This window comes from Streptomyces sp. NPDC001156, from assembly GCF_053598275.1.
On record NZ_JBSFJX010000079.1, the window covers coordinates 1 to 41295 of the forward strand.

Consider the following 41295-nt stretch of genomic DNA (forward strand, 5'->3'; position numbering starts at 1 on the left):
CGCGTCGCCTGGTGCGCGATGTCGAGACACTGCCCGCCATGCACGAGGCCATGGTGCTGTGGTCGATGACCATGCTCATGAGCGGTCGCCTGGCCCGGCGCCGCCCGGGTGCCTTCAGCCGGCCGACACCACCAGCGCGGTGAACACCCCCGGCCGCACCTGCAGGGCCCACCCCCGCTCCACCAGGCGTTTCACCTTCGACCGCAGCCCCTCGACCTTCGCCGGAACCGCCTCAAGCCCCAAGGCCGCCGCCAGCTGCTGACATCGCACGCCCTCCCGGCCCGCACCCGACTCCAGTACCGACACAATGCGCTGGTAGTCCGGCGCCAGGACAGACGCCACCATGCCCTCCCTCCGGTGCGGCACCACCGACCCCGCCACCGCGCTACTCACGGGCTCCGCGACCGGGGAGGGCGGCCCGGCCAGCACCTCGGCCACCGTCGCACGCGCATCCACCAGCCGCTGAAGCGCCCGTTCCGCCTCGTTGAGCGCAGCCTTAACCCGCTCGGCTTCCTCCCGAAGCTGCGCCACCTCTTCTCGCATCTCCTTCTCCCGGGCCTCCAGCAAACCGAGCACCGACGGCACCAGCCACCTCCACGAGCGACGCGAGCGGACGAACCACGCCCATCTCTCCCGCCGCCAGCCGGAGTTCATGCCCACCCAGACCGAACCAAAGGATCACGTTCGGAAAGCGGATGGCTTCTTACAGATCCAATCGAGCCGCTCCATGCCACCGCACACCACGAGCCCTCCTCCCATCAGGAAAGAGGGCTCGGGGGCTGAGCAGTCACGCAAGCCGGCAGGTCCCTCAGACCCACTCCACCTCGGAAACGATGTATGGGGTACTTGCAGGGCCCGGCAATGGCGTCCGAGAAGACGTCAGCGGCGCCGATGGGCGAGGGACCGAGGCGCCGACCGCAGCCGCCACCTCCTCCTCGCTCACCCCCGCCAGCGCCTCCATCACCCGATCGAGTGCCTCGCTCACGTCAGTGCGCGTGACCACTCGAAGCGGGCGCCTGACCAGCGTTCTTGACCGTCAGCGGCAGCAACTTCTTGCCGGTCGGGCCTACTTGTACCCAAGTATCCATCTGCGGCCAGACGGCCACCCACAGCCGCTTCAGTCAGCGATGGTCGGGGCCGATCCCGTGCCCGATGACCGCCATGCCCAGTGGTTGCCCGCGGCTAGCCGTTGTGTGCGGCACGACAGGGGCGCGCGGCGGGAATGGAAGGTGGCTGTCCCAACCCGGGGCCATTGTCACTGGCAGGTGCTGCCCCGCATCCGCCGTCACCCCGCTCCCCTCCCACACGCACGCCGTTGACCAGGACAAATGCAGAAGCCCAGCCGAAGTGCGAGATCTGGTGCGGGGTCCTGGCTCATCAATCCTCGTGCGTGGCCGGCTTCGCGGCTCGCTCGATGCTCTCCCGGTCGGATGTCGCCGCCCAGCTTGCCAGCAGTGCGAGACGCTCGGCGGTCGGCGACTCGGGTTCGGCGAAGTAGGTCAAGATTGTCAGCCCTGGGTCGGACGGCCGCTCGATCGCCTCGTAGTCGAGTTCGAGCTCTCCGGCGATGGGATGGTTGATGCGCTTGCGGCCCGTGTGGTGGTACTTGACGTTGTACGCGGCCCATCGTTTGCTGAATTCGTTGCTCTGGGTCGCCAGCTCCCCAACCAGGTTTGACAAGCCACGGTCGCCGGGATTGCGGCCGACGTGCCCGCGCAGGACTGCGGTGATCTGATCGGCGCTCTTCTCCCAGTCAGGGTAGAAATCGCGCGCGCGAGGGTCGAGAAACGCGAACCTGGCATTGTTGCCACGCGCGACGTCGCTGTCGAGGATTTCGCTGTAGAACGCGCGGCCAAGGTCATTTGCGGCCAGCAGATCCATCTGCTCGTTGAGGGCCGAGGCAGGTGACCCGACGAGCGAGTCGAGAATGCGTCGGATGCCGGGCCGCACGCGCTGCGCCGAGCTGTGCTGACTCGTCGTCCGCGTCCCGTGCGCCGCGCGCGCGAGATCAAATAGGTGTGCGGCCTCTGCTTCGTCGAGGTGCAGCGCCCCGACGATAGCGCCGAGCACCTCGGCAGAGACGCCGGCGAGCGCTCCACGCTCGATACGTTTGTAGTATTCGACGCTCACACCGGCGATGACCGCAACTTCTTCGCGGCGCAAGCCGGACACACGGCGGTTCCCGGCTCTGCTGAACCCTGCCTGCTCGGGAGAGATCTTCGCGCGGCGCGAGCGGAGGAATTGGCTGATCTCCTGCCGGTTGTCCATGTTCGCCATGGTACGTCGCTCATGGCCCACGTCAGGGGCCCTGCCAGGGCACCAAACGACCGGGACTCCCTGTCGTTCGTGTGCTGCTCTGTAATGGAAGAGACGGCTCGACACCAACAGCCGCCCCCGGAGATGGAAGTCCGGGAGCTTCAGCCTCCCACGGGCGGCATGATTCCCCCGCCCCGCTCAGGTACCGGCGCCGCCCCATCCGCTCCACCGCTCGATCCGGTTCCCAAACTCTTGGGCTGTCCGTCAGCCCGCACGCACGGAATGAGTCCCATGCCGAAGGTATTCCTTGTCACCGGTTCCTCCCGCGGCCTCGGCCGCGAGATCGTCACCGCGGCGCTGGCCGCCGGACACCGGGTGATGGCCACCGCCCGCGACCCCCGCACGCTGGATGACCTGGTCGCCGAACACGGCGACCAGATCCGCGCCGCCCTCCTGGACGTGACCGACCCGGACGCCGCCGAGCGCGTCGTCGCAGAGACCGTCGACGCCTTCGGGCGTCTGGACGTCGTGGTCAACAACGCGGGCCAGGGCGACCGCGCCTCCTTGGAGGACACCACCTTGGAGGCCTTCCGCCGCCAGATCGACACTAACTTCTACGGCACCGTGTACCTCAGCCAGGCCGCCCTGCCCCTCCTGCGCCGCCAATGCGGAGGTCACATCATCCAGATCTCCTCCCTCGGCGGCCGCATCGGCAGCCCCGGCATGACCGCCTACCAGTCCGCGAAGTGGGCTGTCGGCGGCTTCTCGGAAGTCCTGGCCACCGAAGTCGCACCCCTGGGCATCAAGGTCACCGTCCTGGAACCCGGTGGGATGCGCACCGACTGGGCAGGATCGTCCATGCACATCCCGCCGGTCAGCGAGCCCTACCAGGCCACCGTGGGAGCAGCGGCAGAAGCGATGCGCAACTTCGCCCAGGAAGCGAACGGCGACCCCGCCAAGGTCGCCCAGGTCGTCCTCACCGTCGCCGACCTCGACGAACCCCCGCTGCGCCTGCTGCTGGGTAGCGACGCCTACACCTACGGACGCGCCGCCTGGGCCCGACGCCTGGAGGAGGACGAAAGGTGGCAGCACCTGAGCGTCTCCACCGATCACGACCAGGTCAACAGCAACGGGCGCGATGGCTCAGCAAATAGGGGCTGTTCCACGTTCTGATCATGTGGCGTAGCGGAGGCGCGGAGCCAGATGACAGCGCCACGCAGGTGGAGTCCGACAAGGTAGCCGTCCGGGTCCCGCCGTCTTTCGGCGCGGGCGGGGCGGCGCGCCGGAGCGGGGCGAAGACGGCAGTGGAGGCGGGGCGGCCCGCCGGCGCCGCGCGAGCTTGCAGCCGGGTGCCTTGAAACGTCGTAACTCAGCCGTAGCGAGCTCAGACCCACTCCACCTCTGAGCGGATGTGCGAGGAACCTACAGGCTCCGGCAGAGGCATGCGAAAGCTACGCTTCGGAGCCGGCTGCCGACGCCCAGAGGCGCCGGCAGCAGCAAGCGCAGCCGCCACTTCCTCCTCACTTGCACCCGCCAGGGCCTCCACAACCCGATCGAGTGCCTCGCTCACCTCAGTGCGCGTGACCGCTCGCCGCAGGCGCTGGTGCCGCGTTCTTGACCGTCAGCGGCAGCAACTTCTTGCCGGTCGGGCCTACTTGTACCCATGTATCCATCTGCGGGCACACCCCGCAGTCGAAGCACGGCGTCCAGCGGCAGTCCTCGACCTCCGTCTCGTCGAGGGCGTCCTGCCAGTCCTCCCAGAGCCAGTCCTTGTCGAGGCCCGAGTCCAGGTGGTCCCAGGGGAGGACCTCCTCGTAGGTGCGCTCCCGGGTGGTGTACCAGTCGACGTCGACGCCGAAGTCCGCCAGCGCCGTGTCCGCACAGCTCATCCAGCGGTCGTAGGAGAAGTGCTCGCGCCAGCCGTCGAAGCGGCCGCCGTCGTCGTAGACCGCGCGGATGACCGCGCCGATCCGGCGGTCGCCGCGGGACAGCAGGCCCTCGACGATGCCGGGCTTGCCGTCGTGGTAGCGGAAGCCGATCGAGCGGCCGTACTTCTTGTCGCCGCGGATCTTGTCGCGGAGCTTCTCCAGACGGACGTCCGTCTTCTCCGCGGAGAGCTGCGGGGCCCACTGGAACGGGGTGTGGGGCTTGGGGACGAAGCCGCCGATCGAGACCGTGCAGCGGATGTCGTTCGAGCCGGAGACCTCGCGGCCCTTCTGGATCACGTGCATGGCCATGTCGGCGATCTGGAGGACGTCGTCGTCCGTCTCGGTCGGCAGGCCGCACATGAAGTACAGCTTCACCTGGCGCCAGCCGTTGCCGTAGGCGGTGGCGACCGTGCGGATCAGGTCCTCTTCCGAGACCATCTTGTTGATGACCTTGCGGATGCGCTCCGAGCCGCCCTCGGGGGCGAAGGTGAGGCCCGAGCGCCGGCCGTTGCGGGTCAGTTCGTTCGCCAGGTCGATGTTGAAGGCGTCCACGCGGGTGGACGGGAGGGAGAGGCCGATCTTGTCTTCCTCGTAGCGGTCCGCCAGACCCCTGGCGATGTCGCCGATCTCCGAGTGGTCGGCCGACGACAGCGACAGCAGGCCCACCTCCTCGAAGCCCGTCGCCTTCAGGCCCTTGTCCACCATCTCGCCGATGCCCGTGATGGAGCGCTCGCGCACCGGGCGGGTGATCATGCCCGCCTGGCAGAAGCGGCAGCCGCGGGTGCAGCCGCGGAAGATCTCGACGGACATGCGCTCGTGGACGGTCTCCGCGAGCGGGACGAGGGGCTGCTTGGGGTACGGCCACTCGTCCAGGTCCATGACGGTGTGCTTGGACACACGCCACGGGACGCCCGACTTGTTGGGGACGACGCGGGCGATACGGCCGTCGGAGAGGTACTCCACGTCGTAGAAGGCCGGGACGTAGACCCCGCCGGTCCTGGCCAGGCGGAAGAGGAGTTCCTCGCGGCCGCCGGGGCGGCCCTCCTCCTTCCAGGCGCGGATGATCTTCGTGACCTCCAGGACCGCCTGCTCGCCGTCGCCGATCACGGCGCAGTCGATGAAGTCGGCGATGGGCTCGGGGTTGAAGGCCGCGTGGCCGCCCGCCATCACGATCGGGTCGTCCAGGGTGCGGTCCTTGGACTCCAGCGGGATGCCCGCGAGGTCCAGGGCCGTGAGCATGTTCGTGTAGCCGAGTTCGGTGGAGAAGGACAGGCCCAGTACGTCGAAGGCCTTCACCGGGCGGTGGCTGTCCACCGTGAACTGCGGGACGCCGTGCTCCCGCATCAGCTCCTCAAGGTCCGGCCACACGCTGTAGGTGCGCTCGGCGAGGACGCCCTCCTGCTCGTTCAGGACCTCGTAGAGGATCATGACGCCCTGGTTGGGCAGGCCGACCTCGTAGGCGTCGGGGTACATGAGGGCCCAGCGCACGTCACAGGCCTCCCACGGCTTGACCGTGGAGTTGAGCTCTCCGCCGACGTACTGGATCGGCTTCTGCACATGCGGAAGCAGGGCTTCGAGCTGCGGGAACACCGACTTGGCGGCTTCGGCAGACATCTCGCGACTTTCGTGAGCTGGACGGTACGGACAGGGGTGACCATCAAGCCTAACGCGATCGCGCCGCCTCTTCGGACGCCCGGACGGCTCAGGCGGCCGCGGGCGCTCGCCCCCGAGCACCCGGCGCCCTCTTGCACGCGCCTCCAGCGTCCCGGTCCGCTCAGAGGCGCGCGCCGTCCTCCGCCGTCCGCCAGGCCTCGGGCAGTTCCGCCTCCGCGGCCGCCGCGCGCTGCTCCTCGCGCCCGTACAGGATGCCGTAGGTGAAGGTGCTCTCCCCCGCCGCGTGCGCCAGGGCGGACAGTTCCAGCAGGGTCTCCCTGGCCATCACACTGTCCTGGTGGTCGCCGAGCATGGTCTGCAGGGACTTCATCGACTTGACCAGGACCTCGGCGGGCTTGCCGAGCGCGGGCGCGGCGGCCTCAGCGGCGTACCGGGTGCGCTTGGCCTTCTTGCGGGCCTCGTGGATGGCCACGTCGCGGTCGGGGCCCGGCGGCAGGTCCATGGCCTGGTCGACCAGGACGGCGACCTTGCCGAAGTCCTTGCGCACGGCTTTGGCGATCACCTTCGACGGATCCCCGGCGGCCGCTTCGAGCAGGGGCGGGTCGGCGATCAGGGCGTCCAGAGTGTTCAGCAGCCGCAGGTAGCGGTCTCCGTCCAGGACGGAGATCAGCCGCTTCCGGGAGCCGCCGCGCCGGGCCTCCGACCAGGTGCGCAGGCGGCCCTGGACCGGGCCGGAGACCAGGGAGCGGGGCAGCCCGGACAGTGCGGTCGTCAGGTGCTCGGTGAGGACTTCCCGGTCGCGGTCGATGCCCAGTTCGCCGGCCAGCCACTTCAGGTCGTCGGCGATCGGGTCGGTGATGCCGCGGTCCAGGACCTTGCCGAACGAGCGGAACGTACTGCGGAGCCGGCGGGTGGCCACGCGCATGGAGTGGACGGAGTCGAAGACGTCGCGGCGGACCGCGGGGTCCATTTCCAGGATCGCGTCGCGCTGGACGCGGACGTAGGCGAGTACGTGGTCGCCCGCGGTGGCCGGCGGCTCGGGTTCGGCGGCCGCGGCGGGGCCGGTGCCGTCCCCGGTCTCCTCCAGTGCCCTGGCCAGTTTGGACGGGGCCGAGGAGCGGTTCACGCCCGCCTTGCGGAGCTTTTTGTCGACCTTGTCGAGGAAGGCGGGGTCACCGTCGTCCGCGAGCTCGACCTCGATCTCGGTCCATTCGGCGGTGCCCTTGTCCCCGGTGAGCCGCTCGGCGCGGACGCGGTCGAGGCTGACCTCGGCGAGCAGGGTGCCGTCGGCGTCGACCAGGTGGCGGATGTTCCGGGCGGAGCGCAGGCGGACGAGAGGGACGAGGGCGGCGTCGCGGACGCGGGAGCGGACGAGCCCGGAGAGGTAGGCGGGGATGGAGTCGGAGAGCGGGGCGTGCACCTCGTCGCGGACGCCCTCGGCGACCGGTAGCTTGAGGTGCCAGCCGGCGTCGCTCCCGCCCGTGCGGCGGCGCAGGGTCAGGGAGGCGCCGGCCAGCCTTTCGTCGGCCGTGTCGTAGTAGGTGGCGTCGAGTTCGGCGACGCCCTTGTCGACGACGGCCGAGACGCCGCCGATGCTGGTCAGATCCGGCAGTTCGTCCCCGGCCCCGACCTCGTACTTCCGCTCGATTTCCCGCTTTGTGTCCGCCATGCACTGAATCTAGTACCGACGAGGGCCGAAGGGGCAGAGCCTGCGGCCCCCGTCTCGAACCGTTCCTCTCCCTCAGTGGTTCTCGGACACACGCCGTGCCGTCGCGGGCGTCGGCACCCTCTCCGCGCTCTAGGCCGACAGTGGCCGCTGCACGCGGATGGACTGCAACAGGCCTACCGCTATCCAGACCGCGAACATCGACGAGCCGCCGTAGGAGACGAATGGCAGCGGCAGTCCGGCGACCGGCATGATGCCGAGGGTCATACCGATGTTCTCGAAGGACTGGAAGGCGAACCAGGCGATGATGCCGGCGGCGACGATCGTGCCGTACAGCTCGGTCGTCTCGCGGGCGATCCGGCAGGCCCGCCACATGACGATGCCGAGCAGCACGATGATCAGTCCGGCGCCCAGGAAGCCCAGTTCCTCGCCCGCGACCGTGAAGACGAAGTCGGTCTGCTGTTCCGGCACGAACTGGCCCGTCGTCTGCGAGCCGTGGAAGAGGCCGGCCCCGGTGAGCCCGCCCGAGCCGATGGCGATGCGCGCCTGGTTGGTGTTGTAGCCGACGCCCGCGGGGTCCAGGTCGGGGTTGGCGAAGGCGGCGAAGCGGTTGATCTGGTACTCGTCCAGGATGTGCATCTGCCATACGGCGATGGCGCCCAGGGCGCCCGCGCCGATAAGGCCGAACACCCAGCGGTTCGAGGCGCCGGAGGCGAGGAGCACGCCCAGTACGGTGACGGCCATGACCATCGTCGAACCGAGGTCGGGCATCAGCATGACGATCATCATCGGGGCGGCGGCCAGCCCCAGGGCCTGCGCCACCGTCCGGTGGTCCGGGTAGGGCTTGTCGCCCGCGTCGACCCGGGCCGCGAGCAGCATGGCCATGCCCAGGATGATCGTGATCTTCACGAACTCGGAGGGCTGGAGGGAGAAACCGCCGCCGAAGACGATCCAGTTGCGGTTGCCGTTGATGGTGGCGCCGAGCGGGGTGAGCACCATGAGGATCAGGAGCACCGAGATGCCGTACAGGATCGGCACGGCGGTGCGCAGGGTGCGGTGACCGAGCCACACCGTGCCGATCATCAGGACGAGCCCGATGCCGGTATTCATCAGATGCCGGATCAGGAAGTAGTAGGGGTCGCCCTGGTTGATCTCGGTGCGGTTGCGGGTCGCCGAGTAGACGAGGACCGTGCCGATCAGGGACAGCGCCATGGCCGACAGCAGTATGGGCCAGTCGAGGCGGCGGGCCAGGCTGTCGCGGGCGAAGATCCGGGCCCAGCCGGCCCGCTCGGGTCCGTACCCGGAGACGGAGAAGTTGTTCGCTCCGGTCACGTCAGGATCCTTCGCCTCTTCTTCGGGCGGGCCGTGTCCCTGCGGGTGGTGCGGTTGCTCGCGGTCGGTGAGGGGACGGTGGCCGACGGGGTGTCCGTGGGCGTGCCCCCCTGCTGGTCCTGTCCGCTCGCCTGGTCCGCTTTCGGGTCGTACTTCTCGATCTTCGGCGCCACGATCGACCCGTCGGGCTGGATCTTGGGCAGGTCCTTCTGCGGGGTGTACAGCAGGGCCTTCTTCTTGTCGATCGAGCCGTCCTTCTGGACGCCGTACAGGGCGTCGTAGATGTTGTGCACGGCTTCACCGGAGGCGCCGGAACCCGTACCGGCCTGAGCGATCGTCATGATGACCGCGTAGTCGCTGGAGTAGGTCGCCAGCCAGGACGTCGTCTGCTTGCCGTAGACCTCGGCGGTACCGGTCTTGGCGTGCAGCGGGATCTTGTCCTGCGGCCAGCCGCCGAACTTCCACGCGGCGGTACCCCGGGTGACGACACCCGCGAGGGCCTCGTTCATGACGTCCCGTGTCTTCCCGTCGATCGGCAGCCTGCCGTGCGACTTCGGCTTGATCTCGGTCACGGTCTTGCCGTCGGGGCTGACGATCGCCTTGCCGATGGTCGGGTTCCACATCGTGCCGCCGTTGGAGATCGCCGAGTAGATGACGGCCTCCTGGATCGGGGTCAGAAGCGTGTCGCCCTGGCCGATGGAGTAGTTGATCGAGTCACCCTCGCGCATCTTGTTGCCCTCGAGGCAGTTCTCGTACGCGATCTTCTGGACGTAGTCGCCGTCCTTCTTGCCGGTCCTGCACCAGGCGTCCTTGTTGGCCTCCCAGTACTTCTGCTTCCACTGGCGGTCGGGGACGCGGCCGGAGACCTCGTTGGGCAGGTCGATGCCGGTGGGCTTGCCGAGGCCGAACTGGTGGGCGGCCTTGTAGAAGTAGTCCTTGGGCTGGCCCTTCTTGGGGTTGATGCCGCCGTCCTTCTTCCACTCGTTGTCGGCGAGGCCGTAGAAGACGGTGTCGCAGGAGACCTCGAGGGCGCGGCCGAGCGAGATCGGGCCGAAGTTCTCGCCCTCGAAGTTCTTGAAGACCTGGCTGCCGACCGAGTACGAGCTGGTGCACGGGTAGTTGCCGTCGAAGGGGTAGCCGGCCTCGAGGGCGGCGGCCGTGGAAACCACCTTGAAGGTCGAGCCGGGTGCCGACTGCCCCTGGATGGCCCGGTTGAGCAGCGGGTAGTCGGAGTTCTTGCCGGTGAGCTGCTTGTAGTCCTTGGCGGAGATGCCGCCGACCCAGACGTTCGGATCGTACGTCGGGGCGGATGCCATGGCGACGATGCGGCCGGTCTTGGCCTCCATCACGACGACGGCACCGGAGTCGGCCTTGTACTTCTCGCCGGTGACCTTGTCGAACTGGGTGCGGGCGATCTTCATCGCGTTGTCCAGCTCGTACTCGGCAACTCGCTGGACCCGGGCGTCGATGCTGGTGATGAGGTTGGAACCGGCGTCGGCGGGGTCGCTCTTGGCCTTCCCGATGACGCGGCCCAGGTTGTCCACCTCGTAGCGGGTGACGCCGGCCTTGCCGCGCAGCACCTTGTCGTACTGGCGCTCGAGACCGGAGCGGCCGACCATGTCGGAGCGCAGATAGGGCGAGTCGGTGTCCTTGGCCTGCTGGATCTCGTCGTCGGTGACGGGCGAGAGGTAGCCGAGGACTTGGGCGGTGTTGGCCTCGCCCGGACCCGGGTAGCGGCGCAGCGCCTCGGGGTCGGCGGTGATGCCGGGGAAGTCCTCGGAGCGCTCGCGGATCTGCAGGGCCTGCTTGGGGGTGGCCTCGTCCGTGATGGGGATCGGCTGGTACGGCGAACCGTTCCAGCAGGGCTGCGGCGTCGAGGAGTCACAGAGGCGGACCTTGTCCATGACCTCCTGGGGCTTCATGCCGAGGACCCCGGCCAGCTTGGTGAGGACCCCCTTGCCGTCGTCCTTCATCTTGAGCAGGTCGGTACGCGAGGCGGACACCACGAGCCGCGCCTCGTTGTCGGCGATCGGGACACCGCGCGCGTCCAGGATGTCGCCGCGTACGGCGGGCTGGACAACCTGCTGGACGTGGTTGCCGGAGGCCTCCCTGGCGTACTCGGCGCCGCTGCGGATCTGGAGGAACCACAGCCGGCCGCCGAGGGTGCCGAGGAGGGAGAGAACGAGGATCTGGATCACGACGAGCCGGATCTGGACGCGCGGGGTCCGTCCGGTCTCAGGGATGTTAGTCATGGGCGAGGCCCATTCCGTCGAAGGTGGTGGTGGGGGTCGGGCGGACGTCGGTCACTGCTGCCGCCCCCTCTCCATGCACGTACACGTCATACGAGTACACGGCCAACCTGTGCGACCAGGCGGCCGTCCAGCCGGTCCTCACAGCCTCTTGACCCCCTTGATGCGTCCCGCGCGGGACACCCGGGCCTTGGCCGCCTTGACCCGCAGTCCTCCGCGCTGGCTGCCGATGCGCAACCCGGTGCCGGAGGACAGCCAACCGGAGGCGACGTCCGTCGCCTTGGTGGAGCTGGACTCGGCGAGCGGGTCGTTCTCGGCGCGGCGGGCCAGGGCCATGATCCCGGGCACGACGAACGGCGCGAGCAGCAGGTCGTACACCGCGGCCGTGAACAGCAGACTGGCGAGGCCCACATGGCGGGCGGCGGTGTCGCCGACCAGGGCGCCCACGCCTGCGTACAGCAGGGTGGAGCCGATCGCGGCGGCGACCACCACGGCCATCGGGGCCGTCGCCGACTTCAGCCGGCCGTTGTCGGGCCGGGCGAGTCCGGCGAGGTAGCCGATGACGCAGAGCACGAGGGCGTAGCGGCCCGCGGCGTGGTCGGCGGGCGGGGCGAGGTCGGAGAGCAGGCCCGCGCCGAAGCCGATGAGGCAGCCGCCGACGTGGCCGTAGACCAGCGCGAGGGCGACGACGGTCAGGAGCACGAGGTCGGGCACGGCGCCCGGCAGGTGCAGACGGGCGAGGACGCACACCTGGATGACCAGGGCGACGATCACCAGAGTGGTGGAGAGCAGCATCCGGTTGAGGCGCATCTGGTTCAGCTCCTAAGGCGTCTGCTGCAGGCCGGTTGCCGGGGCCGAGGGAGTGACGGTGACCGTCACGGTCGGCGTTGGCGTCGGCTTGGGCTTCGGGGGCAGAACGGTGTCGCGCGGGTCCTTCTTGGGCGTCTGGACGACGACACCGACGACGTCGAGCTTGCTGAAGGACGCGAAGGGCGTCACGTAGACCGTACGGGTCAGATCACCACCGGCGGGGTCGACCCGGGAGACCACACCGACCGGGACACCGGGCACGAACGGTCTGTCTGCCTGCGAGCCGAAGGTGACCAGACGGTCGCCCTTCTTCACGTCGGCCTTGCCGTTGAGCAGCTGGACGCGCAGCGGACGGTCGCCCTGTCCGGAGGCGAAACCGAGCTCGTCGCTGCTCTCCATGCGCGTACCGACCGTGAAGTCCGGGTCGTTGGCCAGCAGCACGGTCGAGGTGTCGGGGCCGACCGTGGTGACGCGGCCGACCAGCCCGTCACCGTTGAGCACGGTCATGTCGCGCCTGATGCCGTCGTTCGCGCCCACGTCGATGGTGACGGTCCAGGAGAAGCCCTGGGCCGCTCCTATGGCGATGACCTCGGCACCCTTGATCCCGTACTGTCCCTCACCCGCCATCCGGATCATCTTGTCGAGCTGCTTGAGGCGGCTGCGGTTGCGGTCGTCGCTGCCCAGCTTCGCTTTCAACAAGGCGTTGGAACGCTCCAGTTGGGCGATGCGGTCGTGGCGGCTGCCGGAGTCGCGTACGGCCGCGATCGCGTTGCCCACGGGGTCGACGGCGGTCGACACCCCGTTCTCGACCGGGCCGAAGACCGTGGCAGCGGCCTGACGGGCACCTTCGATCGGCGAGTCCTGGCCGCCGCGGATGTCCACCGTGATCAGAGCGAACGCGATGGCGATCAGCAGCAGCAGGAGCAGCCGGCTCTCTCGTGTGTCCCTCACGTGCGGCGGCCGTGCCTTCCTCGTCGGATTGTGTAGGGCGGGCCCCGGGAGCGCGGTGCCCGGTGGGAACGTGGGCGGAACCCGGGGACGGTATGGGGGAGTTTATGCCTCTATATCAACGATCCGCCGCACGAGAGGCGAACGTCTCGTACGGCGGAATCGACGCGTCGCGTCATCTGCGGGGCTGGGCGTCCAGCACCTGCTGGAGTGCCTCGAACTCCTCGACGCACTTGCCAGAGCCCAGCGCCACGCTGTCCAGCGGGTCCTCGGCGATGTGGATCGGCATGCCGGTCTCCCGGCGCAGTCGCTCATCGAGCCCGCGCAGCAGGGCACCGCCGCCGGTGAGCACGATCCCTCGGTCCATGACGTCGCCGGACAGCTCCGGCGGGCACTTGTCGAGGGTCGTCTTCACCGCGTCCACGATCGCGTTGACCGGTTCCTCGATCGCCTTGCGGACCTCGGCCGCCGAGATGACCACGGTCTTGGGCAGCCCGGAGACCAGGTCCCGGCCGCGGATCTCGGTGTGCTCGTCGGCGTCGAGTTCGTACGCCGAACCGATCGTGATCTTGATCTGCTCGGCCGTCCGCTCACCGAGGAGGAGCGAGTACTCCTTCTTGATGTGCTGGATGATCGCGTTGTCCAGCTCGTCACCCGCGACGCGGATGGACTGGGCGGTGACGATGCCACCGAGCGAGATGACCGCGACCTCCGTGGTGCCGCCGCCGATGTCCACCACCATGTTGCCCGTGGCCTCGTGGACCGGCAGGCCGGAGCCGATGGCGGCCGCCATGGGCTCCTCGATGATGTGCACCTGGCGCGCGCCGGCCTGGGAGGACGCCTCGATGACGGCACGGCGCTCAACGCCCGTGATGCCCGACGGCACACAGACGACGACCCGCGGACGAGCCAGATACCGCCGCTTGTGGATCTTCAGGATGAAGTAGCGGAGCATCCGCTCGGTGATCTCGAAGTCGGCGATCACACCGTCCTTCAGCGGGCGCACCGCGACGATGTTGCCCGGGGTCCGGCCGATCATCTTCTTCGCTTCCGCGCCGACCGCGAGGATGCCACCGGTGTTGGTGTTGATCGCGACGACGGACGGCTCGTTGAGTACGATCCCACGACCCCTGACGTACACCAGCGTGTTGGCGGTCCCGAGGTCGACAGCCATGTCACGGCCGATGAACGACATTGAGTTCCCCATCAGGATTCGTCTGGCCTTCCCAAGTTTGAGCGTTTCGTGGCTTTTGTTGGGGCGGCGAAGTGGGTGCTGTGACGTGAAGGCTTACATCGTAGTCTCGCCTGCACGAAACACTGCGCGAGGGTCTTCGCCATTGTCAGCAGATGACGCGCCGCCTCGCTCCAGGAGACGGGCGTTCGGGGGTAGCCGTTCCCCCGAACGGGGCGCATATGCCAGGCGTTGGTGGGGTTTTGACGGCCGAATTTTTCAGCCGCCCCGTTCCGGCATCCGGGTGACGTGACAAACCCTCAGAAATATTCACAAGACGCGTTCAGAAGTTCATCGCTCGTACGCTCAGAAGCGGCCAGGGAAGAAGATCTTCAGCTCGCGTTCGGCGGACTCCTCCGAGTCGGAGGCGTGGATCAGGTTCTCGCGGACGATGACACCGAAGTCACCGCGGATGGAGCCGGGAGCGGCGGCGATCGGGTCGGTGGGCCCGGCGAGCGCGCGCAGCCCCTCGATGACCCGCTCGCCCTCGACGACGAGCGCGACGACCGGGCCGGACGCCATGAACTCCACCAGCGGCTCGTAGAACGGCTTGCCCTTGTGCTCGCCGTAGTGCAGCTCCAGGGTCTCGTGGTCCAGGGTGCGCAGTTCCAGCGCGCTGATGGTCCAGCCGGCCTTGCGCTCGATACGGCCGATGATCTCGCCGATCAGCCCGCGACGGACGGCGTCGGGCTTCAGGAGGACGAGGGTGCGCGAGGTCACGAGAGGGCTCCTTTATCGGTGGTGCGGGAGGATGAGGCTACAGGGCGGTGCTGGCAGGTTTTCACACAGCGTCAGGCGCACCCCATGAGGGGCCGGGGGCCGCACGACCGGCCGCCCACGACCCGCGATGGTGTACGGGCCGAGGCACCACGGCGTGGCCGTACAGGGCCGGCGGCGGGGCCCGTGACGGGCTCCCCGGGCGCCGCACCGCTAGGCCTGGCTGTTCTCGCTGCTCTGGACGGCCGCGAAGCGGGCCTTCGCCTCGTCGATCTTCCGGCCGTAGTGGACCGACGCCCACCACAGCGCCGCGAAGATCGCGCCCAGCAGGAACATCGTCGGGACCACGAACCCGGAGGCGATCAGCGCGATCTGCAGCGCCCAGCCCAGCAGGACGCCGCCGGGACGGGTGATCATGCCGCACAGCACGACGCTGAGCGCCATGGCGATGCCGCTGACGGTCCAGACCGTGCCGGTGGACAGGTTCGGGTCCTTCATCGCGACCAGAGCGGCGAAACCGATGACGAAGAACTCGCCGATCAGGGTCGAAGAACAGAGTGTGCGCACGGAGAGTCAGCCCTTCCCCAGAAGCAGTCGGGCCTCGCCGACCGTGATGACGGAGCCGGTGACCACCACGCCACCGCCCGCGAACTCGCCCTCCTCCTCGGCCAGCGTGATCGCGGCCTCCAGGGCGTCCGGCAGCCGCGGCTCGACCTGCACGCGCTCCTCGCCGAAGACCTCGACGGCGATCGCGGCCAGCTCGTCCGCGTCCATTGCGCGGTGGCTGGAGTTCTGGGTGATCACGACCTCGGCGAAGATCGGTTCGAACGCCTCCAGCAGACCCCGGACGTTCTTGTCGCCGCTCGCGCCGACGACCCCGATCAGCCGGCTGAAGTCGAAGGCCTCGCTCACGGCGTCGGCGGTGGCGCGGGCGCCCGCCGGGTTGTGGGCGGCGTCCAGGACGACCGTCGGGGAGCGCCGTACGACCTCCAGACGGCCCGGGGAGGACGCCGAGGCGAAGGCCTTGCGGACCGTGTCGGCGTCCAGCGGCTCGGGCCGCTGGGAGCCCACCCCGAAGAACGCCTCGACCGCGGCGAGCGCCACGGCGGCGTTGTGGGCCTGGTAGGCGCCGTGCAGCGGCAGGTACACCTCGTTGTACTCGCCACCGAGGCCGCGCAGGGTGAGGAGCTGGCCGCCGACCGCCACCTGCCGGGAGACGACGCCGAACTCCAGGCCCTCGCGGGCCACGGTCGCGTCCACCTCCACGGCCTTCTTCAGCAGCACCTGGGCCGCGTCGACCGGCTGCTGGGCCAGGATGACGGTGGCGCCCTGCTTGATGATGCCGGCCTTCTCCTCGGCGATCTCGCCGGGCGTGCCCCCGAGCCGGTCGGTGTGGTCCAGGTCGATGGGGGTCACCACCGCGACGTCCCCGTCGATCACGTTCGTGGCGTCCCAGCTGCCGCCCATGCCGACCTCGACGACCGCGACGTCGACGGGGGCGTCGGCGAAGGCCGCGTACGCCATGCCGGTGAGCACCTCGAAGAAGGAGAGCCGGTACTCCTGCTGCGAGTCGACCATCTCCACGTACGGCTTGATGTCGTCGTACGTCTCGATGAACCGCTCGGCGGATACGGGCGCGCCGTCCAGGCTGATCCGCTCGGTGACGGACTGGACGTGCGGGCTCGTGTACCGGCCCGTGCGCAGCTCGAAGGCGCCGAGCAGGGACTCGATCATGCGGGCGGTGGACGTCTTGCCGTTGGTCCCGGTGATGTGGATGGACGGATACGAGCGCTGCGGCTCCCCCAGCACGTCCATCAGCGCCGAGATACGGCTGACGGACGGCTCCAGCTTGGTCTCGCCCCAGCGCGTGGCCAGTTCGGCCTCGACCGCCCGCAGCGCCTTGTCGACCTCGGGGTCGGCGGGCCGCGCGGGCACCTCGGCCTGCGGCGGCCCGCCCTGGGTGCGCAGGGTACGGCTGCCGGCCTCGATCACCGCGAGATCGGGGTCCCGGTCGGTCTCGGCCGAGACGATGTCTTCGAAGGGATCGCTCTCATTGGCGTCACGCGGGGGCAGGTCGCTCACAGGGCCAGTCTACGGAGCACGGGTGACAGGCGCGGTCGCGGGCAGCCTTGCCGCCGGGGCCGGCTGCCCGAGCGCCGCCGGGAGCCCGGAAAGAGGCCCCGCGCGGGCGGGCGCGTGCGTCCCCCCGTCGAGGCGGGACCTATCCCGCCGAGGGATCGTCCAGGGTGATGTGGAAGGTGACCTGCCGCTCCGTTCCACCGGCCACGACGGTGTGCATACCGCCGGGCCGTGCTGTAGGCCCCGGAACCACCGGTGAGGGCGATGTCGACCGCGGGGGCGGAGGTCGCCTGGCCCTTCAGGTGGAGGAGCGCCTGCGAGGTGATCTGACCCTCGGGCAGAGCGAAGGTACCGACGCACTCCAGCTGGACATCGCCCGGCTGGACCCGGATATAGATGCAGACCACACTGTGGTCGCCGATCTTCCTGCCGCCGCTGTAGAGGTCTTCGGCGATGACGAGCTCGTCGCCCGGGCTGAGCCCCTTCGTACCCAGATCGAGGGACTGGGACTGAGCCTGTCTCGCGGTCAACCGGATGGTCTCCGTGCGGTGGCCGTCGGCGTGCGCGCCGCCGGGGGCGATGCGGCGGCGGACGCCGCGGAGACGACGGCCCGTGCGGCGGCCAGGCCGGCGGCCGTGCCGAGACGTAGGGCGGTTCTGCGCACGGTGCGCCTCCCAAATGGCGTAGGTGTGCCCTCACGCCCCATGGTCCGGTTCGTGCGGCCTTTCGCCCGATGTGCCGTACCGTTCGGGTGAATTCGCCGCTCCCGGCGCACTCGCCGGCCATGCACGGGGAACGCCCGGCCGGGGTCTCCCGGGCCGGGCGTTCTACGCGGACTACGTGCGGCGGGCTCACCTCACCGCACGGAACCCCTATGCCTGCGGCAGGCGCTCCAGCTGGGCCTGGATCCGGGCGATGTCCTCGTCCGCCTTGGCGAGCCGTGTGCGGATCTTCTCCACCACCTGGTCGGGGGCCTTGGCGAGGAACGCCTCGTTGCCGAGCTTCGCCGTGGCCTGGGCCTTCTCCTTCTCCGCCGCGGCCAGGTCCTTCGCGAGGCGCTTGCGCTCCGCCGCCACGTCGATCGTGCCGGACAGGTCCAGCGCGACCGTGGCGCCCGCGACCGGCAGGGTCGCGGTGGCGGTGAAGCCCTCGCCCTCCGGCTGCAGGCGCAGCAGCTGGCGGATGGCGGCCTCGTGCGGGGCGAGCGAGGTGCTGTCGAGGGTCAGCCGGGCCGGAACGCGCTGGCCGGGCTGCAGGCCCTGGTCGGCGCGGAAGCGGCGGACCTCGGTGATGACCGACTGGAGGGTCTCGATCTCCCGCTCGGCGGCCGCGTCACGGAAGCCGCCCGGGGCGTCAGCCCCAGGAACCGACACAGCCTTCGGCCACTCGGCGATGACGACCGACTCGCCACCCGTGAGGGTGGTCCACAGCGTCTCCGTCACGAACGGCACGATCGGGTGCAGCAGCTTCAGGGTGACGTCGAGGACCTCGCCCAGGACGCGCTTGCTGACCTCCGCGGCCTCGCCGCCCGCCTGGAACGTCGTCTTGGACAGCTCGACGTACCAGTCGAAGACCTCGTCCCACGCGAAGTGGAAGAGGGCGTCGGACAGCTTGGCGAACTGGAAGTCCTCGTACAGGGCGTCGACTTCGGCGACGACCGAGTTCAGACGGGACAGGATCCAGCGGTCGGTCGCCGACATCCGCTCGGACGCGGGCAGCGGGCCCTCGACCGTCGCGCCGTTCATCAGGGCGAACCGCGTGGCGTTCCAGATCTTGTTGGCGAAGTTGCGGGAGCCCTGGACCCAGTCCTCGCCGATCGGGACGTCGACACCCGGGTTGGCGCCGCGGGCCAGGGTGAACCGGAGCGCGTCCGACCCGTACTTGTCCATCCAGTCCAGCGGGTTGACCGCGTTGCCGAAGGACTTCGACATCTTCTTGCCGAACTGGTCGCGGACCATGCCGTGCAGGGCGATGGTGTGGAACGGCGGGGTGCCGTCCATCGCGTACAGGCCGAACATCATCATCCGGGCGACCCAGAAGAAGAGGATGTCGTAGCCGGTGACCAGGACGGAGTTCGGGTAGAACTTCGCGAGGCTCTCGGTCTGCTCGGGCCAGCCCAGCGTGGAGAACGGCCACAGGCCGGAGGAGAACCAGGTGTCGAGGACGTCGGTGTCCTGACGCCAGCCCTCGCCGCTCGGGACCTGTTCGTCCGGGCCGACGCAGACGACCTCGCCGTTCGGCCCGTACCAGACCGGGATGCGGTGGCCCCACCACAACTGCCGTGAGATGCACCAGTCGTGGAGGTTGTCCACCCAGTCGAAGTACCGCTTCTCCATCTCCTGCGGGTGAATCTTGACCTTGCCCTCGCGGACCGCGTCACCGGCGGCCTTGGCGAGCGGGCCGACCTTGACCCACCACTGCATGGACAGCCGCGGCTCGATGGTGGTCTTGCAGCGCGAGCAGTGGCCGACCGAGTGGACGTACGGCCGCTTCTCGGCGACGATCCGGCCCTCGGCGCGCAGAGCGGCGACGATGGCGGAGCGGGCCTCGAAGCGGTCCAGGCCCTGGAAGGGACCGTGCACGGTGATGACCGCGTGCTCGTCCATCACCGTGATGGCCGGCAGGTCGTGGCGCTGGCCGATCTCGAAGTCGTTCGGGTCGTGGGCCGGGGTCACCTTGACGGCGCCGGTGCCGAACGCGGGGTCCACATGCTCGTCGGCGACGACGGGGATGGAACGGTCGGTCAGCGGCAGCTTGATGAGCTTGCCGACCAGGTGCTTGTAGCGCTCGTCGTCCGGGTGGACGGCGACCGCGGTGTCACCGAGCATGGTCTCGGCACGGGTCGTGGCGACGACGATCGCGTCGTCGCCCTCGCCGTACTTCATGGAGACGAGTTCGCCGTCGTCGTCCTGGTACTCCACCTCGATGTCGGAGATCGCGGTGAGGCAGCGCGGACACCAGTTGATGATCCGCTCGGCGCGGTAGATGAGCTCGTCGTCGTAGAGCCGCTTGAAGATGGTCTGGACGGCCTGGGACAGGCCCTCGTCCATCGTGAACCGCTCGCGCGACCAGGCGACACCGTCACCCAGTCGGCGCATTTGCCCGGAGATCTGCCCGCCGGACTCGGCCTTCCACTGCCAGACGCGCTCGACGAACGCCTCACGGCCGAGGTCGTGGCGGGACTTGCCCTCCTTGCCCAGCTCACGCTCCACGACGTTCTGCGTGGCGATGCCGGCGTGGTCCATGCCGGGCTGCCAGAGCGTCTCGAAGCCCTGCATGCGCTTGCGGCGGGTCAGGGCGTCGATGAGGGTGTGCTCGAAGGCGTGCCCGAGGTGCAGGCTGCCGGTGACGTTCGGCGGGGGGATGACGATGGTGTACGGAGGCTTCTCGCTCTTCTCGTCGGCCTCGAAGTAACCCCGCTCTACCCAGCGCTCGTACAGCGGCCCCTCTACGTCGGCCGGCGCGTACTGGGTCGGCAGTTCGGTGTCGGGCGCTGATGGCTGCTGCTGAGCGTTCTCGGTCACGGGGTCAGTTTAGGGGTGTCACCGGCCCGTCCCGAAACGCGATTCTTTCGTAACGGTGAGCATGGCCCGGCCGTGGCACTCCTCCGCTTGCCCCAGGATGTGAGGGATCCATAAGCGTCTCTGGAGGGGAACCCAGAAGATGAGCCACAACCAGCCGGGCCCGTACTCCGGACCGCCCCAGCAGCCCGGGCCGTACGGTCAGCCGGGCCCCTACGGCGGGCCTCCGCAGGCACCCCAGCCCGGTTACGGCTACCCCCAGCAGACTCCGCAGGCACCCCAGCCCGGTTACGGCTACCCCCAGCAGGCGCCCCAGGGCATCCCGCCCCAGCACAACCCGTACGGCCAGCAGCCCACCCCGCCGCCCGGCCAGCCGCCTTACGGCCAGGCGCCCCACGGACAGCAGCCCTACGGACAGCAGCCGTACGGCGTTCCGCAGTCGCCGGCACCGGCGGGCGGCAAGAAGAAGACGGGCCTGATCGTCACCGGTGCGGTGGCGGTCGTGGCCGCGATCGCGGTGGTTGCGTACTTCGCGATCGGTGGGGGCGGCGGCTCCGCCCTCGCCGACGACGGCCCGCACAAGCTGACGACGCCGAGCAAGATCCTGGGCGACTACACCCGGGTCACCGGGGACGGCTCCGCCGCCAACGACTCGTCGACGGTGAAGAACCTCGAGGCCAGCGGCGTTCAGAACGGCACGGCCGTCTTCGGCATCTACTCCGCGGCCGACTTCAGCAAGTACAACCCCAAGGACCCGTCCACCGCGCCCGGCACGGCCGAACTGGCAGCGGCCAAGTCCATCACGTTCGTCGGCGGCTACGGCAAGATCGCCGACCCCGAGGCCGCCCTGGACAAGTTCTTCGCCTTGATCAAGAAGCAGACCGAGGAAAGCTCCACCGGCGGCGGCACCGGCCAGAAGGCCGAGCTGCTCGGTTCGCCGGAGTCGGCGGACCTGGACGGCGCGGTGATGAAGTGCCAGGCGGCCAAGGGCACGAACGCGGTGACCAAGAAGGAGAAGACCGACTGGTTCTGCGTGTGGGCGGACTACAGCACGCTCGCCATGGTCTCCCCCGGCGACAACACGACCGACGTCACCAAGGACACGGCGATCGACGTCACCACCAAGGTCCACGACCAGGTCCGCGTCAAGGGCTGACGCTGCGCTGAATCCCAGCGAAACGGGGCGCCCCGCTGTGGTGCGGGACGCCCCGTAATTGCTCTGCGGCTCTGTCTCATCAGGGTCGACGCACACACAGAGGTGCCCGGTGCTGCATGCACCGGGCACCTCGCGTGACATACCGAACGCCGGCTACGCCGTCTTCTGCTCCCCCGCTCCCCGGCCGCGCGCGTCACGCGGGATCAGGGTCGGGTTCACGTTCGAGAGGACCACATCGGCCGTGATGACCACGCGGGCCACGTCCTTGCGGGACGGGACCTCGTACATCACCGCCTGGAGGACCTCCTCCATGATGGCGCGCAGACCGCGGGCGCCCGTCTGGCGCAGGATCGCCTGGTCCGCGATGGCCTCCAGGGCCTCGCGCTCGAAGTCCAGCTCCACGCCGTCGAGTTCGAACAGGCGCTGGTACTGCTTCACGAGGGCGTTGCGCGGCTCCACCAGGATCTGCAGCAGCGCCTTGCGGTCGAGGTTGTGGACCGAGGTGATGACCGGGAGGCGGCCGATGAACTCCGGGATCATGCCGAACTTCACCAGGTCCTCGGGCATCACGTCCTCGAACTGGTCCTTGGACTCCAGCTCCCGCTTCGAGCGGATCGTCGCGCCGAAGCCGATGCCCTTCGCGCCCGCCCGGGATTCGATGATCTTCTCCAGGCCCGCGAACGCGCCGCCCACGATGAACAGCACGTTCGTCGTGTCGATCTGGATGAACTCCTGGTGGGGGTGCTTGCGGCCGCCCTGCGGAGGCACGGAGGCCGTCGTGCCCTCCAGGATCTTCAGCAGCGCCTGCTGCACGCCTTCACCCGAGACGTCCCGGGTGATCGACGGGTTCTCGCTCTTGCGGGCCACCTTGTCGATCTCGTCGATGTAGATGATGCCCGTCTCGGCCTTCTTGACGTCGTAGTCGGCCGCCTGGATGAGCTTGAGCAGGATGTTCTCGACGTCCTCGCCGACATACCCCGCCTCCGTCAGCGCCGTCGCGTCGGCGATGGCGAACGGAACGTTCAGCATGCGGGCGAGAGTCTGGGCCAGGAGTGTCTTGCCGGAGCCCGTCGGGCCCAGCAGCAGGATGTTGGACTTCGCCAACTCGATGGCGTCGTCGCGGCCTTGAGCGCCGCCGTTCTCACCCGCCTGCACCCGCTTGTAGTGGTTGTACACCGCGACGGACAGGGCCTTCTTCGCGGCCTCCTGGCCGACGACGTACCCCTCGAGGAACTCGTAGATCTCGCGGGGCTTGGGGAGTTCCTCCCAGCGCACCTCGCTCGTCTCCGCGAGCTCTTCCTCGATGATCTCGTTGCAGAGATCGATGCACTCGTCGCAGATGTACACACCGGGGCCTGCGATGAGCTTCTTGACCTGCTTCTGGCTCTTGCCACAGAACGAGCACTTGAGCAGATCGCCGCCGTCACCGATGCGTGCCACGGTGTGCTTCCCCTTCGCCTGGGAGACGCCTTACGTCCAGCGGCTCCTGGTGCTGCCTTATGTCCGACGGTACCTTGCCGGGCCCCCCGTTCGGGCCCCCCTTGGCACGGTTCACTTTGACGTGTACCGAGTCACACCGCGCCAAGGGGCGGCAGACGATACAGATCCGATGACGAATCCGGTGGATTCGCCTCAGCGGACAGATGCGTTGTTCATCTTGCGGGTCGAGATGATCTGGTCGATCAGGCCGTACGCGAGCGCGTCCTCGGCCGTCAGGATCTTGTCGCGCTCGATGTCCTCGCGGATCTTCTCGATCGGCGTGTTCGAGTGCTTGGCCAGCATCTCCTCCAGCTGCGAGCGCATCCGGAGGATCTCGTTGGCGGCGATCTCCAGGTCGGAGACCTGACCGCGGCCCGTCTCACTGTACGGCTGGTGGATCAGCACCCGGGCGTTCGGGAGCGCCATGCGCTTGCCCGGGGTGCCGGCGGCCAGCAGCACGGCGGCGGCGGAGGCGGCCTGGCCCATGCAGACCGTCTGGATGTCCGGCTTCACGAACTGCATCGTGTCGTAGATGGCCGTGAGCGCGGTGAAGGATCCGCCCGGGCTGTTGATGTAGACCGAGATGTCGCGGTCGGGGTCCATCGACTCCAGGCACAGCAGCTGCGCCATGACGTCGTTGGCGGAGGCGTCGTCGATCTGGACGCCGAGGAAGATCACGCGCTCCTCGAAGAGCTTCGCGTACGGGTCGTACTCGCGGATGCCCTGCGAGGTGCGCTCCACGAAGCGCGGGATGACGTAGCGGGACTCGGCCACGGGGGCGGTGTACTCGGCACGCGCACGGTCATAGAGGCCGCTGCCGGGGAAGTCGTTCACGGTATCTCCTGAAAAGGGCTGAGGCGGTGGCTGGGGGCTGAAGAGGCGCTAGGGCCCAGGGGCCCGGTGAGCCCGTACGGGGCCTGACCGGGCGGTACGGGCCCGGTGGGAGCCCCGTCGGGGTCTACCCGGCCGTACGGGCCCGGTGAGGCCTTACGAGCCCGCCCCGGTGCCTCCGCCGCCCGGCATGCCGGCAGCGGTGGTGATGACCTCGTCGATCAAGCCGTAGCCCTTCGCCTCCTCGGCGTCGAACCAGCGGTCGCGGTCCGAGTCACGGGTGATCTGCTCGACCGACTGGCCGGTGTGGAAGGAGGTGAGCTCGGCCATGCGCTTCTTGGTGTGCAGCAGCCGCTCGGCGTGGATCTTGATGTCGGACGCCGAACCGGCGAGGCCGGCCGAGGGCTGGTGGATCAGGATCTCGGCGTTGGGCAGGGCAAAGCGCTTGCCCCGGGTGCCCGCGCTGAGCAGGAACTGCCCCATCGACGCCGCCATGCCCATGGCGATGGTCACCACGTCGTTCTTGATGTACTGCATGGTGTCGTAGATAGCCATACCGGCCGTGATGGAGCCGCCGGGGCTGTTGATGTAGAGGTAAATGTCCTTGTCCGGGTCGGCGGCAAGGAGCAGCAGCTGTGCAGTGATCCGGTTGGCGATGTCGTCGTCCACCGGCTGGCCGAGGAAGATGATCCGCTCGTTGAGCAGCCGGCTGTAGACCTGGTCGCCGAGGCCGCCACCGATGGAAGGCTCGCCGGCGGCGGAGGGCATCAGATTCGTCACGTATCCACCTGCTCGTCTTACGACGGCGCGGAGCCGTCTCACGTGTTCTGCCGGGGCGTGGGACCCCGTGCGCCCCTCGCACGGGCGGCTTCGGGGACTCCCCTGCCCTCGTATTCATGGACCCTAACGCGCAGGCAGGCGGGTGCCATCCCGCTTCTGCGGGTGTTCGCTGTCAGCGCATGGGCGTTGGCCTTGTGGGACCCGGCGTCCGGGGCGCCGTGACGGGCTGTCGCCCCGGGCTCCGTGACCATTGTCGCCATGGGACGTGCGGCGGGCACGCTGTGCGGGTCGTTCGGGGGCGCCCGTACGGGTCCCGGGCCTCTTGCGAGACTCTCCCCTCGCGGGCCCGGCCCCTTCGTCCCCCGGGGCGGGGCAGCCCACCGGCACCGGCCTGCGGGGGTCGCGCGTGCGGTCCCCCGCGCCCCCTGGAGCGGCGCCCGCCCTTGACTCCTGTCGGGCGCCCCCGGCCCTCCCCTGACGGCCGAAGAACGCCGCCCCGGTTACGCCGTCCGCGTACGAGGACAGGCCCCAGGACGCATCACGTCCCGGGGCCCGTGGTACGGCAGGTGCCCGTGAGGGTTACGCCTCCGGCTTCGCCTCGCCGGCCTCCGCGGCCTCGGCGGCGGCCTCCGTGGCCTCCGACTCGTCCTCGTCCTCGTCGTCCAGGTCGACGGGCTCACCGTTGGTGTCCTTGACCGTGGCGGCCTCGACCACCACCGCCAGGGCCTTGCCGCGGGCGACCTCACCGACGAGCATCGGGACCTGGCCGCCCTCGACGACCGCCTGGGCGAACTGGTCGGGGGACATGCCGGAGGAGGCCGCACGCCGCATGAGGTGCTCGGTGAGCTCCTCCTGGCTGACGCTCAGCTTCTCCTTGTTGACCAGCTCGTCCAGGACGAACTGGGTCTTGATGCCCTTGATCGCGGCCTCGCGCGTCTCGGCCTCGTACTCCTCGGCGCTCTTGCCCTGGATCTCCAGGTACTTGTCGAGGGTCAGACCCATCTGGCCGAGCTGGTGGTGCTCGAGGTTGTGCTTACGGGTGTTGATCTCGTCCTCGAGGAGCTTCTCGGGGATCGGGACCTCGACCAGCTCGAGCAACTTGTCCAGGACACGCTCCTGAGCCTGCGTGGCCTGGTCGTACTGCTTCATGTTCTCGAGGCGCTTGCGGCTGTCCGCCTTCAGCTCCTCCAGCGTGTCGAACTCGGAGGCGAGCTGAGCGAACTCGTCGTCCAGCTCGGGGAGTTCGCGGGAGGCGACCTGGGTGACCTTGACGGTCACCTCGGCCTCCTTGCCGGCCGCGGAGCCGCCCTTCAGCTCGGAGGTGAAGGTGGCCTCCTCGCCGGCCGACAGGCCCTTGACGGCGTCGTCGACGCCGTCGAGCAGCTCGCCGGAGCCGATCGTGTAGGAGACGCCGCCGGCGACGCCGTCCTCGAGGACCTCGCCGTCGACCTTGGCCTCGAGGTCGATCGTGACGACGTCGCCGTCCTCGGCGGCGCGCTCGACCGGGCTCGTCGACGCGAAGCGGTCGCGCAGCTGCTCGACGGACTTCTCGATGTCCTCGTCCGTCACCTCGACGGCGTCGACCTCGACGTCGATGCCGGAGTAGTCCGGGATCTCGATGGCGGGGCGGACGTCGACCTCGGCGGTGAAGGACAGCACCTCGTTGTCCTTCAGCTCCTTGATGTCGACCTCGGGCTGGCCCAACGGGTTCAGCTCGGCCTCGTTGACCGCCTCGGTGTAGAACTTCGGAAGCGCGTCGTTGACGGCCTCCTCGAGCACGGCGCCACGACCGAACCGCTGGTCGATGACCCGGGCCGGGATCTTGCCCTTGCGGAAGCCCTTCACCGTGACCTGCTGGTTGATCTTCTTGTACGCCGCGTCGAGGCTGTCCTTGAGCTCCTCGAAGGGCACCTCGACAGTGAGCCGAACCCGGGTCGGGTTCAGGGTCTCCACGGCGCTCTTCACGGTTCGGTCTCCTTGTGGCTGACTTCTTGGGGTTCTGCCGAGCTGCTCCGCCCGGGACGGGCGGGCCTTCGGCGGATTCGCGGGCCCCTGCCTGAGAGACTGGGCAGTGCAGACACACGGGCGCGCAGCTTGCATAGTAACCGCAAGCACTGGGCGTCCCAAAAGGCGATCAGTCGAGTCGTCGCCGAGTGACGCCGATCGGTGGTCGGGGTGGCGGGATTTGAACCCACGGCCTTCCGCTCCCAAAGCGGACGCGCTACCAAGCTGCGCCACACCCCGTGCTGGTGCGACACGTAGGGTACATGCCCGGACCGGTCACGTCGGCCGGATTGCAGATGGGTGAACGCACAGACCAACGCGTTGGCCTCCGGGGTGGGCGACCCGCTACGATGCCTTCTGTGCCGCGGTCACTGACCTGCGGCGCGTCCTGTTGCGGGCGTAGCTCAATGGTAGAGCCCTAGTCTTCCAAACTAGCTACGCGGGTTCGATTCCCGTCGCCCGCTCTTGTGGCTCAGGGCCAGGTCGGAGGATCTTTCCTCGTCCTGGCCCTGATGTATTTCCGATCTTCGCTCGGCCCTACGTGCCCGTTGCGTGCCCGTGGGGTAGGCGGCCATCTCGTCCCATCGTGAGATGACGGCGCGGGTATCGCCTCGGAGGCCGGGATGATCCGGGCCACCGAACGCCTGCTACGGTCGCCCCGTGGGGAGCGTCTCTGATTGGCTTAGCGAGCCTGAGCGTTGCTCAGCCTTGGGAGCCAATCGCGTTCGTGCCCTGGTACTGAACGACAGGAGCCGCCAGCCCGCGTGGCACGTCCCTCCGGACGCTGGTCGACCGGGCCGCAAGACCCGACCGAGGAGGGTGCCCGACGTCGCCTGGGCGCCGGGCGTGCGCGTAGCACTCTGCCACAGGTTCACTACGCTTCGCTAATCCAACTGGTGAGCCTGTGGGGGCGCGTGCTCCGCTGCACGATACTGCTGACGACTGTGGGCTGTGCGGTACAGGCCGGCGCACCGGATTCGGTCGATGGACCGACCGCTCCGCCGGTCGCACACTCGTCAGCCGCCACGTCGGCGCCGGTCGCATCGTCCTCGCCCTCCAGACGACCCGCCTCGCCGCGGCCCGCCTCCGCGACGCCCTCGGCCGCCGTCAGCCCACAGGTCGCCGCCGACCACACCTGTGCCGCCCGCTACCTCGTCGCCTCAAACGGGCCCAGGACCGGCCAGTTCCGCGAGAACGGCGAGGACAAGTCCGTCACCATCATCCTGCTGCGCAACACCGGACACTCCCGGTGCCTGCTGAACGGCTGGCCCGGTCTCCTTTTCTACGGCTACGACTTCGTGGCGATGTGTCCATCGGGTCAGCCGCGGCTGTGCGCGCTGCCGGAAGCGAGTCCAGCCGAACAGCGCCCGTTCAGGGCGATCCGTTCACGGTTGCGCGCGGCCTCGGACATTGTCCTGGCCCCGGACGAGACGACGTCCTTTTCCCTGCTGCGGCTCTCGTCGTATGCGGGGACGTGCATCGACAGGGGACTCAGGCTCCTTACCGCGCCGAGATCAGGGTCCCCGGCGACTCCCACCCCATCCCCCTCGTACTCCCTGACCTACAGCCATGCGACGACATCGAGGTCACCCCGTTCGGATCCGCAATCTGAGGCCGCGGGAAAGGGACGACCTCTCGAGAATGCCAGCCGTCACAGCTGCCCGTGGTTCGTCGGCGACTGACCCATCAGTCCCGGTCGGCTTTTGTCGCGTATACGCCACACGCGGAGCACAGGCGCGGCTACGGAGTGCAGCGGCGTTCTCATGCGTCACGGGTGCGGCGAAGGCACAGCTCGCCCCCGGCGGCGACCATCCGCTCCACCGGGAGCGCCGGGTCCGGTCGCCGGCGGGTGGGGTCACGAGAGCGGCCGCATCCGCGTCGGCGTTCGCGTTCGCGTTCGCTCAGAAGTTGATCGAGTTGATGGTGTCGGCTATCGAGTTCAGGAACCGGTTTATGGACGGCGCCATCCCGGTCGAGGCCAGGAAGAAGCCGAAGAGGATGGCCACGATCGCTGGGCCCGCCTTGATCGAGCCCCCTCGGATCAACACCACCAGGATGATCGCCAACAGCAGCACCACTGACAGCGAAATGGCCACAACTGATCACACCCTCGGTCGGTCCGCTCTCCCGGCCCGGGGGCCGCCCTTACAGCGCACCCCCGCTGGAACCATCGTGCCACCAACCGGCCCACCCTATGCGGCCCGTGAGGCATCGTCGGCCACGTCAGCCGCGCGCATCGCGTGCGCAGCGCCGGAACGTGACGCTGAACACCGCCCGCCCGAAGGGCATTTAGGAGGATCCCTGGGGGCGAATCCACAGTGATCGTTTCCAAGGCCACACATCACGCACGCAGGTAATTCGAATACGCTCGACCATCCCCTCGGGCCGGACATTCCGCCAGAGTCGCCCACCGGCACTATGCCCGCTTTAGTCCGGATGAATACGGACACAACACCCCTACCTGGTAGGTAAATCCGCATGTTAGGCAATGTGCGACGGAACACGCTCGCGCGACGTCGACTTTCCCGAATCGGGGGTACACGCAGGCGAAACCGGTATTCGCATCGAGGGTTTTACGGAAGCCCATGACAACGCTAGGGTGCCTCAGATGTTCCACGCTGCCTCATCCTCCGCAAGAGCAACAGGGCCGTCTCCGGCACCGCCGTCGCCACCCCCCTCGGCGCAGTCACCGACTGAGGGAGTACCGGCTCCACGCGGTTCGCGGACCGCCGCCGAGCCGCCCGCCAAGCAGCGTGACGCCTTCTTCGACAACGCCAAGTACCTCGCGATCGTGCTCGTGGCGATGGGGCACTCCTGGGAGCCCCTCAAGGGCGGCCATCGCACCCTGGAAGCGGCGTACATGTTCGTCTACGCCTTCCACATGCCGGCGTTCATCCTCATCTCGGGCTACTTCTCGCGCAGTTTCGACCTGCGCCCCGACCGGCTGAAGCGGCTGCTGACGGGGGTGGTCGTGCCGTATGTCGTGTTCGAGACGGCGTACGTGCTCTTCAAGCGTGCGATAGGCGGCGACCCTGATCTGGCGATCAGCCTGCTCGACCCCTGGTACCTGACGTGGTTCCTGATCGCGTTGTTCATCTGGCGGCTGACGACCCCCATCTGGAAGCTGGTGCGCTACCCGGTCCCGTTGGCGATCGCGATCGCGATGCTCGCCTCCGTCTCCCCCGACATCGGCGACGACCTGGACCTTCAGCGGGTGCTGCAGTTCCTGCCGTTCTTCGTCATCGGCCTGTCGATGAAACCGGAGCACTTCCAGCTGTTCCGGCGTCGCGCGGTGCGCGTCCTGTCGGTCCCGGTGCTCGCCGGCGGGCTCGCCGTGGCCTGGTGGGCCGTGCCGCGGATGAACCCCGCCTGGTTCTACCACCGTGACAGCGCACACGAGTTGGGGGTGCCGTGGTGGTGCGGTCCGATCATGGTGCTCGCCCTGCTGGGCTGCTCCCTGCTGCTCACGGCCTGCTTCTTCTCCTGGGTGCCGCGTCGGCAGATGTGGTTCACGACACTGGGCGCGGGCACGCTGTACGGCTACCTGCTGCACGGGTTCTTCGTGAAGGGCGCGGACTACCGGGGCTGGTACGACCACGGTTGGCTGCACCGGCCGCTCGGTGAACTGTTCGTGACCCTGCTCGCCGGGGCTGTGGTGACCGTGCTGTGCACCCCTCCGGTGCGGCGCGTGTTCCGGTACGTGATGGAGCCCAAGATGGAGTGGGCGTTCAAGCGGGACGCGTCCGCCCTCGCACACGAGCGGGCCGGGGCTTAGGCGATGCGCCGGGCAGTGTCACCGCCTGGGTGACACTGCCAGCTCGATGAGACAGCGCTTGGTCACCCGGCCGCCGTACCGCCCGTCGATCAGGCCCGCGATGCACTCCAGCAGCCCGTCCCTGGCGGCTTCGGGAAGAGCCCGGTGACCGGAATAGGTCCGCAGCAGCTCCAGATAGTCCGACGTGCCGTACATGAGGTCCTGCTCGTAGCGGCGGAAGACCGTGGGCCGAACCGGCCGCTTCGCGCCACCTCCTTGGTATGGTCGGAGCTGTCGATGCCGGCCGCCGCGGGGGGCCGCAGCCCGGGCGGAGAGTCCGGATCCCAGCGCTCGTAGCAGCGCTGGACCTCGACGAAGAACTCCTCGGTGCCGCCCATCACATGCCGGCTGCGCACCACGGCGAGCGCTCCGCCCGGACGCAGCGCGTCGGCGGCCTTGTCCGTCCGCACCGCCGGATCGATCCAGTGGAACGCCGTCGCCGAGACGACCGCGTCGAAGGGCTCCTCCGGCAGCGGCCAGCTCTCGAAGCCCGCCGTCACCACCTCCACCGCCGCGGCCCCGGCCAGGTTGCGGCGGGCCACGGCCGCCATGTGCGCACCCGCCTCGACGGCCGTGATCCGGCAGCCCCGTCCGGCCAGAGGCACCGTCGCCTGGCCGGTCCCGCAGTCCACCTCCAGTACGCGGCTGACGGGGCAGGCACCAGCGAGTTCCACGAGGTCGTCGTACAGCTCCGGCGGATATCCGGGCCTGGCCCGGTCGTACAGCGCCGCGTCCTCGTCGAAGGTCCGGCCCAGGCGCACCCGCCGGGATTCCTCGGGCCGGTCGTCGCGCGTCGCCTGCGCGGTGTCGTCGGGCATGCGGAGCAGGCTAGGCGACGTCCGCCCGCAAGGGGCGCACGGTGAGTGCCCGCGAGGCCCCGCGGGGATCGGCGAGTCGTGTGCGGCCGGTCCCCGCCCAAGGGGCGCCCTGGGGTCCTCTCCTTACGAAGTGCCCTTGAGGTGTCGCATCAGCCTCTCGAAGTCCTGCCATCCGGAGAGGTCGCCCGGATCCCCTGGAAGCGAGTAGTACAGCGCCGGGCGCGTTCTGGGGCCGAGCGGGATCGGGGCCTCCTGCAGAGGAGTGCGGCGGGCCCTGTCACCCGGCATCGCGCGGACCTCCTCGGCGCCCAGGACGAAGGCGAACGGTACGCCCGGGCCCTCGAAGCGCGGCGGTACGGACAGGTCGCGGCGGGCCTTGCGGATCTGGACCAGCATCGACTGGAGGTCGTGCCGGGTCGCCAGCGCCTCGGCTGCCGCGCGGACCGCGTCCGTCGGCACCTCCTCACCTGGCCCGTAACCGAACGCCAGGGTGACGTCCTCCTCGACCCCGCCCTTCGTACGGCTGATACGGACCGTCGCGAGCCCGGGGCGCTCCGGGGTGCCGACCACGACGAGCCAGGTCGGAGCGGGTGACCGCTCGTGCGCCGCGTCCGTCAACTGCCGCAGTGACCACGGCAGGTTGGCGGGCTCCTCGGTGCCCCACCCGGCCGGCGGCTCGCCGGTGATCTCGCGCCACACGGTTTCCAGCGCGCCGCCCAGAACGAGCCGGTCGTCCGCCGGGTGGACGGCCCGGAAGGAGATCGCGAGCTGCCGCTCCCCCATGGCCGCGTTCTCCGCGAGGTCCTGCTTGAAGGAGTCGGCAACCGGGGTGCGCGGGTCCTGCGGGGTGGCGTCCGGCGACTCCACCGTCACGAACAGGCCGTTCTTCCACTCCAGGACGGCCCCGGACAGCCCGTCGTAGTAGCCGTCCTTCTCGTCCTGCACGACCCAGCGCGAGGGCCAGCCCGGCAGGCTGTTGCGGACGGCGGGAGACAGACGGGTGCCTGCGGGCGTCACGATCTGCAGGCCGAGTTCGGCCGCCGCCGCCGCGCGCAGGGCGTCCGAGAGCCAGGCCGTCATCGCGACGACCGGGCGGTCCTGGATGACGACGGCGACCTTGTCGGTGAGCACATCCACGGCGGGCTGGGCGGCAGCGGGCGTCGGCACCGCGCTCACTCCGTCGGTCTTCACCACGGCCAGGGAGGTCGCGGCCTGCGGCGGCCAGGCGGTACCCCCGACCAGCGAGGCCAGACGGGCCGCGAAGGTGCCCGCCAGTCGCTCGGCCTCCGCGACGCCGGTGGTGGCCCGGGCCTCGGTCCACCAGTACGGCACCTCGGGCTCGCGCGCGCCGAGCAGCCGCTCGGCCTCGCCCCTGACCTGGACCAGCAGCGGCGCCTCCACGGAGACGAGGGGGCGCCCCTGCTCGTCGCAGAGCTGCACCACCGCGCCCTCGCCTTCCGTGCCCACCAGCTTGTCCGGGCCGCCGGAGAGCAGACCCGCGATCACGCTCAGCGGGTCGGGCATCTTCTGGGTGAGGGCGATGACGTCCTTGGTCATGAGGTCGGCAGGTCCTTCAACGTGGTCGGTTCGGGTGTCGTACGGCTCCGGTCCCCTGGACGCACCGCGGAGACCGCCCGGTTCACCGGTCCCCCGCGTACACGGTCTGGATCAGCCGGTTCGGCTCGCCCCGGCGCACCAGTACCCCGCGCCCCGACGGCTGCTGGGTGGCGTACACACCGGGGAAGAGCTGGCCCTCGCTGCGGTCGCCCGCCATCACCAGCGCCGAGGCACCGGACTCGCGCAGGCCTTGGAGCAGCGGCTCGTACAGGCCCCGGGCGGCGCCCGCGACCCGGCGGGTGACGACGAAGTGCAGGCCGATGTCGACGGCGGAGGGGATATACGGCAGGAAGGGGGCGAGGGGCTGCTGGCCCGCCGTGGTCAGCACGTCGTAGTCGTCGACCAGGATCACGATCCGCGGGCCCGTGCCCCAGCTGCCCGGCTCCAGGTCCTCGCTGTCCGCGCTCTCGTCGGGCAGCCGCTTCTCCAGCTCACCGGCGATACCGGCCGACAGGGCTCCGGCCAGCTTGGAGTTGTAGGCGTAGCCGCCGCGGAACTCCTCGGGGATCGCGCCGCGCAGTCCACGCCGCGGGTCCATGACGCCGAAGACCAGTTCGTCCTCGCTGTAGCGGTCGATGAGCCCGTTCGCGACGACCTTCAGCAGATTGGTCTTGCCGCACTCGCTGTCGCCCATGATCAGCAGATGCTGGTCGTGCGCGAAGAGGTCGAGCAGGACAGGCGCCAGCCGGTTCTGGTCCAGGCCGATCGGCACCCGGCGCGGCTCGGCCGACGGGCCGGGCAGCAGCCGGGGTTCCAGGACGTGCGGCAGCACGCGCACGGGCTGGGCGACGTCACCGGTCCAGGTGGCGCGGACCGTACGGGCGGTGCGTTCCAGGACGGCGCCGAGGTCCGCGGTGTCGGCGAGGCCGTCCGTGCGCGGCAGCGCGACCTGGGCGAAGAGCTTGCCATCGGTGAGGACGCGGCCCTTCTCCTCCGGTGCGAGGGTCTCGGCGAGCTTGCGGTCCACGCTGGACTCGCTCGGGTCGTTCAGGCGCAGTTCGACGCGGGTGCCGAACTGGGACTGGGTGGCGATGCGCACGTCGTTCCAGCGGAGCATGCCGGCGACGACATGGATGCCGTAGCCGCCGCCTCGTTTGAGGATGTCGACGACCGGGTCGTCCAGTTCCTCGAAGTCGTCACGCAGGGCGCCGAAGCCGTCGATGAGCAGCACGACCTCGGTGGAGGCCAGCTCCGGCAGACGGCCCGCCGCGCGCAGGGTGCGCAGCTGCTCCAGCGAGTCGATGTTGTGGATCCGGAACAGCTCCTCGCGCTGGTCGAGCATGCCGCGCACGGAGTCGATGGTGCGTGCGGCGCGCTCGCGGTCGGCGCGGCCCGCGACCCCGCCGACGTGCGGCAGCCCGGCGAGGGCCTGGAGACCGCCACCGACCAGGTCGAGGCCGTAGATGCCGACTTCCTGCGGGGTGTGGGTGAGCGCCAGGGCGAGGCCGAGGGTGCGCATCAGCGTCGTCTTGCCGGACTGCGGCCCGCCGATGACCGCCACATGGCCGCCCGCGACCGTCAGGTCCAGGTACCACTCGCCCTGCCACTGCTTCGTCGGATCGTCCAGGATGCCCATCGGCACCCGGAGCGGACCCCTCCCGCCGGCGGCCCGGCCACCCCCGGCCGACGAGCGCTCCGCGCGTCCCCGCTGATCGGCGAGCTGCATACCGCGCGGCCCGACCTCGACGGGTCCGGCGACCTTGTCGAGGGCGATGGCGTCGGGCAGCGGGGGCAGCCAGATCTGGCGCACGGGCCGGGACCCGGCATCGCGCTCGATCTGCTGGACCATGACGCCCATCTCGGTGGGACCGGTCTCGCGGCGCCGCATCTGCGGCTCCTCGGGGCCCGAACCCTCCCCCTGGCCCAGGGTGTTGTACGCCGCGTACTCCAGGGCGAGCGGCCCGGTGTCCTCCTCCTCGCGCTGGACGGGACCCCGGTAGCCGCCGGAGACATAGCTCGCCTTGAACCGCTCGTAGTGGCTGGTGTCGACCTTGAGGTAGCCGAAGCCGGGGAGCGGCGGCAGATGGAAGGCGTCCGTGGTGTCCAGGACCGTACGGGACTCGTCGGCGGAGAAGGTGCGCAGACCGAGCCGGTAGGACAGATACGTGTCCAGGCCCTTGAGCTTGCCGCCCTCGATGCGCTGGCTGGACAGCAGCAGATGCACGCCGATGGAGCGGCCGATCCGGCCGATCGACAGGAACAGGTCGATGAAGTCCGGCTTGGCGGTGAGGAGTTCGCCGAACTCGTCGATGACGACGAACAGATGCGGCAGGGGCTCGAGGTCGGGGCGCTTCTCGGCGCGCAGGGCGGCGTAGTGACCGACGTCGGCGACGTTTCCGGCGTCCTTGAGGACCTGCTGGCGGCGCTTGACCTCGCCCGCCAGCGACGCGTGCACACGCTCCACCAGGCCCGCCTGGTTCTCCAGGTTGGTGATCACTCCGGCCACGTGCGGGAGGCCCGCGAAGGGGGCGAAGGTGGCGCCGCCCTTGTAGTCGACCAGGACCAGCGCGAGGTCCTCCGGCGGGTGGGTGGCGACCAGCGCGAGGACCAGGGTGCGCAGCAGTTCGGACTTGCCGGAGCCGGTGGCGCCGACGCACAGACCGTGCGGGCCCATGCCCAGTTCCGAGGACTCCTTCAGGTCGAGCAGGACCGGCTCGCGGCTGTCACTGATGCCGATCGGCACGCGCAGGAAGGCGCGTTCACCGCGCGGCGCCCACAGCCGGTCGAGGTCGAGGTGGGCCACGTCGTCGATGCCGAGCAGCTCCGCGAAGTCGACCGGGCCGGTCAGCGGCGCGTCGGCCATGGATTCGGCGGACAGCCTGAGTGGGGCGAGCATCCGGGCCAGGCCCTCGGCGAACGGGATGCCGACCTCGTCGACCGTGCCGTGCGCGCTGATCGGCTCGGCCTCGCGCAGGTCCTCGATGACGATCCGGTCGCCCTCCACCGTGATCCGGACCCCGACCTGGCCGGGCTCCTGGATCCGCTGGTCGAGCAGGTGCAGCACGGTGACACCCATGTCGCGCAGGCCGACCGCGTCATCGGGGCGGGGCAGGTCGACGGCGTCCTCGCCATGGCCGTCGGTGACCACGAGCAGCCGGGAGGTCATGGCGAGGGCGTCCTTGCCGGACAGACCGCGGCGCACCTCGGCCGCGTAGGAGGCACGACGGCGCAGCTCGGGGCCGATCTGGTGGGACAGCTGGGGCAGTGAGGGGGCGATGCGGCGGGCGGCGACCGGGCCGTCGAACTGCTCGGAGTCGAGCAGATGCGGCAGCCACTTGGCCCACTCCCACTCGTCCAGCCGGTCCCCGGGGACGGCGAGCGCCATGGCGACGTCGTCCGGAGCGTGCGTCGCGGCGGCCTGGACGATCAGGGCGCGGGCCACCCGCAGGGTGTCCTCGCGGGGGCCGATGACACTGATGTTGCCGACCCGGTCCAGCGGGACGGTGAGCGGGAGTTCCGTGCCGGTGCCGAAGCGGGCCGTCAGCGCGGACGCCTCGTTCAGCATGAACTGGTCCGGCGGCGTGAGCACGGACGAGCTCTGCTGGCCGACCCTCAGATCCCGTACGGGCATCTCACCGGTACCGACGCGCACGCGCAGGAAGTCGGCGTCCAGGCGCCGCCGCTCCCACAGGCGGGCCGGATCGCGGACTATGTCGTACAGCGCGTCCGGCGGCGGGTCGAGCACCTGTGCCGTCTCGCGCCGCTCCCGTTCCTCCTTGGACAGCTCCTCGCGGGTGTCCTCCAAGTACGCGAGATACGCCTCGCGTTGGGTGCGGCGGGTCCGCTGGGCCTTGCCGCGCTGGGAGAACACCAGCGCCATCGAACCGGCGATGGTGACCACCAGGATGATCGCGCCGAGTCCCGCGAACTGGCTGTTGCGCACGACGGTCATCATCACCACGGACGACATCACGCCGGCCACAGGTAGCAGCGAGGTCACGATCGAACCGGCCTTGCCCTCGGGCAGGTTGGGCGGCGCCTCGATGGTGCGCGGTTCGGGGGCAGCCGGGGGCCGGGTGGTGCGGGCCGGCCGGTGGATCAGTCGGGTGCTCATGTGCCGTGTCCTCCCCCTTGCTTCAGCGGCGCTTCTGGGAGAGCTGGAAGACCTCTGCGGCCAGGCGTGTGGCGGCCAGCCGGGTGGCGTGTGCGAGGAGTTCGGTGCGGATCGCGCCGCCCGCCGCCAGGTGCCGGTCGTAGGGCAGTACGTGGACCCGGGCACCGGTCGCGCGCAGCGTCTCCGCGGCCTTGGTGGCGTCGAGTCCGGTGTGCGGGACCATCTCGGTCAGCGTGACGACGGTCCCCTCGATGACATGGCGCGGCAGGCCGCGCATCCACTCCAGGACGGCGAAGGTGCTGGAGACGCCCTCCAGCGTGGCCGGCGCGGTCAGCACCCGGGCCTGGGAGGCGGACAGGGCGACACGGGCGACCTCGGCGGGCAGGGTCTCGCAGTCCACGACGGTGACGCCGAAGTAACGGCGCAGGGACACCATGACCCGCTCGTACGCCTTGGTGTCGAGCATGGCGCCGATCTGGCCCTGGCTGCCGGGCAGCAGCCAGGCGTTGTCGGGGAGTTGGACGAGGTAGCCGGTGACGTCGAGCAGCGACATCTGCGGCTCCACGATGCCCGCGACATCGCCGGTGGTCCAGCGCAGTGTCTCGGCGCCGAGCCTGAGCGGCAGCGTGCCGAGGGCCGGGTCGGCCTCGATGATGAGGGTCGGGTCGTGCCGGTAGTGCGCGTACGTGGTGCCGAGCAGGGCGGCGACGGTCGTCTTGCCGGCTCCGCCGCGGATCGAGGTGACGGCGATCTGCCGCCCGGTGGTCACGGCCTGCTGGAGCACTTCGGCGGTGGCGGTGGCTCCGGTGACCTCACGGGCGGCGGAGGAGGAGACGGTACGGCGCACGGCGCGCAGGGCACGGGCGGAGAGCGGCTCGCCATGGCGGGGCTTGAGGCCGGCACCGGCAAGCTGCTTGTCGACGACCGGGCGTGAGTCGGGGGTGCGGGGCTGCGGCCGAGGGCCGGCGGGCCGCTGGGCGGGCACCGGCCGGTGCTGAGGCTGCGCGGCGGCGCCCTGCTGTCCGGCGTACGCCTGCTGGGGCACTGGCTGCTGGGGGTGCTCGTACGCCTGCCCCTGCGCGGGTGCGCCCTGCGGGTGCGGCTGTGCGGCACCGGGGACGGGCGCGCCCTGCGGGTGCGCCTCGGGGCCCGGTTGCCCGGAGCCGCCCCTGAGGTTGCGCAGCACGTCGCTCTGCCAGTTCTCCCCGTTCGGCATGTCGCCCTTCTCTCCTGTCCGCCCCGCCCGGAGCGGCCGCACCATGTGTCAGAACTTGTTGAGCAACTGCCCGTAGATGCCGAACACGCCGACGGCGAGCGGGAACAGCCCGATCACACCGATCGACTCGATCAGATCGCCGACGCGCCGCAGCCGTACCTGCACATGCTCCGGCGGCTGCACGGCGAGGACCAGCAGCGGCAGCACCGCGGCCGCGCACAGCACGGCGAGCGGTCCGGCGCCCGCGGCGTGGTCCATCCAGAGCACCACCAGGCGTACGACGAGCAGCGCGGCGGCGGCGAACAGCGCGACCACCTCGGCGACCAGCGGAAACGCTCGGGCCCTGGACAGCAGCACGACGGCGACCAGCGACGTGAGGGCCACGGTCCACACGGTCGGCTCCGGCGCGGTAGTCAGCAGCCAGCCGCCGGCGGCGGCCGAGACGGCGGTGGCGATGGTCGCGAGGGCGAGCCCGCGGTGCGTGGCCGCCAGCGCGTTGCCGACCTCGTGCCGGCTGACCGAGACGCCTCCCGACCTGCGGTCGTCGAGCCCGGTCAGACCGGAGGCCATCAGCGCGAAACGGGGCAGCAGCCCGAGCAGCACGACGGAGAGCACGGCCATCACGGCGCCGAGCCGGGCCGGTTGGTCCTGCACGGCGGCGACCGTCTCCCAGACGACGGCGATGACCGCCGCCGCGCCCGCCCCGATGAGCCCGCCGTGGCCGAGCGGCGAGAAGAAAGCGAGCAGCACGAGGGTGAGCACCAGCGCGGCCACGACACCGGCGAGCCGGGCCGTCCCGGGCCAGTCGTAGGCGTCGGCGGCGGTCCAGGCGGTGAGCGGCCCGAGCCCGCCGGAGGCGAGGAGCAGCGCGGTGGCCAGTCCCTGGTTGCCGTTCCCGACCTTGGCCACCAGGGCTCCGGCGAGGAGCAGGACGAGGGTGGCGGCCACCAGTCCCGTGGTGAGGGAGCGGAGGTCGAACTCGTGCCGGGCGAGGACGGCCGCGGTCACCGCGAAGACGAAGGTGGCCACGCCGGCGGTGACCCGGCGGGCGGCCGGGCGCCAGCGCCAGGCCCGCAGGTCGAGGTCGTCGGCGACCTGGTCCGTCACATCGTGCACGACCGGCGCGGGCGGGGCGGCGTGCGCCCGAACGAGCTGGAGTACGGCGCCGTCGGCGATCTCGGCCGAGGACAGCGTGGCGTCGTGCGGCAGCACCGAGCCGTCGGAGGTGACGAGTTGCCGTGTCATGGGGCGTGCGGCGGCCCGGTCGTCGAGCAACTGCAGGATGTCGGGGAGCAGTTGGCCTATCGGAGTGTCCGACGGCAGGACGATGTCGGCTCGCCGTCGCTCACCGACCAGGGTGACCCGGCTCAGCTGGGCCCGGGAAGTCGTTGCAGTGCTCACCACTTGGGGGAACCTATCATCGCGATGTCGTCCGAAACGGCGTGTCCGTACGGGGGTTCCGTGGAGGCACGCGACCTCCCTGGCAGGGCCATGCCCACCCGGCGGACCGGGTTCACCTCTTCGTGCCTTGCTTCGTGCCGTCGGCGCTGGGCGTCTGGCCGCCGCTTCCGCCGGACGGGGCGTACAACTGCCCTTGCTGCTGCTCCTGCTTCTTCTGCTCGGCCTTCTGCTTGGCCAGGGTGGCCTGGAGGAAGGACCAGCCGACGCAACCGGCGCACAGTACGGCGGCGATCGCGATGCCCGTGAACATCTTGCCGAGCCGCTCGTCCACCGTGCGCCAGCCGCGCTGGGCGCCGAACAGCAGCGCGTCACGCATCCGTCGGCGGCGTACCGCCACCGACTCCAGCAACTGGCTGTCGTAGTCCCGTGTCATCAGTAGTCCCGTGCCGTTCCGTACCGTCCTGTGCCGGCCGCGGTCGCCGTCGGCCCGTCAGTCATCTGCACCGAGACCGAGGTACTCGCGCATGGCCGCGTACTTGCGGGTGAGCCGCTCGGCGGTGGGGGCGTCGAGGGCCGCGAGACGGTGCGGATCGGCGTTGTGCGCGAGGTCGGCCGCCTTGACGAGCCGGGCGCCCGGGGTGGCGAGGATGCGCCTGGCGTACGCGTCCGGCTCCTCTCCCGGGTGCTTGGTGACGGCTCGCACGACGTCCTTCGTCACCTGTGACAACGGGGCCGCCTCCAGCCACTCCTCGGTGAGGACGCCGTCCTCCACGGAGTCGTGCAGCCAGGCGGCGGCCACGAGTTCGTCGCCACCGCCCCGGGCCCGTACGCCCTCGGCGACGGCCTGAAGGTGCTCCGCGTAAGGCCGCCCGGCCTTGTCCTTCTGCGCGGCGTGCGCGGCACGTGCGACGGCCTCGACCTCGGCCATGCTCATATGTGCCTCTGATGACCGCGGTTCGTGCGGCATGAGCGGCATGACAAGCTCCCCCTAACTTTGCCCCTGCAACATAAGGCATGGACGAGCGGGGAGTACAGCCCAGTTGCGGTCGAGGGATACGGCGGAGCGGTGGAGGCTCGGTGCCGGAGCCGCCCGAAGGTTCGACGCCTTGGGCGGTCGGCAATGCGTGACGCATGGTCAGCCCTTGCTCACCAGTTCCCTGAGCGCTCCAAGAGTCCCCACCTCGGAGAGTGAACCGGGTACGACGTGGCTCCTCTCGCTGTCACCCGCACCTTCCATCAGCTCGGCGAGTAGAGCGGTGGGTGCAAGGTCGCGAGCCTTGGCGTCCCGCAGCTTCCAGAGCCACGGAGCACCGGCATTGAGGTCCGCAGGACGAAGCCCCGGCGGCGTCAGCCAGCCGGCCGCCTCATCCGCGTCGTTGGCCCACACATATCCGATGACCGAGCCGGCCGCATTGAGTGGTGTGCATCGTGAAGTGGCAGGTCACGGGCCTGGTGTGATTCTGTGCGCGGGTGCTCGTGCTGGTCGCGCGGGGCAGTCTGCCGTGTAGATCGTCGGGCAGGGAGGTCTTCGCGGGTTCTGGTCCGTTCCAGCCCGGGGACTCTTACGCTCCCGGGCATGGTGGACCCCGAGGTGCTGGAACGGATCGCCGTGCGCTGCGCGGAACTGGACAGTCTGGAAGAACAGCTGGTCAAGCAGCTGGACCAGGTGCGGGCCGAGCGGGACGAACTCGCGGTCGCCGAGCGGGTTCTGGCAAGGATGAGCGAGCAGATCGCCGGGGAACGGGCTGCCGTCGCGCCGGCGTCGGCGCAGGTC

The 41295-nt window shown here is 69.7% G+C and carries 30 protein-coding genes, 2 tRNA genes and 1 pseudogene; 5 read left to right on the forward strand and 28 right to left on the reverse strand.

Annotated elements, in window-relative coordinates; genetic code table 11:
- Positions 1–114 precede the first annotated feature (114 nt).
- Positions 115–585 carry a hypothetical protein gene (locus tag ACWDA7_RS29630; protein WP_450607895.1) on the reverse strand — a complete coding sequence of 157 codons (471 nt, stop codon included), beginning with the start codon at positions 583–585 and terminating at the stop codon, positions 115–117.
- A 792-nt stretch (positions 586–1377) separates the two neighbouring features.
- The gene (locus tag ACWDA7_RS29635) at positions 1378–2268 is read right to left on the reverse strand and encodes a helix-turn-helix transcriptional regulator (RefSeq protein ID WP_450607897.1); all 891 of its coding nucleotides are present in this window, start codon (positions 2266–2268) and stop codon (positions 1378–1380) included.
- A gap of 279 nt (positions 2269–2547) precedes the next feature.
- On the opposite strand from ACWDA7_RS29635, the gene ACWDA7_RS29640 reads away from it, so the two are divergent.
- The gene (locus ACWDA7_RS29640; RefSeq protein WP_450607899.1) at positions 2548–3429 is read left to right on the forward strand and encodes an oxidoreductase; all 882 of its coding nucleotides are present in this window, start codon (positions 2548–2550) and stop codon (positions 3427–3429) included.
- A gap of 398 nt (positions 3430–3827) precedes the next feature.
- On the opposite strand, the gene ACWDA7_RS29645 is transcribed toward ACWDA7_RS29640, so the two are convergent.
- From ACWDA7_RS29645 to ACWDA7_RS29700, 12 genes are all read right to left on the reverse strand, one after another.
- Positions 3828–5798 (reverse strand): TIGR03960 family B12-binding radical SAM protein, encoded by a 1971-nt coding sequence (locus ACWDA7_RS29645; RefSeq protein ID WP_450607901.1) that lies wholly within the window; start codon positions 5796–5798, stop codon positions 3828–3830.
- A gap of 160 nt (positions 5799–5958) precedes the next feature.
- Positions 5959–7467, reverse strand: a complete 1509-nt coding sequence (locus tag ACWDA7_RS29650; RefSeq protein ID WP_450607902.1) for a CYTH and CHAD domain-containing protein — start codon at positions 7465–7467, stop codon at positions 5959–5961.
- Between the two features lie 129 nt (positions 7468–7596).
- Positions 7597–8796, reverse strand: a complete 1200-nt coding sequence (gene rodA, locus ACWDA7_RS29655; RefSeq protein WP_450607904.1) for a rod shape-determining protein RodA — start codon at positions 8794–8796, stop codon at positions 7597–7599.
- Positions 8793–11048: a penicillin-binding protein 2 gene (gene mrdA / locus ACWDA7_RS29660; protein ID WP_450607906.1), complete on the reverse strand. Its 2256-nt coding sequence runs from the start codon at positions 11046–11048 to the stop codon at positions 8793–8795. Before mrdA ends, rodA begins: the two co-directional genes overlap by 4 nt.
- A 138-nt stretch (positions 11049–11186) precedes the next feature.
- Positions 11187–11855: a rod shape-determining protein MreD gene (gene mreD / locus ACWDA7_RS29665; RefSeq protein ID WP_450607908.1), complete on the reverse strand. Its 669-nt coding sequence runs from the start codon at positions 11853–11855 to the stop codon at positions 11187–11189.
- Positions 11856–11867: 12 nt separating this feature from the next.
- Complete coding sequence (gene mreC / locus ACWDA7_RS29670) at positions 11868–12806, reverse strand: rod shape-determining protein MreC (RefSeq protein ID WP_450607910.1); 939 nt, start codon at positions 12804–12806, stop codon at positions 11868–11870.
- Positions 12807–12978: 172 nt separating this feature from the next.
- Positions 12979–13998 (reverse strand): rod shape-determining protein, encoded by a 1020-nt coding sequence (locus ACWDA7_RS29675; protein ID WP_359390825.1) that lies wholly within the window; start codon positions 13996–13998, stop codon positions 12979–12981.
- Between the two features lie 342 nt (positions 13999–14340).
- Complete coding sequence (gene ndk, locus ACWDA7_RS29680) at positions 14341–14754, reverse strand: nucleoside-diphosphate kinase (protein WP_450607912.1); 414 nt, start codon at positions 14752–14754, stop codon at positions 14341–14343.
- Positions 14755–14964: 210 nt separating this feature from the next.
- Complete coding sequence (locus ACWDA7_RS29685; protein ID WP_450607914.1) at positions 14965–15318, reverse strand: DUF4233 domain-containing protein; 354 nt, start codon at positions 15316–15318, stop codon at positions 14965–14967.
- A gap of 6 nt (positions 15319–15324) precedes the next feature.
- Entirely contained in the window at positions 15325–16833 is a 1509-nt protein-coding gene (folC, locus tag ACWDA7_RS29690; RefSeq protein WP_450607916.1) for a bifunctional tetrahydrofolate synthase/dihydrofolate synthase, read from the reverse strand.
- Positions 16830–17360, reverse strand: coding sequence for an allene oxide cyclase barrel-like domain-containing protein (locus ACWDA7_RS29695; RefSeq protein ID WP_450607918.1), 531 nt, complete (start codon positions 17358–17360; stop codon positions 16830–16832). Before ACWDA7_RS29695 ends, folC begins: the two co-directional genes overlap by 4 nt.
- Before the next feature lie 342 nt (positions 17361–17702).
- Positions 17703–20354: a valine--tRNA ligase gene (locus ACWDA7_RS29700; RefSeq protein WP_450607920.1), complete on the reverse strand. Its 2652-nt coding sequence runs from the start codon at positions 20352–20354 to the stop codon at positions 17703–17705.
- 139 nt (positions 20355–20493) lie between these two features.
- On the opposite strand from ACWDA7_RS29700, the gene ACWDA7_RS29705 reads away from it, so the two are divergent.
- Entirely contained in the window at positions 20494–21507 is a 1014-nt protein-coding gene (locus ACWDA7_RS29705) for a hypothetical protein (protein WP_450607922.1), read from the forward strand.
- 153 nt (positions 21508–21660) lie between these two features.
- Here ACWDA7_RS29705 and clpX read toward each other — a convergent pair whose 3' ends face one another.
- From clpX to ACWDA7_RS29730, 5 genes are all read right to left on the reverse strand, one after another.
- The gene (clpX, locus tag ACWDA7_RS29710; RefSeq protein WP_359390802.1) at positions 21661–22947 is read right to left on the reverse strand and encodes an ATP-dependent Clp protease ATP-binding subunit ClpX; all 1287 of its coding nucleotides are present in this window, start codon (positions 22945–22947) and stop codon (positions 21661–21663) included.
- 192 nt (positions 22948–23139) lie between these two features.
- Positions 23140–23820: an ATP-dependent Clp protease proteolytic subunit gene (locus ACWDA7_RS29715; protein ID WP_359390799.1), complete on the reverse strand. Its 681-nt coding sequence runs from the start codon at positions 23818–23820 to the stop codon at positions 23140–23142.
- 153 nt (positions 23821–23973) lie between these two features.
- Positions 23974–24585: an ATP-dependent Clp protease proteolytic subunit gene (locus ACWDA7_RS29720; protein ID WP_359391153.1), complete on the reverse strand. Its 612-nt coding sequence runs from the start codon at positions 24583–24585 to the stop codon at positions 23974–23976.
- Positions 24586–25176: 591 nt separating this feature from the next.
- A complete protein-coding gene (tig, locus tag ACWDA7_RS29725) occupies positions 25177–26562 on the reverse strand; it encodes a trigger factor (protein WP_450607925.1) in 1386 nt (461 codons plus the stop codon).
- Between the two features lie 202 nt (positions 26563–26764).
- Positions 26765–26841: transfer RNA gene (locus ACWDA7_RS29730), tRNA-Pro, on the reverse strand.
- A gap of 153 nt (positions 26842–26994) precedes the next feature.
- Between ACWDA7_RS29730 and ACWDA7_RS29735 the strand changes: the two genes are divergently transcribed.
- Positions 26995–27065: transfer RNA gene (locus ACWDA7_RS29735), tRNA-Gly, on the forward strand.
- Positions 27066–28502: 1437 nt separating this feature from the next.
- Here the strand turns inward: ACWDA7_RS29735 and ACWDA7_RS29740 are convergent.
- On the reverse strand, positions 28503–28697 hold the full coding sequence (locus ACWDA7_RS29740) for a hypothetical protein (RefSeq protein WP_059131620.1): 195 nt from the start codon (positions 28695–28697) through the stop codon (positions 28503–28505).
- 512 nt (positions 28698–29209) lie between these two features.
- Between ACWDA7_RS29740 and ACWDA7_RS29745 the strand changes: the two genes are divergently transcribed.
- Positions 29210–30376 carry an acyltransferase family protein gene (locus ACWDA7_RS29745; RefSeq protein WP_450607927.1) on the forward strand — a complete coding sequence of 389 codons (1167 nt, stop codon included), beginning with the start codon at positions 29210–29212 and terminating at the stop codon, positions 30374–30376.
- Positions 30377–30394: 18 nt separating this feature from the next.
- On the opposite strand, the pseudogene ACWDA7_RS29750 reads toward ACWDA7_RS29745, so the two are convergent.
- The 8 genes and pseudogenes from ACWDA7_RS29750 to ACWDA7_RS29785 all read right to left on the reverse strand — a co-directional run bounded on the left by ACWDA7_RS29750 (position 30395) and on the right by ACWDA7_RS29785 (position 40908).
- A pseudogene (locus tag ACWDA7_RS29750) lies at positions 30395–31233 on the reverse strand (class I SAM-dependent methyltransferase).
- Positions 31234–31356: 123 nt separating this feature from the next.
- Complete coding sequence (locus ACWDA7_RS29755; protein WP_450607928.1) at positions 31357–32790, reverse strand: DUF6177 family protein; 1434 nt, start codon at positions 32788–32790, stop codon at positions 31357–31359.
- A gap of 82 nt (positions 32791–32872) precedes the next feature.
- Positions 32873–36904 (reverse strand): type VII secretion protein EccCa, encoded by a 4032-nt coding sequence (gene eccCa / locus ACWDA7_RS29760; protein ID WP_450607930.1) that lies wholly within the window; start codon positions 36902–36904, stop codon positions 32873–32875.
- 22 nt (positions 36905–36926) lie between these two features.
- The gene (locus tag ACWDA7_RS29765) at positions 36927–38120 is read right to left on the reverse strand and encodes a MinD/ParA family protein (protein ID WP_450607932.1); all 1194 of its coding nucleotides are present in this window, start codon (positions 38118–38120) and stop codon (positions 36927–36929) included.
- Positions 38121–38168: 48 nt separating this feature from the next.
- Complete coding sequence (gene eccD, locus ACWDA7_RS29770) at positions 38169–39524, reverse strand: type VII secretion integral membrane protein EccD (protein WP_450607934.1); 1356 nt, start codon at positions 39522–39524, stop codon at positions 38169–38171.
- A 109-nt stretch (positions 39525–39633) separates the two neighbouring features.
- Positions 39634–39954: a hypothetical protein gene (locus ACWDA7_RS29775; protein ID WP_450607936.1), complete on the reverse strand. Its 321-nt coding sequence runs from the start codon at positions 39952–39954 to the stop codon at positions 39634–39636.
- 57 nt (positions 39955–40011) lie between these two features.
- Complete coding sequence (locus ACWDA7_RS29780) at positions 40012–40455, reverse strand: HD domain-containing protein (RefSeq protein WP_450607938.1); 444 nt, start codon at positions 40453–40455, stop codon at positions 40012–40014.
- A 201-nt stretch (positions 40456–40656) separates the two neighbouring features.
- The gene (locus ACWDA7_RS29785; RefSeq protein ID WP_450607940.1) at positions 40657–40908 is read right to left on the reverse strand and encodes a hypothetical protein; all 252 of its coding nucleotides are present in this window, start codon (positions 40906–40908) and stop codon (positions 40657–40659) included.
- 189 nt (positions 40909–41097) lie between these two features.
- Between ACWDA7_RS29785 and ACWDA7_RS29790 the strand changes: the two genes are divergently transcribed.
- On the forward strand, positions 41098–41295 hold a 198-nt coding region (locus ACWDA7_RS29790; RefSeq protein ID WP_450607942.1), incomplete at its 3' end, for a hypothetical protein.

Coding starts and splice junctions, on each gene's coding strand:
- ACWDA7_RS29635 (WP_450607897.1), bottom strand. CDS start 2,268: ATGGACAACCGGCAGGAGATCAGCCAATTCCTCCGCTCGCGCCGCGCG.
- ACWDA7_RS29640 (WP_450607899.1), top strand. CDS start 2,548: ATGCCGAAGGTATTCCTTGTCACCGGTTCCTCCCGCGGCCTCGGCCGC.
- ACWDA7_RS29645 (WP_450607901.1), bottom strand. CDS start 5,798: ATGTCTGCCGAAGCCGCCAAGTCGGTGTTCCCGCAGCTCGAAGCCCTG.
- ACWDA7_RS29650 (WP_450607902.1), bottom strand. CDS start 7,467: ATGGCGGACACAAAGCGGGAAATCGAGCGGAAGTACGAGGTCGGGGCC.
- mrdA (WP_450607906.1), bottom strand. CDS start 11,048: ATGACTAACATCCCTGAGACCGGACGGACCCCGCGCGTCCAGATCCGG.
- mreD (WP_450607908.1), bottom strand. CDS start 11,855: ATGCGCCTCAACCGGATGCTGCTCTCCACCACTCTGGTGATCGTCGCC.
- ACWDA7_RS29675 (WP_359390825.1), bottom strand. CDS start 13,998: ATGTCGTTCATCGGCCGTGACATGGCTGTCGACCTCGGGACCGCCAAC.
- ACWDA7_RS29705 (WP_450607922.1), top strand. CDS start 20,494: ATGAGCCACAACCAGCCGGGCCCGTACTCCGGACCGCCCCAGCAGCCC.
- ACWDA7_RS29720 (WP_359391153.1), bottom strand. CDS start 24,585: ATGCCCTCCGCCGCCGGCGAGCCTTCCATCGGTGGCGGCCTCGGCGAC.
- ACWDA7_RS29745 (WP_450607927.1), top strand. CDS start 29,210: ATGTTCCACGCTGCCTCATCCTCCGCAAGAGCAACAGGGCCGTCTCCG.
- ACWDA7_RS29755 (WP_450607928.1), bottom strand. CDS start 32,790: ATGACCAAGGACGTCATCGCCCTCACCCAGAAGATGCCCGACCCGCTG.
- eccCa (WP_450607930.1), bottom strand. CDS start 36,904: ATGAGCACCCGACTGATCCACCGGCCGGCCCGCACCACCCGGCCCCCG.
- ACWDA7_RS29765 (WP_450607932.1), bottom strand. CDS start 38,120: ATGCCGAACGGGGAGAACTGGCAGAGCGACGTGCTGCGCAACCTCAGG.
- ACWDA7_RS29775 (WP_450607936.1), bottom strand. CDS start 39,954: ATGACACGGGACTACGACAGCCAGTTGCTGGAGTCGGTGGCGGTACGC.
- ACWDA7_RS29780 (WP_450607938.1), bottom strand. CDS start 40,455: ATGAGCATGGCCGAGGTCGAGGCCGTCGCACGTGCCGCGCACGCCGCG.